Below are 57,671 nucleotides of genomic sequence, written 5' to 3' on the forward strand. Positions count from 1 at the left end.
GCGAGTGCACCTGAATTAACAAACGACATGAAACAAGCTGTTCGAGCGATGTTTGAAGCTGTTGGCTCTGTTATCGAAATGCCAGAAGAACAGTTCGATGTGTTCTCTGCAATTGCTGGCGCTTCTCCAGCGTTCACATATTTATATATTGATTCATTAGCACGTGCTGCTGTGATGGAAGGTATGGATAAAGGAACTGCTCTCCAAATTGCTGCAAGTGCTGTACTCGGGAGTGCAGAAATGGTTCTTCAGTCGAATGAACACCCATGGGCGCTTGTCGATCAAGTTTGCTCACCAGGTGGTACAACGATTCAAGGTGTAACATCACTTCAAAACAATCATTTTGCTAGTACAATTTACGAAGCGGTACAAGCGGTCATTGCAAGAGATCGCGTATTAAAATAAGCGACTTATAAGAAAGGAGTGTTCTGCTACGTTGCATGTAGAGCACTCTTTTTATACATTTATTTATTACATTAACATATTCATTTATTGGCATTGATTCACTCGTATTTTCTTTTTTTCGCTTCATTTCGTTGACATTCTTTTCTTTTAATAGTATATTAAATTCACTAAATGAAACCGTTTTCACCTACTACGATTGGAGTGATGACTCATGATTATGCAACAAGTTCGTTCTTCAAAAATTCAGGCGATTGGCTATAACGCGAGCGCTATGATTTTACGTGTTGAGTTTTTAAAAGATGGTGTTTTCGAATACTATGGTGTCCCTGAACGAATTGTGAAGGAATTTTTAGATGCAGAGTCATTGGGCATTTATTTTAAGCGCTTCATTAAAGATCGGTATCGTTTTGTTCGTTTAGGTTAAACACAAATAAAGGTAGTGATTTATGTTTGGATTGCATAAATCACTACCTTATTTGTTTGACTGTTCAAACATGGCTGTACCTCTATTCTGGGTATTTTAATTTTAAAAATCGGTGATCGTGCTGACTTTGTTTTTTGAGCATCTTTGCAATATGCGGTAATTCTTCTCGATTAGATGATTCATATGCGTCTAAAATATGCTGATATTCTTTGCGGTATGCTAAATATTCTGGTTCCTTTTTAAAAACTTCTTCAAAATGCGCTACAGCTTGCTTTGACTGCTTATGATATTTTTGTTGGATCATGCCAACTAAATAATGCACATTATTTTCTTCGTCTACTGTTAAATCCAGCTCGCGTAATCCCCTCTCATAAACATCAACTGCTCGATTCTCCATGAATAGTAGTTCCATCACAAGTCCTTTTCTCAGTAATTGTTCATACGTCATAGGATGTTCGTGATAAAGACGAATACATTTCATCGTAATTAAAGAGATGAGTAATATCATGATAAATAAAATCATCGCGTATCCTCCTTCTAAATCTCTGTCCATAACTGAGACTTGTGCTTGTTACTTACTTCTATTATATAGGTCTTTTATATGACATTCAATTAAGATGATATGAATTGTTTGTAAATTCTGCCCATTAACATAGAGTTAAAAGAGTGTTATAGTTAAAGAGAAAAATTTTGACGTGAATAGGGGAAAAAAATGATTGAAGTAAAAGTATCTCCCATCAGTGATGGAGAATTTAACCGTGGTGTTTTCGCAAGTGTCGATATAAAAAAAGGAACACTTTTTCATCAAGCACCTGTAATTGCTTATCCGAATGAAGAACATGAACACATTGAAAAAACATTGTTAGCAGACTATGCATTCGAATACGGCATTGGACGTTCAGCAATCCTACTTGGATATGGCATGTTATTCAATCATAGTTATACTCCGAATGCAGACTACGAAATTAATTTTGATAATCATACATTCGATTTCTTTGCTTATAAAGATATTAAACAAGGTGAAGAAGTATTTATTAATTATAATGGTGATATTGATGATCAAGACGCTCTTTGGTTCCAAGAAGAAAAATCAGAATAATTCGGTCATCCTATATAAAAAGGACTTCAAGCCATAAAATCGGTTGAAGTCCTTTTTGTTTATTATTTTACTTTTTTGTATGTTACAGATTTTGTCGAACTTGTATAAAGTATATTATTCTTAGCTGTCACATATACTTTACCACCGCGATCTGACAACTTTGTTGTTTTAAAAGTTACCGTTGAAGAAGTTGCTTTCTTCTGCGCGATTACTTTTTTCTTTTTAGCATCTGCATAAATGATGACTGTATCACCTTTTTTCACACCTGTCACTTTTATGCGATCGTTTTTTGTACCCTTTTTATTCACGACACTTGCTTTTGGTGTTGCTGTTTTCACATATGCTTTTAATTGATAATGTAATAAAAATTCATTATAAGCATCTCCGCTAACACGTACATAATACGTACCTTTTTTAACAGATGTTGTTGTCATATAATGATTACCTGACTTCGTTGTTGTCTTTTTTAATTTCTTTTTCTTCGCATCGTAAATATTCATTGAAAAGTCTGCACGTTTTTTTGTTGATGCTTTCAATACCAATTTACCTGTTGTTGGCACTTGCACTTTATAATAATCGACATTGTCAAATAAGAATGCAAGTGACCCTTCGTACACTTTGCTACGCTGCATTGCTGTTGCTTTTGCACGTGTATCATTTGATTCGTATTCAACGTATTTTTTTGTTGATTTTGCTAAAGATACGCTATATGCATTACCATATTTTTTCACTTCCGCAGCTTCACCAATTGCCATAACGAAATATGTACCTTTTTGTAAACCTACATATGCTGTGTGTTGACCAATTGAGTCTTCGCCCTTCATATTGTCAATTAAAGCGACCACTTTTACTTCATCTAATAATTTTTCAAATTCTGCATCTGACATCGTTTCTTGCTCTAACTGTTCAATTTGTTTTGCTGTTAATCCTTTCACTACAGCTAAACCAATTGCTTTTTTACCTGCATCTTTAAAAGACAATTTCATTGTTTGCTTTTTTGTAGATGTGAATTGGAAATAATCCATTCCATCTGCATCTAGCGTTCTTTTAACAACTGTACCTAGTTTAACAGAGTCTCCTTGTGCTGCTTGTGCTGAATAATTATTCACACTTAAGGCTCCGCTAACTATCAATAAGAAAGCGATGAACGCAATACTTATTTTTTGATAATTTAATTTCATTTATACACCTCTTTAATCATTTGTTTATAACAAATATTATATAATAAAAATATGCTTTTTTATAATTTTTTTGATATTTTACCTTTTGATTATTCTGAAAAAAATAAATTATAATTCTAAATAAAATATTGTGAATTTTACAAATTAAGATTAGACTGTATAGAAACTGTATTTTTTAGAAGGAGCTGTTTTGTATGACAATTAAAATTGGGATTGTTGGATACGGTAATTTAGGTCGTGGTGTAGAAGGTGCCATTGCACAAAATGAAGACATGGAATTAGTGGCCGTATTCACACGTCGCGATCCTGCAACGGTAAAAATCCAATCGAACGCAGCGATTCATCACGTAGATGATGCAGAAAAATTCATCGGCAAAATTGATACGATGATTATTTGTGGCGGTTCTGCTACAGATCTTCCAGAGCAAGTTCCTCACTTTGCGCAGTGGTTTAATACGATTGATAGTTTTGACACACATGCAAAAATCCCTGAATTCTTTGAAGCAGTAGATGCTATAAATCAAAAATCAAATACGACTTCTATTATCTCAGTAGGTTGGGACCCAGGTTTATTCTCGCTAAATCGTGTACTCGGAGAAGCTGTTTTACCGAAGGGGGATACATATACATTTTGGGGGGATGGCTTAAGTCAAGGTCACTCCGATGCGGTACGTCGTATTATCGGTGTTAAAAATGCTGTTCAATACACATTACCTGTTCCAGAAGCAGTAGAAAAAGTACGTAACGGTGATGCACCTGCACTATCAACACGTGAAAAGCATACACGTGTATGCTATATCGTATTAGAAAAAGGTGCTGATGCGGCGAAGATTACTGAAGAAATTGTAACGATGCCAAACTATTTTGCAGACTACGATACAACAGTTCATATTATCTCAGAAGATGAATTTAATACGAATCATACGGGCATGCCACATGGCGGTTTTGTCATTCGTTCTGGTCAATCAGATGCTGGTCATAAACAAATTCTTGAGTTTTCACTTAAGTTGGAGAGTAACCCTTACTTTACATCAAGCGTATTAGTTGCATATGCTCGTGCAGCCTATCGCCTATCTCAAAAAGGTCATGTCGGTGCGCTTTCTGTATTTGATGTACCGTTCAGTGCTATCTCACCTAAAACACCTGAACAATTGCGTGCCGAATTATTATAATTCATGCGAAAGGAGTTAGGATATGCTTAAAACAGATAGGATTGGTGAACAAGAAGAAGACCACTTTATAAAAGGCGTAAAAGATAGCCTTCCTACTCTATTCGGCTATATAAGTATTGGGATTGCATTCGGTGTTGTAGGAATCGCTTCAAATTTAAATACACTTGAAATCACATTACTGTCGATTCTTGTTTATGCAGGTGCAGCCCAGTTTATTTTTTGTGGACTATATCTTGCCGGAACGCCTGCTTCAATTATTATTTTAACGACATTCATTGTGAATTTACGCCATCTACTAATGTCGCTAACGATTGCTCCTAGCTTTACGAGCCAAAGCCTACTACGCAATATAGGCTTTGGTTCTCTTTTAACTGATGAAACATTTGGAGTAGCTGTTACAAAAAGAGCGCAAACTGGAGCATTTGGACCGAGATGGATGGACGGACAAAATATAACAGCCTATCTTGCATGGATTGCAGCTTCCGTTGTTGGTGCCTTAATCGGAAAGTGGATTCCGAATCCTGAAAAGCTCGGCTTAGATTTTGCACTCACTGCTATGTTTGTTGCTTTACTTGTACTATCTATCACGGCTGTAACCCGTACAAAAATCATGCATTATTTACAATTGATTGGCTATATGGCTGTGATCATTTATTTCCTTTTATATTTCACATCCACACATATTGCAGTACTTGTCACCACCCCAATTGTCGCGACAATTGGGGTGGTGACGGAGAAAAAATGATAACGTCTTCCATGATGTGGTTATTACTTGGATGTGCGGTTGTTACGTGGTTGCCACGTATACTACCTTTTGTATTCGTTAAAAATATGATATTACCACCTATTATTTTGAGATGGTTAGCTTATATCCCTGTTTGTATTTTGAGTGCACTCGTTATGACGAACATCTTTGATGCAAGTGGCTCTTACGTGACATTTAATTGGCCAATTCTAGCTGCTTTTATTCCAACCGTACTCATTGCCATTTGGACGAAAAGTTTATCAATTACGGTCATTGTTGGTGTCGTATGTATGGCTACGATCCGATTTATATTTTAAAGTAAGACAAAAGAGAGCCTAAGCGTATGCTGAAGCTCTTTTTTTATGACATTTTATAATAAATCATAAGAAAAAAGGCAAGGGATTTCCCCCAAGCCTTCACCAAAATGAACCTATTTTTTGATTAATTTTTCTATTTAATTATTCGCACTATATGCACGTGATTTGATTAAATTTTCTCTTCTTGCACTTCAAATTGGTCAAGTTGTTGAAATACATGTTTAAAAATTTGCCCAAATCGTTCACGATCTGCTAAAGCGTTTGTGACACGTTTTGTATACATAGCGACTTCATCTAAAAAATCACGATTCTCCCATAAATGTGCGTTTCGATGAAGTAAAAAATACGGTTGATTTGGATCATTGAATAATGTAAGCGACTTTAGAGATCCCACCTTCTCGTAGAGCCAGACATTCAACTGATTCGCTAAACAACTCGCAACTTGGCATTGGCGAATTTGATCATCTACAAGAGTATTTTTAATTTGTTGAAAAAATTTATTTTTTCGTATTGCATCAAAAATTAAAAAATCTCCTGTATAATACATTGTTTTTTCCATTGATTCCATAACGTCTTTTGATAAATGTCGCATCATTAACCAAAGATTTAGGCAATTATGTATGACGTCTTTTTCATTCAGCAAACCTTTTTCAAATTCTAAGTCGTGACAATGCTCATGAAATAAGTTTGTGAATTCTTGTACTTGACTGTCATCAATGAAAAACAGCGATGCATCTTTAGTTAATGTATATTGCACAAATTTCACCTCAATAAGATAATGTTAATAAATTCTAAAATTAGGACAATATCTCCAATGTTTATTTTGTTCATTATACATACCTAGTCAAATTATAACCTTTATTTCTTATTTTTAAACATACTATTTCATCATAAAATTACCTTAATATCTATTTTTAGGCATTTAATACTTTTTTTATCACAAAATAGTTAGATTTAATTTCTAAAGACTTATTTTTTTATAAACACTTTTTTAAAACAATACTTTTTTCACTATAAACATAGTAAAAACGAATTATATTTTAAAAAGAAAATCAATAAAAATAAAGAGCATCATGAAAAATGTGCTCAACAGAGAAAATCCCGCATGATTTTTGAAATCATACGGGATTGTTCTTTTACATCAATTTTTGCTTTGAAAAACGACTAGAAGTAATCAAAAAATAACACAACATCCGATTAAAAATCTTGCTCCACTACACCAAGTGCATATGAGCATAGTTTCAAATGCATCTTCACTACGTTCATGTAGGGTTCCAGCTCATACTATTCCCGCAGAGTGTTTTCTACGCATACAATTGATTTAATTATTCATATTTGAGACATGTTGATTTTATTATGTCTAGTCTCTTTCATACAAAACTAACTAAATTTTATACCATTTTTGAATAAATATCGAAATTGTAGACTGCAATTTTTTGTAATTATTTTTGAATTTCAATGTGAAATAGAAAGCACGCATAAATTGTAATACTGCTGTACGTCCTTTTAAGAAATGTGCGCTAAATCCTTCATATTGAGAAATCATCTCTAAGCGATCAAAGATTTGTTCAATCCATTCTACAAGTAAGTCTTCTTCTATACCGTTCGCCAGTAATAGCTCAATTAATGATAAAAAACGTTCTTCTTCATCATCTGTAAAAACATGCTCTTTCCAAAAATTCGATTGAATCGCCATCAATACAGGTGCTGCATACGTTGTATATTCCTGACGTTCTTGTAAGAGGACATAGATGAGTAAAGCAGCATTTCCAACAGAATAAGCAAACCCCTCTTCTGTGTACGCACGCAAGTCACGTTCACGCTCCATTAATAAAAGTGCATCTTCTAAAATTTTCTTTCCTAATTCACTTTTCATTTGATCTTCTGTTAGAAGTAAGCGTAACCATTCAGTTGAAAGCGCACGCTGAAATACAGTAGTTCCATGTGTACTTCCTACTGTACCTAATAGTAGATTTTGTGATACAATCTCGTCGATCAATTGTTGTTTTTGCTCATCTGATAAAATATGATACTGTACTAAATCAATTAATAAACGATAATTTAATTCATCACGCACTTGAGGATCGGCATCACCTAGATGCTGGATCATGTCATTTAAAAGTTCAGTTTGAGGTTCTAAAAAAAACTGACGTTGGATTGTAGGGCCACCATTTAAAAGTGTTGTTGCTTGTTCAATAAAGTTCATATGTATAGCCTCCAAAAAATAGTTTTCAACTCATCATAACTATTTTTTCAAAAAATGGCTACTACTTAAAATCGACGTTCAAAATAGGAACAACTTGCGGCTAATTGCTGGAAACTTTCTTGTAATGCCACACGCGGATTTTCTCTTCGTATAAACTGTAAATAATGTTTAGTTGCTTCATAGTATGCTTCATGGAAAATTCCATAATCTTCATCCACAAAACGTTCACCATTTAATTCAATGCAAATATGATTGTCCACACGCTCAAATAAGTAGAAGTTCTTCTTACCATACTGTTTTACTTTTTTTACAGTGTTTTGAGATTCAAACTCAATTAGTACATCCCAAATTAATTGCAGAAACTTACCTTGAAAATCAGAAGTTAATAATACTCGATCATTTTCTAAATCCCTTACCTCTACATCTTGAAAAAAGAAATCTTCATAATAGGCCGTTTTCAAATGTTCAAATGCATTGGAGATAAATTCAATTTTCATGCCCTTCACCTTTTCTACACTATGTATTATTTTGCGTATAATATGTATCATTTTTTCTTTTATATACATAATATTTCACTTCTAACATAAATACAACCTTCGATTCATAAATTTTTAGAAAAAACAAATAAATGTGTACATTAACGGTTTTTTTATACATTTTTGCGTATAAAAAGATGCAGCCTTCTTCTTGTTAAAGACTACATCCTATTCGCTATATTCTCTATTTTTTTAGCACATAGCACTCAATTGCTTTTGCAACACCTTCTTCGTCATTCGATGTGGTCATTGCTTTTGCAATTTCTTTTAAATCTGAAATGGCATTTTGCATTGCGACAGGAAAACCTGCTACTTGGAAAAGTGCCAAATCATTTGCACTATCACCTAGACACATCACTTCATCTAAAGAAATGTGTAAATGACGACACAATTTTTCAATTCCATATGCTTTTGAAATACCTAGTTGATTTATTTCATAATTCGTTGAAGCAGAACTTGTTAGTTCGATATCTTGCCACCCTTTTACTTGTTCATAAAAAGCTTGTAACTGCTTGGGATCTTCAGATTGTACGCCAATTTTTAAACAGCGCGCAATCTCTTGTTCATTTGGTATTCCATCAATAAATTCACCTGCATCTGTAAAACCCCAAAAAGGTATGCCAATGTCCTCAATCGTTTTAAAAATATGCTGTGCTGTTTTGAGATCGATATAAGCTTTCTCTCCTACATGCCCTGCCTCATAATACACATCCGCACCGTTTGCCGCTACAATAGGTTGCTTTAATTCCATCAATGCTTCATATGGACGAATACGCGAAATGCCTCTCCCTGTACAAACAACAACGTGAATCCCCTCTTTTACAGCTTGTTGTAAAACCGAAATCGTATGTGGACGAATTGCATGTTGTGAATCAAGTAATGTTCCATCTAAATCAATCGCAATTAATTTGATATTCACTAAAAAATCACCTCATTATTATTTTACAGGGACTTGTGCAAGTAGCTGGTGTAATTCTTTTTGATTATGCACCACGTATGTTGCTTGATGAGTTGTCTCCTTATTCGTACCATTATACCAACAACTATCAATCCCTATATTTTGCGCACCTTGAATATCAGAAGATAAAGAATCACCAATCATTAACGCTTCTGTAGGTATAATCTCTGTCGAATGTGCAAAAACATAATCAAAAAATGCTGTTTGTGGCTTTTGTGAGCCTGTTTGTTCTGAAATATAAATCGCATCAAAGTACGAGCGAATCCCCGAACCATCTAAACGGCTATTTTGTGTTTTTTCTAAACCATTTGTTAGAGCGTACATTCGATAACCGAGTGATTTGCAAAGTTTCAATGTTTCAAGCGCACCGTCAAGTAGCTGTGTTCCCTCACCTAAATATTGTTGGTAGTGTCTTGCTGCTCTCTCCCCATCAATCTCTTTCCCGAATTCTTTAAACGTTAAGGTAAAACGTGTATGAATAATTGTATTTTTTGAAATTTCACCGCGTTCATATTGTGCCCAAAGACGTTGATTAATTTTTCTATAGGTTTGAATCAATTGTTGCTGATTATCTTCTGGTGCTAATTCACGCATAATACGTGTGAGCGCCACCTTCTCTGCTAATTGAAAATCAAATAATGTGTCATCTAAATCAAATAATAAATAATGGTACCTTTTCATATTACAACCTCCATTATCCATTATATGCTAAAAAGTACTTGTCGTATAGAATGTTCTAGTGTATTATGTTACTAGTACACTAGAACAAATTGAGGTGATTTCCTTTTATGTTTGCTCGCTTTTTTGGATTACTCCAACGCGAATGGCGTCGGGATACAAAAGAATTTTACCTTTTAACATTAAGTACGATATTGATCATTTGGTTTTTACCGCTCTTAACACGAAAGGTGTTTATCTTTTCATTTTATGAACTCGTACTTGGATTGCTCGTTTTTACGGCGATGTTTTATGTATTTCTCATTCCTTTTCTGTTTGCCAATAGCATTCGAAAAGAGACCCAACAATTAGATTTATGGCTACATACGGAAGTACCATTTTGGCAACTTCTTTTTGTTAAATCTATCTATTATCTACTTGTAACTCTTGTTCAAGTTGTACTAATGGTCATTAGCACATTTATCTGTCTTGCACAATTGAATGTCACGTCACTTACATCCTTTGTTCCCATTATTTTCTTTTTAAGTTATAAAATGTTTGAGTCAGTTATTTTCAATCTACCATTTTTTGCGCTATTACTTGGCATTTTACTCTTTTTCAAACGCTACATTGGTCGATTTAGTTACCTTATAACAATTATTCTCTTCATCTTATTTATGCGATTTAATGTATTACTTTATGAATTCACATGGTATAAAAACTTGATGTATACAGGTGACAACCTTGCTTCTTGGATTCCTATGCCTAGCAATTTCGTAGATGGTTTATATGATGTGATACATGAATTTTTGTATGTACGTGAAATTTATTTTGGGATTATTTTATTCGTTTTACTATTATTCATCAGTACATATTCGTTAGAGAAGGTGTTAAAAAGATGAATAATGATTTTAATCGTGAAAAACCCATCTATGCACAATTAGTCGAACGAATTTGCAGCGACATCATTAAAAATCGTTTGGCGCCTGGTATGAAAATGTTGTCTGTACGTGAATATGCACTTGAAGTGGGTGTTAATGTCAATACAGTTCAGCGTGTTTATAAGGAGTTAGAACAAATGAGACTAACGGAAACAAAAAGAGGACAAGGTACATTCATTACAACGGATGAAGCACGTATTCAATTACTTCGACAAGAAACACGTAGACGCATTGTCGAGCAATTTTTTCACAATATGAACGAATTTGGTTTTACAAAGGAAGAAGTACTGGCAGAAATTAAACGGTTAGGAGCTGATACACATGATTAACGTAAAGAAAGTGTGTTATAAACATCGCAACCGTCCCGTTCTAAACGATGTCTCTTTTCAAATTCCGATTGGTAAAGTTATTGGTATTGCTGGAGAAAATGGTGCAGGTAAATCTACACTTCTGCGTCTACTTGCTGGTATTAAAAATCCTGATGACGGCACGATTACATTAGATCATCAACCATTGACACATCGAACATGTAGTCGCTTCGCCTATTTACCTGATACCGATGATTTTTATAGTTATTTAACAGGTGTGCAACTATTTCAATTTTATGAAACGCAATTTGAAGATTTTAATTTCCTAAAAGCACTCGAAGTAGCTGATTTTTTAGACATTAATATTGAACAAAAAATTAAAACACTTTCAAAAGGACAGCGTGGACGCTTAAAAATGGCGGCGACTCTCGGGCGTGAAACCACGTATTATTTTATGGATGAACCATTCTCTGGGCTAGATCCTATGGTACGTGATTCACTCATTAAAGGATTAATTCGCTTCACAGATGCTGAAACACAAACGATTGTGTTATCGACACATGAATTATATGAAGTTGAACCGATTTTAGATGCACTTCTTCTACTAAAGAATGGTGAAGTCATCTCCTATCACTCGCTTGAAACAATTCGAGAGGAATGGCAGCAAGATGCTGTTTCTTGGATGAAAAAACAATATCGAAAGGAATGAAGACATTGAAAGCAGTTGTCGAATTGCAACAACTATCGAAAACGATTAAAGGCAAAGAAATTATTAAAAATGTCAACTTATCTCTTTACGCTGGACAGATTACAGGATTTTTAGGACCGAATGGTGCTGGTAAAACAACCACAATTCGTATGATGACAGGGTTAATGAAACCTACATCTGGTGACGTACTAATTGAAGGGAAATCAATTACAAAAGAATTTGAAGAAGCGATTTCAAATGTTGGTGTAATTGTTGAAAACCCTGAAATGTATAAATTTATGTCAGGTTATAAAAACTTACAACACTTCGCGAATATGCATCCAAATATTACAAAAGAGCGTATTAATGAAGTGATTCATCAAGTAGGACTTGAAAAACGTATTCATGAAAAGGTAAAAACGTATTCACTTGGTATGCGTCAACGCCTTGGCTTAGCACAGGCATTACTACATCGTCCTAAGTTTTTAATTTTAGATGAGCCAACGAATGGATTAGATCCAGCTGGTATTCGTGATTTACGTCAGCATTTACGTAAAATTGCGGAACAAGAACAAGTGGCAATTATTGTATCAAGTCACTTACTGTCTGAAATTGAGTTAATGTGTGATAGAATCGCGATTATTCAAAATGGTGTACTAACAAATATTCGTGAAATGAATGAAACAGAAACATCTTACTATCAACTTGAATTAGAAGGTGACGCAGTAGGTTGTCTGCAAACACATGGTTATACATTCACACAAAATGAACAGCTATTCAAAGTAGAAATTGATCGTCAAAACGTTCCGACTCTACTACAACAATTAATGGATGCCAATGTACAAGTATATCAAGTTGCACCATTCCACGAATCACTTGAAGATCAATTCTTAGCAATGACAGGAGGCGGACAAATTGCTCAAACTAATTAAAAATGAATGGGTTAAATTATGGTCAAAAAAATCTTCATGGGTCATGTTAATTTTAACATTAGCAGTTATTGTTGCAATGCTAGTAGGTTTAAAAACATTCGACAAGTTAGTGAATGGAGATGAGGAACCAACTTCTTGGAAAGAACAACAACAAATGACAATTGAAGGCAATAAAACCTTCCTCACTGAAGAAAATCTAACAACAAAAGAAAAAGAACGTCTAGAAAATGAAATAAAGATTGCTGAATATCGTTTAAAGAATAATGTAGAACCACCTGCTTCTGATTCAACAGCAAGCTTCCTTGAAAGTAGTGTAAACGCACTATCTCTTATCTCATTATTCGGTGTCATTGTAGCAGCTGGGATTGTATCGTTCGAATTCGGCACCGGTACGATTAAAATGTTATTAACACGTCCGATTGCACGTTGGAAAATTCTTCTTTCTAAACTGATTACAACTTTCTTATTTACAATCTTACTAACTACGGTTGGTTTTGCATTAAGCGCCCTTTTAGGCTATGTATTCTTTGATTCTGCCGGTACATCACTTACTATTCAAGATGGCAAAGTAACAGAAGTCAATCTTATTGGACAAACACTATATAGTTACTTATTAAGTTATGGTGATATTTCGATGAGTATCTTCTTCGCCTTCATGCTTGGTACATTATTCAGTTCAAGTTCACTGGCGATTGGTCTAACGCTATTCATTACATTTACTTCTGCTACACTTGTTGCATTACTTCAAAAATACGAGTTCATCAAGTATTTCTGGTTTAGCGTAACAGATTTGAATGGAATCGAAAAAGGCTACACGATTTTACCTGACTTAACAATCGGATTTGCCCTATCGGTTATGGCTGTATATGCGATTATTTTCTTAGTGATTAGCTTCTCTGTCTTTACAAAAAAAGATATTACAGCTTAAAGAAAAACAGATGTCATGTATTGGCATCTGTTTTTCTTCGTCTTAGATGGGTATGGTTACATACATAGTTTTGACTGTACTTTTTAAAAAAGCTATTGAATAATAAATTGATGGTTTTTTTCCGTAATTTAAGAAAGAAAGAGGAGATTATATGATGCACTTTACATTGAATAACGGCGTAAAAATGCCAGGTCTTGGTTATGGTACATTCCGTTCGGAAGAAGGTAGCGATTTAGCAAAAAACGTCAAACACGCTATCAAAGTTGGCTATCGTAGTATTGATACAGCTTTTATTTATCAAAATGAAACATCTGTCGGTCAAGGCATTAAAGAAGCAATTGAAGAAGGTCTTGTGACACGTGAGGAATTATTTATTACAACAAAAGTGTGGAATGATGGCTTAACATTTGAGGAAACAATTCAAGCGTATGAGGACTCATTAAAACGCCTTGGACTTGATTATATTGATTTATACTTAATTCACTGGCCAGGCTTAGATGAAAACTATGTAACCGTTTGGAAGGCACTTGAACAGCTGTATAAAGAAAAACGTGTTCGCGCAATCGGTGTATGTAATTTTGAAGTGCCTCATTTAAAACACTTACTTGCACATACAGATATTGTTCCTGTCATCAACCAAATTGAATTATCACCAAAATTAACACAAGAAGAGGTTCGTGCACTCTGTAAAGAACATCATATCGTTGTAGAAGCTTGGTCTCCTCTTATGAATGGTGAACTTCTCACAAACGAAACAATCATCGAATTGGCTGAAAAGTACGAACGTACACCTGCACAAATTATTTTACGATGGGATTTACAATCTGATATTGTTACCATCCCTAAATCGATGACACCAAAACGCATTGAAGAAAATTTCGATTTATTCAACTTTACGATTTCAGAAGACGATATGAAAAAAATCGACGCTTTAAATGAAGATTTCCACTACGGTCCAAAACCATCTGTATTTGATTTCGGACGTTAATGTTTAATCAGCATCCCTTTTAAGGGGTGCTTCATTTTACTGTGAAAGGGAGTGGGCATATGCCGTTAGATCCATCATTTGAACAACAAGCAAAGCAGTTAAAAGTTGAATTAACACGTTTTATGATGGCTTATCGTTTTGCTTTAGACGAAGTTGAAACAAAGGTAAAAATTTTAAAAGAAGAATTTCATCTCATTCACGAGTATAATCCAATTGAACATATTAACACACGTTTAAAATCACCTGAAAGTCTTATTGCTAAAATTCAAAAACGACAAATACCACTTGATTTAGTTTCTATAAAAGAAAATATTCAAGATATTGCTGGTATTCGCATCACTTGTTCTTTTGAATCAGATATTTATCGTATACAAGAGATGATTTGTAAACAAGAAGATTTAAAGGTTGTTAAAATTAAAGATTATATCCAACAGCCAAAAGAATCAGGTTATCGTAGCCTGCATTTGATTTTACAAGTACCTGTCTTTTTGTCTGATCGTACGGAGAATGTGTATGTTGAAATGCAAATTCGTACGATTGCGATGGATTTTTGGGCAAGTTTAGAACATAAAATTCACTATAAATATAATAAAGACATCCCCGATTATCTATCTAATCAACTCGTAGAAGCTGCACATACAGCCGCCCTTCTTGATAAGAAAATGGAGAAATTAAATGAGGAAATTAATATTCTGAAAAATCAACAAGAGGATGCTGCCTACGACTATCGCTCCTTACAAACAACAAAATTATTTGCGGCACTCCAACAGATAGCAATTCCTTCTTCAAAGGAGGAATAATAAAAAAGCACAGTCCCCCAAACGACTGTGCTTTTTTCATGATTTATTCTGCTTCTACTGATTTAAATTCATAACCCTTTTCTTCCATCGCTTTTGATAAAGCAGCGAAAGCTTTTGGGCCAATACCATGTAGACGTTTTAGACTCTCTACGTCAATCTCACGCAAGTCCTCTAACGTATACAATTCCGCAGTGTGTAATGCACGAATCGCAGGTCGAGCTACTCCCTCTGGCCAATGATTCATTCAAAATACCCTCCTTGTTTTTGCTTAGTTCTTTTTATAGTTAATTCTAAAAAATCAAACTATGTATTTAAATTGTATAAAACCTATTTCTTACAAGTTCAATATTTTATCATACTATTTTGTTAAAAGGTCTTTTTCGTTAAAATAATTATCATCATATGACAATTTTATGAATTGCATCTGGATTGTTTTTACACCTATATACATTATACCGATGATTAAATATCCTTTCAAAATTCTATCATGAAACTACTAAAATAATTGTGACAATTGTGAACAGAAACAAAGGTCGATTATTATTGAAAAGTATGGTATATTTAAGTGTATATGAATAAAGGACGTGAACTTTTTTGATTAAAATTGAAATGCCAAAACCAGACGTAGTCATTCGTCAGCGTGAACAAAAACTAAAAGACGGTGAAGTGCCGATTCCATCAATTTATGGTTTCATCGACTTCCATAAAGTGCCTCGTGATAAAGGTGGTTTAATTCTATTCTTCAACGAAGATAATGAATTATTATTTGTCGGAAAAGCGCGTAAATTACGCCCTCGTTTAAAAAAACATTTCCAAGACCAAGTATCACCATTAAAAAATCATCGTGAAGAGGTTGCGAAGATTGAAGTATTCGTAGTAGAAGATCCAATGGAACGTGAAATCTACGAAACATATATGATTAACACATTACGTGCAAAACATAATATTGATAAAGTGTTTTATAAAGACTAATTGAGCCTGAGACAAAAGTATTTTCAACATAGCAAATCCCGTATGATTTTTTAAAATCATACGGGATTTGTTCGTTCAGATCAATTTCCGCTTCGAAAAATGAATAGAGGTAGGAAAGAAAAGAACGCTACGTCCTGTTGCAAATCTTGCCCCACTACATCACGTAGCGTTCGGGCATGGCTTCAAACTCCTCGTCACTGCGTTCCTGTGGGGTTTTCAGCTCATGCTATTCCCGCAGGAGTCGTTTTCTACGCGTTCAATTGATTTGATTATTCGCATTTGAGACATATTATTTTGTTCTGTCCCAGGGTCTTTTTTATTCCAATCAAATATACCAAATTTTAAGTATTTATTTCCATTTTTATAAATTATTACGCTAAAGAGCTATCTTAACCTTATGTTAGCGTGTAAAATATAGGAAGAGGAGGACGAAACATGTTTCGAAATATACTTTTAGTTATAATGTGTACATTCACATTAGCCGCTTGTGGTGGGAATGGTAGTAATGAAGAAATTAGTAGTAACGATTTAAAGATGATTGATCAAGGTTTAGCGGCTGTCGCTGCAAATGACTTGGGTAAGGCAGAAGGTATTTTTGGTTCAATCAACAACAGCGAAAAAGCACAAAAATATCATGAACAAATTGTCTTAATACGCGAAGGTCAAAAGTTATTAAAAGATGGTCAAGTAAAGCAAGGTAAAGCAAAATTAGAAGCTGCTACTAGCTCTGATGGTGGCTCAGATTTAATAACAGAAATAGCAAAGTCTACACTCGCAAAAGCAAATAAAAAGCAAACAACAGAAAAAACAACTCAACCTACTCAAGTGACGAGTTCCAAAAATGAATCGGTTGTCATTTCAGATCATTATTCAGGTATGTCATTTGTTCGATTAACAAATGAAAAAGGTAACATACGTGCGCAACCTTCAATTGATAGTAAGGTTGTATACAGTGGTGATTTAGATGAGACATTCGTTTATTTAGAAGAAAAAGTCAACACATCTGACGGTCGTACTTGGTATAAAGTAAGCTATAATTCAGACTCATACGGTTATATTAGTAAAGCTGTATCGACTTTAACGAACGATGCCTATGTTTATCATGATTATGCTTCAACTATTGTCGTAACAGCAAAAACAGCTAATATTCGACTGAGCCCTTCAATTGATAGTGATATTATTGTAAAAAATATAAGTAAAGGTAGTACATTTACTTATACAGGTTATTATGTGAATACACCAGACGGTCGTACTTGGTACGAAGTAGAATTACATAATGGTTATGATGATTACGGCTTTATAAGTAAAGCAGTTGCTAAACTACAATAGCAGTTCGTTATAATACACGTACTAAAAAAATCGACTCCAAAGTGGGTCGATTTTTTTATGTTGCTTCATATGTTTCTAGTAAACGATGTGTTTCGTAGATTGCATACTGTTTCAAATCTTGGTCATGTTTAATCAAGTAAGGATCTAAGTATGCTTTCCACGCTTCCGATTCATCATATGTTAATTGTTCTTCTTTTTCTTTCATATTCCAACACGTAATATGCAATTCCTCAGCAAATTGTTTACCATCTGGGCAAAGTGTTGTGGGTGTCATTAAAATCGCACGTTCACAATCGTAATATGCACGCCCTGTTGCAAAATGATTCATCATTTCAGGTGTGAGCTTTTCAGGTTCTTTACATACCATCATCGCAGTTCTTACACCATGTTGTTGTGCAATAATGGCCACCCCAAAACTTTCAGAAGGTACAATGATTTGTACATCTTTATAAGCCATATGTTGAATTAATTTTGCATAGTATAAAATTAATTCATATTCTGTCATTAATTCGACAGGTTTAATCGTTGTTTTTTCTTCAATAAATCGCTTATGTAATTTTTTAATATAAATTTGTGCTTTTTTTAGCCTACTTGATTGCTGAAAACGTTTGACCGCATGCACTTGATCTTTCTTCTTATGATACGTTCGTTTTGAATGTAATGACGGTAATTTTTTTATTTTTCGGATTGCATCTTGTATATAATAAATACCTAATCCGAGTAAAATAGATGAAATGAGAACCATCCATGCTTCCGTCCACATCCAACGATACGTGTAACCTACAGCTTGTACATATTGTTGAATCGTTTGCGTATCATAGAAAAAAGGTGCAAAGATCCACGGTGTTAACTGTAAATAGAACGCAACAAGACAACTTAGTAGCAGTTGATGAATTAAACGTTGCCTATTTTTTTCAATCTTTTCATGATGATGTTGTGCATACTTTTCTTTTAAACGATCTTCCGTTTGAATAATCGATAAAATATGCTCTTTTGCACAATCTGGGCAATATAAAACAATCTTATGTTCTTGTAATACTTTACTTTGTTCTTTCTTGTGAAATTCGCAAGTATAACGCACGATGTCCATTTCCTTTCACTTCTTTTACGGTACTGTTCTATTATAGTAATAACTATATAATCCCGCATGAGTGATAACACTCACATTCCACAAAAAAAATTGGCACTAATCGTATAGAAAGAATCAATTCAAAAGAAGGAAATCTACTTCTTTTGAATTAAATCTTTAATAGGTCATTTCTAACAGTAATTCATCCAATATATCTTGGTAAACTGCTTGTTTTTGTTGAACATCTTCTACCGCAAGTTGTTTTTTCTTTTCTTCAAAGTACGTAATAACAGGTGCGTAATCCATATTTATCTCTTTGATTCGCTTTAACAAATGTGGTACATCTTCATACATCGTTTTTTGCTCTAATATTGATGTAATTTCTGTTTTTGCTTGTACAATCGGGTCAAAAGCTTGAAGTCGCTTGGCTGCTTTTTCTAAACGTACGACACGATATTCTGATTGATTTTCAATTTCTAAAATTTGTTTTTCAATTTCAATAAATAATTGTTGAATTTCATGTAAAAGAGCCGATTTTTGTTCTTTAAAATATGTTATAAATTGTTGCTCATATCGAACTACTTCTTCTCTTTTTTGTTCTGGGTCTGTAAAGAGTTGTTGTGAAACGCCTCTTTTATATTGCTGAACAAAACTTGCATATTCTGTATATAACTGAATTAACTTTTTACTCTTAGGTAATTCAGCTGTATGTGCTTTTAAAAATTCAATTAACTGATAAGACGTTTCTAATTGATGATATTCTTTTTTTAGTTGTTCAAATGTCTTTTCTAATTCATGAATTTTATACTCCTGTTCTTTCGACTGATAAACAGCATTATCACTCTCATCCATAAATTCACGCAACATATTATAGGCTTCTAAATATGGATCGCGCTGTACTAATGAACGAATTTCTAAAATAAATCGATCCACCCATTCAAAGAACCGTTGATGAATCAGATTTGAAAAAGCTTCATTATCTAAACGACACATCTGAATATACGCAAACAATTGATCAAAATTTGAGGACTGATATAATGCATCTTCGTCTTTTTCAACTGCTTCTTGCAATGCTTGAAAAGAAACTGATAATTGTTTGAAAACACCGAAAAAATCTTGTTTTTCTAAAATTCCAGATGATAAATTATATGGATCTTCATTTAGTACAAAAAGCATTTCTTTCTGTTCTTGACCAATTCGTGCTAATAATGTACGTTCTGAAGGTAATCCTTTAAACTGATGATTTGCGAGCCATACAACTGCTTGGCTTCGCTTTAAAAAACTCTCTTTAACAAAAACAGACTTTTGATACGAAGGTGTATCAAAAATTGTCACTGCTTTTAATAAGTCATGTTTTAAAACAATATCAACATAATCTAAACCACTTCGCATCATTTGAGAACTAAATGTATCCGATATGGCAAATAGCTCCACTTGACCAAGAGAAAACTGTGCAACTTGTCCATCTAAAAAGTGAGCTGTTACACTTTCTTTCTCACCATAATGAATGATTGTGTGTACATACGACACACCATGGTATTCACTTGGCATAACATGACGATTCAATAGCGTATTAATAAACGTTGCTTTGTTTGCATATACATCACCAATAACAAGCAGTTTTAAATCGTCTTTTGAATCGGCAATCAGCTCACGTAATTTCCGGGCTGTAATACGCGTACTCATATGTTTACTAAGTAAAAATTGAATCCTCTGTAACTGTTGCTTCTCACCAACCAGTACAGGTTGTTCGCTACATTCGATTTGTTGGATTCGTTTTTCATATTGTGTATGATTATTCTTTTCCATATATGTCACAAACCCCTTTTCTACATATCTTTAGTATACATGATATGTGAAAAAACACTACAAACAATTGCTATTTACTTATTATTTTTTTCAAAAAAATCATCACTTTTCGACTTGTTTTTTCATTTCTCCTATTACTTTTATACCTATTTCAATTCAATGATTTCAACTTACTATGCTTTTATGTCTTTTTTCATACTTTATTTTTGAATCGACTCATATAAACTTCGATAAAAACCACTTTCTTTTATTAAATCAGTATGTCTTCCTTGTTGAATATGGACCAATGATTGCCACTTGCTTTCCTAGCGGTATTTGCATCGAAATCTCTTTTAATACCATCTCACCTCCTGAATTTTCAATAGACATTTTTTCAATAATGATATATTCATTAATTTCGTTTAAAGATATTTTTTCTTGATCTTTAGCAAATTCATTGAGGACATCTAACACTTCGAAAACACGTTTCACACCGGCATATGCAGCTTGTAATGAATTCAATGCATTTGATAACTGTTCAGTCGGTTTAAAAAATTGACGTGAGTAAGCACTAAATGAAGCGATCGTTCCAATTTTCCCCATACCATACCATATACCGTCATAATTGCACCTACTCCCACCATCAGTGTACGTGCCATATTATTAAAAAAACGATTTAATGGTGCTAAAGAACTTGAAACAACTTCTGCTTGGAAATCTGCCTTTTTATAACATCGATTTCTTGTATTGAATGTATGCCACTGTTTCTTCTCTTGATTAAACAAGGTCACTACCTCTGCACCTAATATATGTTCATTCATATTTCCAAGCGCATGTTGCCTTGCTACATAATCTGTACTAGAGCGCATGACAATTTTTCGTGAAACATATAATAAAAACGGTAAAATAATAAAACGAATAAGTGCTAACTGCCATGACAGAAGCAGCATAGCAATAATGATACCTAAAATTGTGAATATGGATGAAATCAGTGGAACTGCATTTTGACCCAATGCGGTGCTTAAATTATCTAAATCATTCGTTAACCTACTCATTAAGTCTCCTGGCGAATGTTCTTTATGATAAAATGTGAAAATTAAGATTTTTTAATTGAGGTTTCATTTGCTGTTTATAATAAAATGTAATATTTTGAAAAGTAATGTCCCCTATTTCAGGATGATTTTTAGGTTCAATTAGAGAAATATCTTTTAGAAAAGTGAAAATAAAAGAAAGGCGTTGAATGGAAGGAAGAGATCGTACCAATTGCATAAGTGCCATGATACTAAGTGTTACTGTGCTGAAAATTAAATTCAAATAGTTGATAAAAGCTAAAACAGCCCCTACTTGAATCTGATTTATATCAATTTTTAAAAGACCAATCCATAGCGTACTAACAATTCCTAAATTAATAATGAGCATGACAAGTGGGTTAAGGGAACCCATGACTTGTGCTATCTTTTTATTTTGTTGCGTATAATTCCATTAATTTTTTTAAAGCGTTGAATTTGTTCTTTTATACGGTGGTAAGCTTTAATAATATACATACCAAATAGTGTGGTAATAAACCAATATGGCTTAATAAAACGAAATAAACTTAAAAATTTTTTCACTTTATCACCTCTTTTTGAAAAATTTAAAAGTAATTGAATAAAAAAAGCCACTTCTTCGTTCTTGTTCGAACAAGAGGAAGAAGTAGCCTTCCCAACAAATATTAGAAATAATCGATGAAGCTTGGAATATGATTTGGAATTAAATCTTCAAGTAGTTCAACCATTTCTTCAGTTGGTGTTGTAATTCGTTCAATACTATATAAATAACGTGGGCGCAAGTAACCGAGTAACATTGTTGTTAATGTTTGGATGGTTACATGCACTGCATCATCTACTAAATCATCACTTAATTTTGTCACCGTTACGCGACCTGAAGCAGATGTCACTTCGAATGTTCCTTCATTCCACTTTGCAAGACGATCTTCCACCGCAATGCGTAATGTGAAGTCAGGTAGTTCAAACGGGAACTGTTCCATGAATGATTGAACATCGACAATACGTGCCATAAAATACGGCGATAAACTTTGCTTAATTTCGCTATCCTGCATTAAAAAGGCGATGGATTCTGTTCCACTCGTTTTTCCAAATACATGATAAACCATGGATTTATGTGCATGAATGAAGTTCCATAGTCCTTTACGTGCCTCATTCGTTAAGTAGATTAATTCATCCACATAGAAGTTTTCTTCCATAATACGATAGAAAAGATAGCCGACTGGTTCGTCTGTTTCTGCTTCATAGTAAACAGCTGTTTGAAGTTGTGTATCGCTACCTTCAAACTTCTCTTCCCAGTAACTTTCTTGGAATTTTTCATTCCATGCGATTGGATTACGCACCATCATCCCATGTTTTTCAAGTGCGTATTCATGATAAATTTGTTTAATATGTTCATGTTCAAGTGGCACGCGGCGCACCTGTCCTTCGATTTGGTCATAGTAAGGAATCTGTGTATCCTTCATTTGATATTCAACAATATCACTCATAATTTCAAAACCTTTATTACGATAATAAGGAATTGAGTATGGGAATAAGTATGAAATTGAACGGCCTTCGTCACGCATATTTTCTAAACTTTTTAAAATGAGTTTATGCATTAAACCGTGGCTTGAGTACTCTGGGTACGTGCCAACTGCTGTAATTCCTCCCATTTCATAAATTTTACCGTGAATGTTCACTTGAAACGGTAAATTTAATATTTGAGAAATTAAATGGTCTTTGTCGAACCAGCCCATCGCAGTCCCCTCACGGAATTGCTTGGATTTCGCATTAATGAACACACGATCTTTGTGCATCGATACATTAATTTGAAATACATAATTTAAAAGTTTAATAAATTGATCCATTTCTTCCATTTGGATCTCACGCAACTCTAACTGTTGCTTTGTCATAATTCCACTCCTCTTATTTGGTCCATCAAATACATCTATACCACCATTTTGACAATTATTAACAAACCGTCTTATGTTTTTTTATGTATGGCAAGTCTTTCTACTATATAAAGAAAGCATATTTCCCTTGAACCTTATATACTATCTTAATATTCTTTTATAGAACTGTCCAATAAAGTACTAGTATGATAGGGTTTGGAGGCGAGTGACCCTTTTTCGCCCTCGAATGGCCCTTTTACACATGCGAATGACCCGATATGAGGAGTGAGTGACCCAAATCGCTCAGCCAGTGACCCGTTTCGTCGACCGAATGTTCGTTTTCACACCAGAATAGTCAAATGAAGTCCCACTAAATTACTCAAAAGCCTTGAAGAAAGTACGAAAAGGGAGCAATTTAGTCTTTCAAACGAGTGACCCGTTTTCGCCCTCGAATGCCCACTTTGCACGTGCGAATGACCCGATCTGAGGTACGAGTGACCCAAATCGCTCAGCCAGTGATCCGTTTCATCGCTCGAATGTTCGTTTTCAATCCAAAACTAAAAACTCTCGTATGACCAATACATCATACGAGAGTTGAATTTATTCGATATACTATTCACCGCGCATGTAATCTTTTGGGAGTGAGAAGCCACGTCCCATAATATCCGAGGCATTTAAGAAAATAACGAAGGAATCGGTTCCTTGTGTTTGGAGTAATTCTTTTAAATAGACGGCTTCTGACTGCTCAACAACGCTAAACAATAGTGCTTTTTGTTGTTTTGAATAGCCACCTTCAGACCAAATTTTTGTGAAGCCACGGTTAATTTCCTGATGAATTAAACGGCGTACTTCTTCTTCTTGGTCGGTAATAATTAATACGAGCTTAGATGACGATGTACGAAGCTGTACCAAGTCAATGACTTTACTCGTAATAAAGATGGCAATCATCGCATACAGCGCCAACTCTAAATTAAATACAAACATCGCTGCAATAACGACTACTGCATCAATTAATAATTGAGCGAACCCACTGGAAAAATGAAAATACTTTTTTAATAATTGTCCGATAATCGTTGTACCACCTGTTGAACCATTTCCACGAAAGACAAGACCTAACCCAACACCTGTTAAAATACCGCCATAAATGGATGCAAGCATGGGGTCATGTACTTTGAATGGAATATGTGCAGTTGCTGCAATGAATAATGGCAGCATCACTGTCCCCACTAATGTTTTTACACTGAAATTTTTCCCAAGTAAAGCATACCCTACGAAAAATAATGGAATGTTAATGGCTAACTGAACAATCGTTGGATTCCATTGGTAAAGCTCATATAAAATCGTACTAATACCAACAACGCCACCTGCTGCAAGTTTTGCAGGTAATAAGAAGGTGTTAAAGGAAATCCCTAAAATAAATGTACCGATTAACATTAAAACATATGAACGTGCTTCTTTTGCCATGTGAAACGCCCTCTCTCTACGAACTTCTCTTTCATTTTAACGAGCGAGGGTTTCAGTTGGCAACTATTGGAGAAAAAGTTTGTTTATTTCGTGTTTTTATGTCCGCTAAAATGCTTGTAACAAGCCCATCATGACAATGTTCGTTAAGTGTGCCGCTAACTTTTCTGTTCGGTGGTCTTGGTCATGTATAGGATTTACTTCGCATACGCTAAAACTAACGACATTCGGTTGACGCGTTGCGACTTGTAAAATTTCACGTACTTGTTTTGGTTCTAATCCACAAACAGCTGGGATACTTACACCTGGTGCATAGGCAACGTCTAAAACGTCCATGCATAAAGAAATCATCATGACATCACATGTTTGCGTAAATTCGTCCATCATCATTTGAAGTTCACCACGTGCTAACTCATCTTCGCATAAATACGCAACACCATAGGCTTCTGCTCGTTGAAATAATTCATTCGTATTCGTATAACGCCCGATACCACAAGCAAAACAAGTAACGTGATCATCTTCATCTAAAATCTGCTTCATAACAGACATTGAGGTTGTATGTTGATCATACGAATGAAGCGAAAAGCGCGACGCAATACTTAAAATACCGATTTTCACATCCACTCCGTACATTTTGCGTACACCGAGGTAATGTCCATATAATGTTTCATGACCACCACCTAAAATAATCGCACATTCTTTATGTTGTAAAATATGATAGACTTTCTCACCTAATTTTTTTTGAGAAGTTTCGAGTGATTCTTCATATGAAATATCACCGTAATCCTTTAATTTAGAAGGTTGTGGTGCGCGCCAAGGAATGTTGGAGAGCGCACGTCGAATGGTGGCTGGTGCTTCTGCTGCACCTATTCGACCTTGATATCTTTTGACACCTTCATCACATGAAAATCCAATGAGTCCAATCGTTGGAACAAAAGCTAATTCACTTACTTCTTCATAGCATGCAACGACTTGATGATAACGTAAATTGTCAAATGTCGTAGGGAGATCTATTCGACCACACCAATTTTCTTTTGATTGATTCACCACTTTCCATCAACCTCCTGTACGTCTTTTCACTAGTATAACGTGTTTAAGCACTTTATAATTTGTAAAAATTTTGAATTTTAAAATAAATAAACACCTCAAAAGCATAAGGCTCTATACTTTTGAGGTGATTTTTTCACTTATGGTATTCTTCTTCAAATTCTTCTTGAACAAATTTAGGGAAAGTTAAAACAGGTATGTGTGACTTTGTTTGAATTGTTCGACTGACGCTTGATACGAGTTCACGTAATCCTCTTGTTCCTCTATTACCTATGACAATTAAATCTGCATGATGATCATGCGCATGACTTAAAATTGCTGCTGCTGGGCCTGTATCATAGACAAAACCCTCTACATGATTTGGTAAGTCAATGAAGCGATTTTTTGCTTTTTGAATAATCTGCTCTGCATAGGCAAGCATCTCTGGCGCACCGTCATCATAGTTTTGTTGAAATGGTGATGGAATTTCAAGTGGATGTTCGTAAGCATACACAATATCTAACTCAATTTCTGCATGCATTTCTAAAATCTCATGAACATAATCAAGTACATCATTGGATAAGTCTGTATCGTTATAAGCAACTACGACTTTTTTTGTGAACATCGTACATCTACCCCTTTTCTATCGAGCCATTGCTCAGCTTCTTTCACTTCCACTATACCCTTTTTCTGCTTATAAGATACCTATTTTACCCAATTATTTTTGTCAATTATCGTAACACAGATGGTTTCGTATGGAAGTTTGTACCGTCTGTTGTTGCCTCTACATAATTTGCACGAATAACAAAGTCGCCAAAGTGTTCTCCTTCAAGGCGTTCTTTTGCATAGTGTGGAATAATCGTACGCAATTCTTGTAAAATTGTCGCTTCATCGACATTCTCTTTATAAATTTTATTTAAGCGTGAACCGTTAAATGCTGCACCTAAATACATATTATATTTACCAGGTCCTTTTCCAATAAAGCCAATCTCACCAATTGCTGCACGTGAACAGCCATTTGGACAACCCGACATACGAATGTTAATCTCTTGTTCATGTAACCCGGACTCATCTAAAATTTCTTCAATTTTTGTAATTAAACTTGGTAAATAACGCTCCGCTTCTGCCATTGCTAAACCACATGTTGGAAGTGATACACAGGCGATTGAATTACGACGAAGCGCTGAATAATGCTTGCCATCAGTTAACTTATACTTTGTAATCAGCGATTGGATTTTTCGCTTTTTAGTCGGCGTAATATCTGAAATGACTAAGTTTTGATTCGGTGTCATGAAAAATCGACCTTCATGTACTTTCGCAATTTCACGTAGACCTGTCATGAGTGGATAATCTTCAAAGTCTTTCACACGACCACCTTGAACAAATAATGTAAAGTGCCAATTACCATTTTCACCTTTTACCCAGCCATATTCGTCACCTGTACGTTCAAAATGGAATTGACGTGCTTCTTCTAATTCAAAACCGAGACGTTTGTGTAACTCCTCTTTAAACCACTCGATTCCATAGCGATCAATTGTATATTTGAATCGTGCGTTTTTACGCTCAATTCGATTACCGAAATCACGTTGAATCGTCACGATTTTTTCAGTTGTTACAAGTAATTGTTCTGGTGTCACAAAGCCAATTAGATGACCAAGTTGTGGGTATGTCTCATCATCACCATGTGTCATTCCCATACCGCCACCAACTGTAATATTAAATCCTTTTAATTCATTGTCTTCTACAATCGCAATAATACCGATATCTTGTGAATAAATATCTGTATCATTACTTGGCGGAATCGCAATCCCGATTTTGAATTTACGCGGTAAGTATAATTCACCATAAATCGGTTCCACTTCTTCCACTTGCGGTGTATCATGAACCTTCTCACCATCTAACCAAATCTCATGGTAGGCTTGTGTTTTTGGCAGTAAATGCTCACTGACTTTCACAGACCACTGATACACCTCTTCATGAATTTTTGATGTCGTCGGAATAACATTACACATCACATTTCGGTTCACATCACCACATGCAGCGAGCGAATCAAGTAAGACACGATTCATCTCTTGCATATAGGCTTTTACATTCCATTTTAAAATGCCATGTAACTGAAAGGCTTGGCGTGTTGTAATTTTCAATGTACCGTTCCCGTACGTACGTGCCATTTCATCCATCATGAGCCACTGTTCACTTGTCGCTGCTCCGCCTGGTGTACGTACACGAATCATGAATTGGTAAGATGGTTCTAATTTTTTACGTTGACGCTCGTCACGCTCATCACGATTATCCTGCATATAACTACCATGGAATTTAATTAAATTTTGATCGGCTGCACCAATTGAACCTGTTAATGGGTCCTTCATTGATTCTTTTAGCGTACCTCTTAAATAGTTACTCTCTTTTTTAATGCCTTCGTTAACTGATGGTGTACCTTCTTGTGGTGGTAGCACAATTTTCTTTGTCATGTTGTTTCCCCCTTAATAGACATCACGTAAATAGCGTTTTTCTTGTGTTAAACGCTCTAAATAGGCGCGCGCCTCATGTTCTGTTGTATTTTGCTGTTCTTGAATGACTTGTAAAATCGCTGCTTCTACATCTTTTGCCATTTGCTTTTCATCACCACAAATGAAGATAGTTGCACCTTTTTCTAGCCATTCATAGAATGTCTTTGCTTCTTCTAAAATACGATGTTGTACATAGATTTTTTCAGCTTGATCGCGTGAGAACGCCACAGACATCTTTGTTAATGTGCCTTCTTTTAAATAACGTTGCCATTCCACTTGATAGAGGAAGTCTGTCACAAAGTGCTGTTCACCGAAGAATAACCAACTTTCTCCTGTTGCACCTGTTTCATCACGTTGTTCAATAAACGCTCTAAATGGTGCAATTCCTGTACCAGCACCAATCATAATGATTGGCTCGTCGTCTTTTGGTAAACGGAAGTGATCGTTTTCTTGAATGAAAATAGGGATTTGGTCGCCAATCGCCAGTTCACTAGCAATCCATCCGCTCGTTACACCTTCATACTGTCGTTCTTCAATGTTATAGCGTACAAGCCCAACTGTAATATGCACCTCATCTGGATTTGCATCATAACTACTCGCAATCGAATAAAGACGTGGCGGTAATTTACGTAATGTATCAGCTAATGTTTGTGCATCTAACTTTACATCATAGCTTTTTACAAGATCGATTAAATCACGACCTTCACGCCATGCTACTTCTGGAAGTGGTGATACGCCTAATTTTTCAAGTAGTGGCTTTGTTAAAACACTGATTTCTAAACGATGTGTTAGCGCCTCCTGAATCGTTAATTCTTCTTGTTGAATTGTGACACGGTCATTTCCATCAATCGCTAATGCTTCTAGTAACGCTTGGACGCGCGCTGTATTATTTTTCGGATAAATACCGATGCTATCTCCCGGTGTAAATGAGATTCCTGAGCCTTCAAGTGATAATTCCACGTGATATGTCTCTTTATTTGAACCTGTCATATTCAAGTTAATCTTTTCTAGTACTTCTGCGTAGTATGGATTTTGTCTTGAATAAGTGGTTACTTCCTGTGTAGAGCTTACTTTCTCCTGTGCAATTGTGGCACCGACACCCGACTGTTGTAATAATGCTTGTTGTACAGCTGTAAACCAATTATTTGCATCTTCTTGGAAATCTAAATCACAGTCCACTCGTGGTACTAGTGCTACCCCGCCAAGCTTATGTAATTGTGTATCAAAGTCAATCGCTGTTTGACAGAATAAATCGTATGATGTATCACCAAGACCAAGAACGCTATACTGTAGATTCTCTAGTTTTGGCGCACGCGCACCGTGTAAAAATTCATAGAATGTTTTGGCGTTATCTGGCGCTTCACCTTCCCCTTGTGTACTCGTTACAATCAGTAAATTATCGACTTTTTTTAATTTTTTCACAGGGAAATCAGCCATCGAATAAACTTCTACTTGCACATCATTTTGCTTTAATTCTTCAGCAAATTGGGTCGCTAATTTTTTTGCATTCCCTGTTTGTGAACCGTAAAGAATACTTGCTGTAATGGTTTTGATTGGCGCCTGTACTTCTTCGACAATTACAGCTGGTTGGTTCGTTTGTCCATGTTGTGTAGTCGCAGCTAAATATCCTGCTAACCATGTTTTTTGTTCTGCTGATAAGTTGGGTACTAATTCATTTAATAATTGGATTTGTTGTTCTGTGAAAGGACTATTCACAACTTGTAATACCATGTATGCCACCTCGACTATTTTGTATGATATAAAGCTTCTACTTTTTCAATTTGAATCACGCGAGCGTCTTGTACAATGATGCGAATCGAACCATTTTGAATTGCTGGTAGATATTCATGTAACTTCTCACGCAATTGCTGTAAATGGTCTTGTTTCTTCATATACTCACCCCATTTAATTCGATACTTTGCATTTTTTTCTCTACAGCTTCTTTAAAAGCACGAGCCGTACTCGGAACTTCTCCTAATCGCTTTGTCAAAATCACCTCTCTTTTTTCAGTTTGTTGAAGTCTTTCCAGTCGTTTCATGAGTAAACCCGAGAATAATAGATAGGGTATGAGAACGACTGGTTCTTTTCTCTCTTGATGCAACGCTAAAACATCTTCAATTTTTGGTCCTGAACCATATAAAAAGGCGATATCAATCGAACGAATCGCAGTGCGTAATTTTAGCCGACTGGCGATTTCCGCAAATTCTTGCTGAATAGCAGGTTCTGAACTACCGCGTCCTACAATGATCAGTTGTGCATTCTTTGGAATGGGTTGTGTACTTAGTTGCTCAATGACTGCGTCAATCATCGTACGCGTTACACCAATTGGCTGACCGAGTGTAAACGTCACAGTTGGATATTTCGGTCCTACCTCTGCTAAAATCTCTGGTAAATCCGTCGTCGCATGCTGCGCTGTCAATAACAGTAATGGCATGACGATAATCTCTGTTGCACCTTTTGCTACACATGTGGCAACACCTTCTTCAATAGAAGGTGAAGAAATCTCTAAAAAGGCAATCTCTTGAATTGGTTCGTCCATCTGACTTTTAACGCGTTCAATAAATTCAATCGCCTGTCTCTCGCCTTCTCTCACTCGCGTTCCATGTCCTACATATAAAATCGCTCGCATTCGAATCCCTCCTAATAAGCTAGTGTCGCCTCTTGTACCCAAGCAATTTTTTCACGTAATTTAACCACTTCACCAACTAAAATAATGCTTGGATTGGCAATTCGTTCTTCCTCGACAATGCGTTCAATATTTTCAAGTGTTCCCGTTACAGTGCGTTGTTTGTCATATGTTCCCCAATGAATGAGTGCAACCGGTGTATCAACCGCACGTCCATGCGTCGTCAATTGTTTAACAATATACGGTAAATTTTGAACCCCCATATAAATCGCGACTGTATCAATCCCTGTCGCAAGACTCTCCCACTTAATCGAATCATCTTTGCCTTCCTTCATATGTCCTGTTACAATCGCAAAACTAGAACCATAATCACGATGTGTTACAGGAATGCCCGCATAAGCTGCTGCTGCGATACCTGATGTAATACCTGGGATAATTTCAAATGGAATATTAGCGGCCGCAACGACTTCAGCTTCTTCTGCGCCGCGTCCGAATACGAATGGATCACCACCTTTTAAACGAACGACCACCTTTCCTCTTAGCGCATATTCTACAAGTTGTGCATGGATATGCTCTTGAATCATGGCATGCTTTCCGGGAAGCTTACCGCAAAAGACAAGCTCTGCATCTGCTCTTGCTTCATTTAAAATATCTTCATTAATTAAACGATCATACAAGATTACATCTGCTTCTCGTATGACACGTAGCGCCTTTACCGTTAATAGTTCCACATCTCCCGGTCCCGCACCGACAATATATACTTTTGACATGTGTCATTCCTCCTTCTGAATAGAAAAAGAGACTCCTATTCATACGGAAGAACCGTAAAAATAAGAGCCTCTAGTTGTCTAGTCAGCTTCTTTTATATTTACTTAATTGTTAGTTTCGATGGTTTATTTGTTTTTGTTTGTGTAAAACGATGTTTTTCCAAGCGATTGATTTGAATAATCTTCCCGTCTTGAATCGTTATTTGTACTTCACCAAATTGAATTTCTTGAATCGCTTTTTCAATAACCGATAAGTGCTGTTCTTCAATTAAATTCGTCATACAATATCATCCCTCTCAATCCTAAGTAACTCTATAGGAATTGTTTTATTGGACTTATTTTAGTATTGTAACGCAGAGAAGTCAACAGCATTTTCCATTTTCTTTTTAGATTGTTGTAGATTTTTGCAGAAAGACATAAAATACGATACGATGAAATGGAAGAAAATTGATACTTAATGAAAAGAAAAGAGGTCTTATTCGATGAATTTAGAACAAACTGCAGTTGTATTAATCGATGTACAGGGTCGTCTTGCTACATTGATGAACCGTCATGAAGAAACACTTCGTAAATTAGAACAGCTCTTAAAAGGCGCAAAAACACTTGAACTACCGATTGTATGGCTAGAGCAATATCCGAGAGGTTTAGGTCCTACTGTCGATTCACTTGCAGAGATCTTATCTCCAATTACAAAGCCAATTGAAAAAATAACATTTAGTGCATGGGGAACGGATGAATTTAAAGAGGCACTAATAGCTTCGGGTAAAAAACAAATCTTATTATGTGGTATTGAAACGCATATTTGCGTCTATCAAACCGCTAAAGATTTAAAAGCAGCTGGGTTCCATGTAGAAGTGGTTGCAGATGCTGTTGATTCTCGCTTCGAACTTGATCGCGAAATCGCATTACGTCGTTTTGAACAAGAAAACATTCCTTTAACAACGGTCGAGATGGCTTTATTTGAACTGCTGAAAGTGGCAAAAGGCGACGCATTCAAACAAATAAGTAAAATTATTAAATAGCAAAAGAGGGAGTAGTTGAATGATTACTGCTCCCTTTTTTGATGAAAATAAGCATCTATTTTTCGGAAAATCCGCAGCAGTATGAACAAGCTAAAAACAAAGCGACACACTTGGATTACTACATGGAGTAACCAAGAATTTGGGGATTGCTCTACTAATATGGAGTAAATCGCTACAATCGCGCAGATGTACACTATTATTTTTTTCGGGTATTCGGATTTTATGGTGGAAAAGGGCTTATAAATCACCCTTCTCCAAATTCTTAATAAGTGTGGAAAAATCGACACCAAAGTTGTCTGTAATGTCGTGATCATTCACTTCATACCAATTGAAAGTATCGTATAACATAGCTTTATTGAAAGCACTTGAATTAAATCGTGGCTTACGCTTTTTATGGAGCTTCTCATTGAAAAGGATTTTGGCTCGTAAGGCATCAAACGAGTAACCTCTACCCATTCGCTCTACCTGCCTAATAATGCTGTTAATTGACTCCGTATAAGCATTAGTGAGCCTTTTATCAAAGTAGTTGAATATTTCGACATGCCAGTTGTCTACGGCTCTCACGAGGTCTTTATATGCGTCTTTAGAGTTGCTGGACATACAACGGTGTCTCCATTGACTATAACGAAGATGACCTTCATCTGGATCAGGAGTATCCCATATCCAGTAAAACTCTTCTTTGAGTTCATAGGCTTCTTTTAAAGCAGGAAGATTACCTAACCAAGTATCTAAGAGGAATGATTCACGTTCATTTAGATCGTGTTTACGCTTTAGAAGGATAAACCTTTCACGCATAAGGGTACGTCTTTCTTTTTGGCTCATATGGGCTTTCAAAGACTTTCTGACGTTATCTAAGGCTTGATTAGCCATTCTAACTACATGAAACTTATCTACGACAACTTTAGCGTGTGGAAGGATAGTGTTCACTGCGTCTTTGTAGGGCTTCCACATATCCATTGTGACGTACTCAATGTAAGTCCTGTCACTGATTTCTGAAAGACGTTGGATGACTGTTTCCTTGTTACGGTTAGGCTTGATGTCATAAATAGTCCTGCGTTCAATATTAGTCAATACAAGCCGAGGTCTACGGATAATATGTATCTCGTCTATCCCAAGCCACTTAGGAGTTTCAAACTGGTATTCACGTTCTTTGAGTGCCACATAGTCCTTAAAAACGTTCCTAATGGTTTTCTCGTCAACACCAACGCTTTCTGCGACTTCTACAAAGGTCTTAGACATGGATTGCTCTTGAATGGACTTTAAAAGCCTTTTGGTCATACTACGCTTTTCATCTACAGATATTAGGCGTTCCCAGAAGGTAGATCCGCATTCACGACACTTGTATCGTCTACGGTTCAATTGTAAGCCCACTCGCTTTAAACGAATGGGCAAATCCATAATTAGTTGATTTCTTGAACTGTGTTTGTACAACTTGTCAAAACCACATTCAGGACAACGTTCAGGTGGTCCGACTGCTTCAACTTTAAACATCATATCGGTTTCATTTTCTTGTGGCGGTTCTATTGTTTTAATGTCTGGTAGGGATAATAAGTCTGACATATTATTCATCCTTTATTACTCTGCGGTGTTAAGGTATCAATTATAGATTTGATGTCGAAATCATCAGTGTTAAATTATTTTTGTGACCACAAATGCACTTAGAAAATCCCTTAAAGCATTAGCTGGTTCACTTGAATAGGGAGTTGTAAAAAAGTTCCCTTAGCCTGCACAACAAGATAATTTCGAAATATCTTTATCGAACGTAAGTGCAGCTAATTTTAGCCCTTCAGCCATTGTTAAATATGGTGCTAGGGTTTCTGTTAAATCTTCTATCGTTAAGCCAAATTTAACAGCTAATGATGCTGCATAGATGACATCTCCTGCATTCTCAGATACAATATGAACCCCTAATACTTTTAGTGTTTCTGCATCTGCTACTAGTTTAAATACACCGGTTGTTTCACGGTTTACAATTGCTCTTGGAACAGCATCTAAAGGTAATACAGATGTCTTCACATCGTACCCTTTCTCTTTTGCTTGTTCTTCTGTTAAACCAACCGTTGCAACCGTCGGATTCGTAAACGTAACAGCAGGAACTACCGATAAATCTATTTTTTTGTTTAATCCACCAATAGCATTATCAGTAATAATTCCACCTTCATAGGCTGCTACATATACAAATTGTGGTCCTAAAGTCACATCTCCTGCTGCATAAATCTTTTCATTACTTGTTTGACCAAAATCATTGATCAGGATTTCATTATTTTTTCCAGTTTCAACACCTGCTGCACTTAAATTTAAAGAATCCGTATTTGGTTTTCTTCCAGTGGCAACAAGTAACTGATCTGATTCAATGACTTCTCTACTGCCATTTACTGTTACGTAAACCCTTTTTATCTCTCCACTTTGTTCAACACGCTCAAAAGTTGCCCCTTTGACAAGGTTTATACCCTGTTCAATTAACGCTTTTTCAACTGACTCTGAAATCTCAGGATCATACTCCTTTAAAAGTCGCTCACTTCTTTGCATAAGCGTTATTTCTGAACCTAAATGATGAAATAGTTGTCCAAGCTCCATTCCAATGTATCCTGAACCAATTACAGTTAATCGTTTTGGTATTTTCTTTAACTCAAGAAGTGTTGTACTAGTTAAATAGTCCATTTTTTCAAGTCCTGAAATTTGGGGCAACGAAGGCGATGCACCTGTTGCAATTAAAAAGCGTTTTGCAGATAACTTTGCCCCATTGACCTCAACCGTACTAGCATCAACGAATTTTGCTTCACCTTTAATTAAATCAAAATTATATTCATCAATTAAATCCATATATTTTTGATTCCGAAGTTCGCTCACCAATTTATCCTTTTGCGTGATTAAACTAGCTAAATCCACTTCTCCAGCGGATGTTTGTAAACCTATAAACGGATTGTCTTTTGATAAATGATTGATTTCCCCTGCCCTAAGAAGAGTTTTTGACGGAACACAGCCAATATTCACACAGGTTCCCCCAACCGTTCCACGCTCAATCATTCCAACTTTTGCACCGTATTCTATAGCTTTAATTGCCGAAGAAAAGGCAGCAGCACCAGAACCAATAATAAGAAGGTCATAATTGTCTTCATTAATTAACGCCACGTTTTCTAGTGATGATACTTCTTCAATTTCTCCGGCTTGGTAATTTGCTTCATCAATCGCCTTTATTGCACTTTCAACCTCAATATCATCGGGCAGTTCAAATACTGCTTCACCACGACGATAACTAGACTCAATATTTTTAGCACCTATCTTTTCAAGTGCTGATTCTACGTGTTTTTCACAACCCGTACAAGTCATTCCTGAAATGTTTACCTTAAATTTATTCATAAAAAAGCTCCTTTCGTTAATTAATCTCTCATGTTAATGTTTCTATTATTGGACACGAATGTAATTGCTTTTCATCTGGACATCGTTGTTTTAAGTCGTCTAACATAGTTTCAATTCGTTTTAAATCCTCTATTTGTTTTTGCACTTCCTTTTGTTTTTTAGAAACAAATTCGAACATATCTTGACAACGAACTTCATCTTTATCTACAACACCAAGTAATTTATAAATCTCGCTTAAAGAAAAACCAAGTTCCTGTATTCGTTTAATAAACCCAACACGCTTAACGTCATCATATGAATATATCCGATAACCAGCTTCCGTTCGGTGAGGTTCTTGTAATAAATTTTTTCGCTCGTAATATCTGATCGTTTCTTTATTAACTCCACATTTATCTGCAAACTCACTAATGCGATAAATCATCTTATTTCACCCCATGAATATTATAAACCGTGTACCATAGTACACGGTCAAGTAAATTGGACTATTTTATTTTTTTCCCAAAGTATCACTCGTATGTGATTGATACTTTTATATAATACTATTGATTATCCTAACATCCCACCAGAAAATCCGATTTAAACACCAGTTGTTTTTAAACTATTAAGAAAGTAATTCCGCTATATATTCCGAAGACCCTTTTTTTCATTTATACCATCTTAAAACCAACTAATACTATCTGAATAATATTTTCTATGTTATACTTCGAATAATAGACGACAGGAAAGGGGATTTTCTATGACATCTATTCAATTAAAGCCTGAAGCAAAACGCTACATTCAAAATCACGGAAGCTACAATCCATTTACAGAAAATGAACAAGGAATTCAAATTGAACGAACACCTTTCTTACAACGACATATTCAATTAGATGGCATAACATCCATAGAAAACACATATTTTACAGCTAAAGATGGTACCAAAATTCCGATTCGTATTTATACACCTCATACAGATGAGACGATTTTACCTGTCATTTTATACTTTCATGGCGGTGGTTGGGCAATCGGTGATTTAGATTATATGGATGGTGGGTGTCAGTATCTGGCTAAACATAGTCAGGCGATCATTGTCAATGTGGATTATCGTTTAGCACCTGAACATCCCTACCCCATCCCGCAACAAGATGCGTATGATGCACTAAACTGGATTTACCAAAATCCATTACAACTACCGATTGATTTAAAACGTCTCGCTGTAGCTGGTGACAGCGCGGGTGGTAATCTCGCTGCTTCGATTGCCGTACGAGCGATTGAAGAACAAGGACCGACCATTCAAGCTTTGCTACTTACGTATCCTGCACTGGATGCCACTGCTACTGTAGCAAAAGAGGACCTTCAATTCGCCAAACAATATGGTTTAGATGACGATGAATTAGATCTTTATTATCGTTATTATGTACAAGAGAATGAACGTCTCACGCACCCTTATGTCTCACCTGCCCTTTATGAGAAGAAGTCATTACTACCGCCTACGATTATTGTGAGTGCTGCTTACGACGTATTAAATCATGAAGGCGAAAAGTTTATTGAGCAACTACAACAAGCAGACGTTCAATCAGAGCGCGTGATTCTCGATGGCTTAATTCATAGTTTTTTCAGTAAGATGGACTATTTCGAACAAGAAACAGAAGAGGCAACGATTCACCTATCCAACTTCTTCCATTCTATCATACAAGATTGATTAAATTTTAAACACAGAAAAGAGACCGAGACAAAATTATTTTCAATAGAGCAAATCCCATATGATTTTTGAAATCATATGGGATTATTCATTTACATCAATTTCTGCTTCGAAAAACGAATAGCGGTAGGCAAGAAAAGAACGCAACGTCCTGTTGCAAATCTTGCCCCACTACATCACGTAGCGTTCGGGCATGGCTTCAAACTCCTCGTCACTGCGTTCCTGTGGGGTTTTCAGCTCATGCTATTCCCGCAGGAGTCGTTTTCTACGCACTCAATTGATTTAATTATTCGTATTTGAGATACTCTAATTTTGTTCTGCACAGCTTCTTATTCATTTTCAATGAATTTCCACTATAAAGAATAATATATATTCAAAAAAGTCTTATTAAATGTGATTCTATCTTAATGTATATATTTATAGGCTACATACCCTACATACTTCTTACCTTTTTTTACATACTGTACTTTTACCCAACCTGTTTTTTTACTATCATCAATATTTATGAAAGGTCCTTCATTTCCATTCATATCATAATAATATTCTAGTCGAGTCCCCAATGGAATCTTTTGAATTACTTTTGAACTACTTGTTGCTTTAGAACGCAAATTTACATCTTTAGCATTAACGATAACGTAATCAAGACTATACAAATTTACTTTTAAATATTTAACTTTTATATACCCTACTTTATTTCGCACTAAATTTTTTTGATATTCTGGTGCTTTTGAAGCATATTTAACTTTTACCCATTTTTCATTTACAAATTTAATAATTTTAACACGATTTGGAACATAGTCTGTTCCTTCTGGATAATCAACTGAAAATCCACTTTTTATTTTACCTATTTTTTTACCATTGGGTTTGTTATAAACTGTTGTCGATGATACAAAACTATTATACCCACTTCTAGGACTATCTTTTAATTTAGCGCTTGACTCTGTTACAAAAACTGATGAGAATCCTAACATTAAAGCTATACATAAAATAACTTTCTTCATATCTTACTCCTCCTTTTCTTTCACAACTATACAGAAGTTTATAATTTAATTATACCTATTTTTTGTTAAAATATGCAAAAATTTGATTCTAATTAAATTTATTTTTCCATTTATAACATATACATCGAAAAGAGCCTCAGCATTTTTTTATGCTGAGGCTCTTCTTGTTATGATTGCTTTTTAAATTCTACATCGAGCGCTTGGTACGCTTGTTGGAATTTTCCGCCGTCTTTTATCGCAGCATGATATAACGCTTTTAGCGCATAATCATTTTCTAAAGACATGGATTGTTTAATCTCATTCAATTCTTTTTTCAATTGAGGAGTGGTATTGACTAATTTTTGCATTTGATTTTGATGGTAACGCATTGACTTCACTTCCTTTATCTTTACAGTATAACACGATTGAAAATAAATAGTATTGGTAATCACTTCCACTTTTCTGTATAGTTAAATTAGGTTTCTTTTTTCTGCAAAAGGGGGTGTTTTCCGTTGAATAGGAAACATTTGAGTATTATGATTGGCGCTATTTTCTTTTTAACAATCGCAATGGGGATTGGTCGCTTCTCTTTCACATCTGTTCTTCCTTTTTTACGGGAATCGGAGAATTTATCCGTTCAAACAGGTAGTGTAATTGCTGCTGGGAACTATATTGGCTACTTAGTCGGTGCTTTTGCGGCTGGTTGGATTGTGAAATATCAAAAGAGTATTTTAGGATTAAATGTCTTCTTATGCATTTTATCGGTCTTTTTCATGGGGGTAACCGATCAGGTGAGCATGTGGTTCTCACTGCGTATTGTTAGTGGCATTACAGGAGGTATTATCTTCGTACTTACGTCGAGCATGCTAATGGATTACTTAGCCAAATACCAACTTGGCAAATGGTCTGGCTATACATTTAGTGGAATCGGACTTGGTATTGCGATCTCTGGATTAGTTGTACCGCTTTTCGTTTCATACGGGAATTGGCGGATTGCTTATTTCGGTTTAACAGCCATCGCAGCTTTCTGTATGGTCATTACATTCATTTTATGGCGTAATCTACGGGCCGAGCCACATATTAAAAGTCCAAAATCAGATAAAGTACTACGTGGTTTTATGGTTTGGCTGACGATTGCCTATGGTTTAGAAGGTCTTGGCTATATCATTACAGGTACATTTTTAGTTGACTTGGTACATAGTATTCCGAGCATTCAACAATATGCTGGCTTTAGTTGGGTCATTGTCGGTTTAGGTGCCATTCCGTCTGCACCGCTCTGGATTTGGCTCATGACAACCTATAAACCAACGACGATTTTATCCATTGCATATATCATTCAAATTGTGGCTGTCATTTTGCCCGTTCTTACGACGAATATTTGGACGGTACTTTTATCGGCGCTACTATTTGGCTCTACGTTTGTCGGACTTGTTGCGATGTCAACAAGCTACGGAAGACAACTTTTCCCGAAAAAGAGTGCCAGTGTCGTATCGATTTTAACGACTTCCTATGCAATTGGACAAATCATCGGACCCATTGCAGCTGGAATTCTAGTGAAGCAATATGGAAGTTACAATGCTGCGCTTGTATTGGCATCCATCATCATTTTGTTCGCACTCATTCTCTTGCGTGTCGGCTTACTTTTTCAAAAAAGCCCCGCAACACAAGCTGTTGAATCCACAAGTTTAGAATAAGAAAAAAGCGTCATTGCAATTGGGGGTTGCAATGACGCTTCATCTCATTTTGGGGAGAGATGTATGATTTTGTTTTTGATAAACGCATTGACCTGCGACATATGTTTCTTTCACTGTTGTTTCGCTGATTTTTTCAGATGAAACGGTGAAAAAATCTTGTTCTAATACGACAAAGTCTGCGTGATCACAATGAATAAAAGTACAATGACTAATACAGATGTTAAACTGAGAATCCAATTGTCTCCTAACAGATTTCTGATTGTAGGTGGAAAAATTAAGTTGCCCACACCGAAGTAAATCGCAAATACTGCGAGCCCCACAACGACTGTATGTTGAATTGTTTTCAATAGATTGTCCCTCTTTTATAAATCGCTTAAGCCACCAATTCTTTTCCCGTTCCTGTGCGTCCAAAAATCATCAATGTGGAATCCGTTTTAGCGAATTTTTTCATTTTTTCTTGTACGCGAATTGATTAATCACTTGCAGCTACAACATCTTCGATTGTGTGAATTATATTATTTTTTCGATAATTTTTATGTTGCGGATAATCTTCTAAAACATGAATATCCTGATTTTCATAATCATGTTTTGAGAATTCAATCGCACCTTTCACAACCCCTTGTGTATCTAAAATTGGGTACGTTGAATTTTTCGAAATATACGTGCTCCATTGGCTTCCCTGTTTTTAAAACGGTAATTAATGTGCTATCTTCTAACGTTAAATTATCATATACTGCTGTAATGTTTCGACCGACAAATTGGTCCATTGTATAACCTAAGTTCGTCAAAATTTGTAAATCCGCCATATCAAAAAATAGAGTTTGACCATGTTGGTAGACAATGAGCTTATTGTCATAATCCTTTAAATATTTTACATCTTGTAACATGTTCATTTTCCTACCTCTAGTTGCTTATTACTTGAATTGAAGGGTGACCGACCAAAGTTCTGCTTGTGTACCAATTCGCATTGGTGGACCCCAAAAACCATATCCTGATGTCACAAGATAATCGGTACCATTTCGTTTTTCGTGACCATAGTTTAATTTATAAATGAATTCTGTCATCCATTTACCCGGCCAAATCTGACCTGCGTGTGTATGACCAGACATCATGAATGACACACCTGGATCATTCATTGTTTTACTTGGTTGATGGTCAATCACAATCCAAGGTTGCCCTCTCTTCACTTCTTGTTGAAGTTTTTGTAAAGAAGCACGCTTTTTATTTGTTGCATCATCACGTCCTGTTAATGCGATATCACCTGCTATTGTGACAGTTTGATCTTGTAACAATGTCACATTCGCGTTTTTCATGGCTTGTTTTACAGCTGGAAGCTCGTCTCCAATGTACTCATGGTTACCGAGAACTGCATAAACACCATATGTTGCTTGTAGTTTCTTCAATTCATCTTTCATCTGCTGTTCATTAAACCACTTTGGTGAGTCATCTACAAGGTCTCCTGCTAAAATAACAACATCTGGCTTCTCTTTATTTGCAAGCTCTACAAAACGTGAAAGGTGCTTTTTATTCGAGAGTAATCCTAAATGTGTATCGCTTGCGACAACTACTTTTAATTGTTGACCATTCGCCTTTTCAAGTCGGTCAATTGTTTGATAATGAACGACTGGTGTATAAGCATAATATGTACCTACACCAGCCGCTATTAATAGTATTACAATGGCGCTACTTCCAATGATTCGTGTATAATGTCGTCTTAAAATAAGCGATAAAATATTACAAACGATACATAAAATGAGTCCATACGAAAAAGCAAATAACCAATAATCACTTATTATTTTCAAAAAATCGAGTGAGATGAATCGCGTCAACATAATTGAATACGCGATGAAGGCATAAATAATCCAAAATGCTACTTTCCCTCGCTTCAAACCGAAATTTTTCATCAGTACACGTATATTACAGCCAATATAAAAAACAAGTGCGGAATAAATGAAAAGCGCAATAATGATAAATAATATCACTTTAAATGTCATGCTATTCCTCCTTTTCTACAAGTTGGCACGTATGACTCCGCCACGCATACTGTTCAAAATCATTCACAATATAACTTTCTGCAAACGTCTCTCTTGCATGTTGTACAAGGCGTTGTAAATCATGTGATAAAAAACGTGCACTAATATGATTCATGAACAACTGCTTTGCGCCCGCTTCTCGTGCCACGCGCGCCGCTTCTTCATTCGTCGCATGACCATAAATAGCAGCAAGCTCCGAAGTTCCTTCATCAAAAGTCGCTTCATGAATGACTACATCTGCGCCTTTTGCTAAATCGATAGCTGCCTCACAGTAACGTGTGTCACCTAAAATCGTCACAGTAAAGCCTTTGATTGGTTCAGATACAACTTGTTCACTTGAAATAACTTCCCCGTTCTCTAATTGTACATCAAAACCATTCTTTAAGCGTCCTAGTAGCGGTCCATTCGGTACACCAAGTTGGCGTGCTTTTTCTACATCTAACTTACCTGGTAAATCTTTTTGGACGATTCGATAACCATAACAAGGAATGACATGCTCTAATTGACGTACATATACTTGAAATTGATCATCTTCAAATAATAAACCTTCTACTACTTCTACAAAATGAAGCTCATATGTTAGATGCGTCTTCGTGACATTCAATGTCATGCGAACCCACTCTTCTAATCCTTTAGGTCCATAAATTGTTAGTGGGTCATTCCCACCTAAAAAGGAGCGTGAACTTAAAAAACCTGGTAAGCCAAAAATATGATCCCCATGTAAATGTGTAATAAAGAGTTTATGAATCTTACCTGGTTTAATCGTCGTATGTAAAATTTGATGTTGCGTTGCTTCACCACAATCGAACAACCAAATTTCACCGCATTCTTCTAATAATTTCAGCGCAATTGAAGATGTATTGCGCAGTTTAGATGGCATGCCTGCCCCTGTCCCTAAAAACTGAATCTGCATTTCATTTCCTCCTAATGATCGTCTAAAAAATCTTTACTAAAACTCGTCTGCGCTGTGTAATCAGGATTTTTAGCTACAGAGACACCTTTTTGAAGACTATTTTTTCCGTATTTTCGTTGTAACTGTTCTACCAACTTTAAAACCGGTTCTTCTTTTGCATGTTCTGCATAATTAAAAATCGAAAGTTGTTCAGCCGCTTCCCTACGATTATATACATGACTAACCGTAACCCCCATTAAGCGTAACGGTTCAAAGTGCCAATGTTTGCGCACTAATTTAAGTGCCTCACGTTCAATATCTTGCTGCTCATAGATGCCATTTTTAAATGTTATAGAACGCGTTTTATTTTGCCAATCTGATGTTCGCATTTGAATTTGCAAAGTCGTACCAGCTAAATTTTTCGCACGTAATCGTTTTGCTACTTTTTTACTTAATTTTTGAACCATCTCTACTACTTCACGCATCTCTACTAAGTCTACAGCGGAAGTCATCGAATTACCAACCGATTTTATATCGTAAATGGCTTCTGGGTCTACTTGTCTACGATCTATACCATGTGCCTTTTCCCATAGACGAACCCCATTCTTTCCCATCCATTGATGCATTTCTTTTTCCGTTTTCTGTGCTAAATCACCAATCGTTTCAATGCTATACGTGACTAACTTTTTCGCCGTACTCGCGCCTACTCCATGCATTTCAATCGTTTTTAAAGGCCATAATATATGCGGCACTTGTCTTTTTCGTAGCACAGTGATGCCCATTGGTTTTTTCATATCGGAAGCTGTTTTCGCTAAAAACTTATTCGGTGCAATCCCGATGGAACAAGGTAAATCGAGTTCTTCTTTTAACTGCATTTGAATTTTTTCAGCTAATTGAATCGCTTCACTCCCATGCACAATCTCTGTCACATCCATATATCCCTCATCAATGGATACAGGTTCAACAAGATATGTATAGCTTCTTAATAGATCGAACATCGCTTTTGAAGCCCGTCTATAGGCATCAAAATTAGGTGGGAGGAGAATGATTTCAGGACACTTTTGTTTTGCTTCCCATACAGGCATCGTCGTATATACACCTTTTGCCCTCGCTTCATAGGAACAGGTAACTAAGATGCCACGACGTTCCTTCGGGTTACCAGCTACCGCAATCGCTTTTCCTTTTAGCGTCGGATTCAATGCTTGTTCCACTGAAGCATAAAAACAATTCATATCTAAATGAAAAATAATACGCGCTTGTGTCATTTCCTCACCTCTTCCCAATCATATGTTCTTATTATAATATGTTTAGAACTTGCATACCATCTATGTTACTTAAACAATCTAAAAAAATAAGGTTTGAACATAGCGCAATTCCTACGCATGTTCAAACCCACTTTTATTTATTCTGCTTCTGCTTCTTTATTTTTTAAATCAACCATATATTGTTTAATTTCTTTAATGCCTTCTAATGAATCCACTAATACAGATGGTGATACGAGTGTAATCATCCGTTCATCTAGGTTAGCGACAGCTGTGAAATAACGTGTACGTGCATAATTCACAAGCCCTACTTGATTCAATTGTTCTGTTGGAATATCTAAAATTTCTTTTGCTTCTAATACTTTTAATGCAAATGTGAAATCATCGACATGCAGTACGAGTAAACGACTTAAATCGCCACCACCGCTACGACCATATAAAATACGTTCGAAATCTAAAATCGGTACTAATTCACCACGATTTTTCGTTAATCCATCGACATAGTCTGGTAAATGTGGAATACGATTTGTCATTTCAATTTTTTCAATTGAAATCACATGATCGACTGATACCGCATATTCTTCCTGACCGCATCGAAATACGACTACTTTAGAATTTGTCATATTGAATTTACCTCCATTATCTATCTTGATGTTTACTATGTATGACATGGTGCTATTCATTATATAGTAAAAAGGACATGAAATCAAAATGATTATTAAAACTAAAGAACTAATGATACTTATGGCATATTCCCTGTTTTATACAAAATAAAAATACTTATTTCTATCGTACTTTCGTATTTTTCTTATAAATACTGCTTTTTTAATATTTACATATTAAAAAGCCGAAATCTCGCCAAGCAGCAACATTTCGACTCTTCTTATAATTAGATTGAGAATTGTTTTTAGAATGCATCACATTCTCTTCATATAAAATAATTATTTTGATGAAACAGTTGCAGATACTTTTACAACTTCTACAAGTAAATCTGCTAATTTTTCTAATTCTTCAACGGGCATACGCTCTTTTGTCGTATGAATATTTTCATAACCAACTGCTAAGTTAGCTGTTGGAATACCAAATCCTGCGATGACATTGGCATCGCTACCGCCACCTGATTGCATGATTTTCGGTTCACGACCTACTTGTTCAACTGCTTTTTTCGCAACTTGTACAACTAAATCTTCTTCTGTGAAGCTGAATCCAGGATACATGCGTGTAATTTCCACTTCTGCACTACCCCCCATGTCTTTCGCAGCTTGTTCAAATGCTTGTTTCATATGTTGCTCTTGTACTTCTAATTTCGCTTCATTTAATGAGCGACATTCTGCTAAAATATGCACTTCATCGCATACAATATTCGTTGCTTTCCCACCTTCAAAGCGACCAATATTCGCTGTTGTTTCTGAATCAATGCGACCTAATTTCATATTTGCAATCGCTTTTGAAGCGATTGTAATCGCTGAAATTCCTTTTTCAGGTTCTACCCCTGCATGTGCTGTTTTACCTGTTAATGTCGCGACAACTTTTGTTTGGAACGGCGCTGCTGTTACGATTCCACCTACTTTGCCATCTGAATCAACAGCAAAACCATATTTCGCTGTAATTTTTGCTGGGTCTAATTCTTTTGCACCTGCTAAACCCGATTCTTCACCTGCTGTAATAACGAATTCGATATCACCATGGTCCACTTTTTCTTCTTGAATACGTTTCGCCATTTCAAGTAATGCAGCGATTCCAGCTTTGTCATCTGCACCTAGAATGGTCGTACCGTCTGAATAAATATAACCATCTTCTTTAATTGTCGGCTTAATACCAACACCTGGTACAACGGTATCCATATGTGTTGTAAAGTAAATTGTGTCCGCTTCTACATTTCCTTTTAACGTCGCAATAATGTTACCTGAGGCATGTCCGTTACGTGTATGTGCATCATCTACATATACATCAAAACCTAGTGCTTTTAATTTTTCTTGTAGAACAGGTGAAATCTTTTCTTCATGATATGTTTCTGAATCAATTTGAACTAATTCTAAAAATTCTTCTACTACACGACTTGTCATGGTAAAAAACTCCTTTTTATATAAATCTGTTATTATTTTAACATAATCAACAAAACGTTTCTAATCACCAGCTAGTAATTGATGATCGTAATAAGCTTTTTTGATGAGAATATCTAACTCACCCGTGAATGCTTCATTTACTTTTGCTTTATTTACATGTTCTAATAACTGCTTTAAACAGTGCCTCACTTTAGGGCTATCCTCATCTTCTAACATTCCTTTTTCAAAATAATAATGATCAAAAAACAAATTTAAAAAACGTTGATTTGTAAAATAAAGCGATTCATTTTGCGAATACATCGCATCATTGGCTGCACCTAAATAGTATTCCAACATGCGAACTGTCTTAATGGATTGAATTTGCGTTGATAATTCATAATGAAGTACTTGTAACCAGAGTTGTTGTAAATAATCAAAACGAATTAATTGAAGTACACGTATAATTTCTACATGCTTGATAGGATAATAATAAAATGCACGCACCTCTAATAAATCAGGTGTTTCAAATAAAGTATCATTATAAGCGAACCAGCGATACATCGTATCATAGTCATAAAAGTCCTGATGTTCCATCGTATAAATTACTTCGCGAAGATCCCGATAAATCTCATTGGCTAATGTAACAAATTCTCCTTCAATCGGTGTGTAAAAAGCCGTTACTTCTAATTCAGGAACCTGTGTTATCATACGGCGAATAAAACGATTGGCTGTTCGTTCAATTTGATCTTCATGTAAATAGAACGCTTTCGGATTTCCTTCGATTATGTCAAACACTTGCCCATATGATTGGTGCGCATCTTGTTGTAAATTTTCCAAAATGACATGTGCTACTTTGGAAAAGGCAAACTCTAACTGACTCCCTTTAAAAGGATAGGCTGTATTATGCCAATTTTTATAATAGAATAGAACAATTGTCTGATAAAAATCATAAGGTGTTCCTACATAAACACCCGTTAATGTTCTAAAGTAATCAATCGCTTCTTCATTTTTTTGTAGTAATGCTTTAGGTAATGTAGAAGGTAATTCATTAAAGAAGTGGAGCATCTCAATGACATCAACTGCCAAACTCTCTTTTTGAATATCGATATACTCGCGGTCTACATGAATTGCACGCTGCATATCTTCTAACGGTTCTTCTGCTTCTCTCTCTAGAGCGTGTTCCTCGACTTCTTCGACAGGTTCCATTACTTCAGTATTACTTCTCTTTCTGCGTTTGAACATCCATATTCTCTCCGTTCTCGTAAAACTTCTGCCATTCAGATTGCGGCACCATACCACCGCCCGTTAACCACGCTACATGATAGGCTGCTGATGATTGAATCACACCCATCGCAACAAGTCCTGCTGCTGCTGACGGTTCAATTTGTAATCCTTCTGTCTCTTTTAACTCATATACCATACGATATAGTTGATTGTCTGTCACTGTGACAACGCCATGTAAAATCGGCATCATCAACTGCCCTACAAACTTAGAAGCACGACCTACTGCTAAACCATCGGCTGCTGTTTGATTCGATAAACCGATATCTTGTACCGAAATATCATGATGCTTTTCAGTCGCCATACCAAGTAGCATACAAGGAGATTCGACAGGTTCTACAAAATAACAATGTACAGCATCACCAAAAATTGTTTTTAGACCATATGCAACACCGCCAGGACCGCCACCAACACCACAAGGCAAGTAAACAGCCAGTGGATTTTCAATTGATATATGAATGTTTGCTTCTTCTAGCTGCTTTTTTAAACGACGTGCGGCAACCGCATAACCACTAAATAAAGCTTGTGAATTTTCATCATCGATAAAGTAGGCGAATGAATCTGCTTCTGCCTCTTTTCGTCCTTGCTCTACTGCTTTACTGTAGTCACCCGTATGCTCTACAACTGTGACACCTTTTTCACGTAATAAATCTTTTTTCCATTGTTTCGCATCATGCGACATATGCACGACAACACGAAATCCTAATTTAGCACTCATAATCCCGATACTTAATCCTAGATTCCCTGTTGAACCAACGACAATTGTATATTTTGAAAATAGCGCATGAAATGCTGGTTCTCTAAACTGAGCATAGTTTTTTGTTGGCTCAATGAGTCCAGTTGAAGTTGCTAACTGTTCTGCAATGGTTAATACTTCATGAATACCACCTCGTGCTTTAATTGAACCTGCTATTGGTAAAATATCGTCTCGCTTTAACCATAACTGCTCATTTTCATGCACGTATCTTTTTTGTAATAGAGTCGCCTGTTGAATAGGCGATTCTATTAATCCATTCGCTTCCTTCATTGTTGGTTCGATCGCCATGAAGTATGGTGCAAAACGCTGTAGACGTGCTTCCGCATCATCAATTAATGTCGGCTGAATCGATAACTGCTTTTCTGCTTCTTCCCATCGTAAGCGATGCGGATTTTCCCAATAATACGGTTGTTTTTTCTGAAGCTGTTCAATAATCAGCATACATCGAACCTCCTAAAATCTTTATTTTATTTCATATTACTACAAATGATTCAATTTTTCGTGTAAAACTCGTTCAAAGCAATAAAAAAAGCGCGTCACGTCTTATAAAGAGACGTGACACACTTCTACATTGTTAAAGGAATATTATAATGGTATGTTACCATGTTTTTTCTTCGGACGATCTTCTTGTTTATTACGTAACATTTCTAATGATTGGATTAGCTTTAGACGTGTTTCACGTGGATCGATGATGTCATCAACTAAGCCATGAGAAGCTGCTACATATGGATTTGCGAATTTTTCTTTGTATTCTTCGATTTTTTGTGTGCGTGTTGCTTCAGGGTCATCTGATTTTGCAATCTCGCCTGCATGAATAATATTCGCTGCACCAGCTGCACCCATTACTGCGATTTCAGCATTTGGCCAAGCGTATACCATATCTGCTCCAATTGACTTTGAGTTTAGCGCTACATATGCACCGCCGTATGCTTTACGTAGAATAACTGTAATTTTCGGTACAGTTGCTTCTGAATAAGCAAATAAGATTTTTGCACCATGACGAATGATTCCACCATGCTCTTGTTTAACGCCTGGGAAGAAGCCTGTTACATCTTCAAATGTAATAACGGGAACATTAAATGCATCACAAGTACGTACAAAACGTGCTAGTTTATCTGATGAATCGATATCTAAGCCACCTGCAAGTACTTTTGGTTGGTTACATACAAAACCAACTGATTCGCCTTTAATACGCGCAAAACCAACAACGATATTTTTAGCGAAGTCTTTTTGAACTTCCATGAATGTACCAGGGTCCGCAACTTGCTCAACTACTTTACGTACATCATATGATTTTGTTTGGTCGATTGGCACGATGTCTAATAATTCTGAACGGTACTCATCTTCTTCGTTAAATTCAACCATCGGTGCTTTTTCTGTATTATTCTGTGGTAAGTAGCTTAATAATTGTTTGATTTGCTCAATTGCTTCTTCTTCACTTGGTGCACGGAAATGTGCGTTCCCTGCGATTGCGTTATGTACTTTTGCACCGCCAAGACCTTCTGAAGAAATCTTTTCACCTGTTACAGTTTCAATTACTTTTGGTCCTGTAATGAACATTTGAGATGTTTTTTCAACCATTAAGATAAAGTCTGTAATAGCTGGTGAGTAAACTGCACCGCCCGCACAAGGTCCCATAATTACAGAGATTTGTGGAATTACACCCGAATAAATTGAGTTACGATAGAAGATTTCACCATAACCATCTAATGAAAGTACACCCTCTTGAATACGTGCGCCACCTGAATCATTGATACCGATGAATGGTGCACCTGTTTTTGCTGCTAAATCCATTACATTGGCTATCTTCATCGCATGCATTTCACCTAATGCACCGCCGAATACTGTGAAGTCTTGTGAGAATAGGTACACAGGACGACCATTTACTTTACCGTAACCTGTTACAACACCATCTCCTGGACCTTCTTTTCCAGCCATATCAAAGTCAACAGTACGGTGTTTTACGAATGGATTTACTTCAACGAATGTACCTTCGTCTAATAATAAATCAATACGTTCACGCGCTGTTAATTTACCTTTTTCATGTTGTTTTTCGATACGAGCGTCACCACCGCCCAATTCGATTTCACGCTTTTTGTCAAATAATTCGTTTATTTTATCATACATATCCATTGTTTACGATTCCCCTTTGTATTAGCTTCGATCAACTAGCTCGTAAAGTACACCAAAAGATGATTTCGGATGAATGAAGGCAACTTTTGCACCGCCAGCACCAATTTTTGGTTGCTCAGACAATAGACGGGCTCCTTCATTTTTCATACGTTCCATCTCCGTTTCAATTCCAACGACTTGTAATGCGATATGGTGAATTCCTTCACCGCGCTTTTCCAAGTGCTTGTGAATGGCACTTTCTTCACTAAGTGGTTCTAATAATTCGATATGTGTATTACCTGCATCAATGAATGCTACACGTACTTGTTCTGAAGCAACTTCTTCGACATTTAGAAGTTTCATACCGAGTACATCTGTATAATATGTAATACGTTCATCGAGATTATTGACAGCGATGCCAATGTGATCAACATTTTCCACGAGTCCCCAACTCCTTTTTGTTGTATAACACAATTGTAACTGATTTTTTCGTAAAACTCTACCTATATAATAATTTTTTCCAATGATAGCGATTACTTTTCTGAACAATCAGCCTATTCTAATAGTAAATGAAGGAAACAAAAAATCAAGGAAATACGTTTTTACGAGAAAATAAACGTAAAAACGTTCAAAATTTCGATTTTTACGGAATAAAAACAGTGATTTATTGTTCAGCGAGTTTTCAAAACATTCAAATGGTTGTGTTTTATTTTTTCATCAAACCATCTGTGTTATATAGTAGTTTCGAAAAGAAAATTCGCTCTTTTATGATTTTCCCTTTGCTCGAATACAGGGGATTTGTTAAAATGAAGTAACGATGCAAACAAGGAGAGAATCAACGTGAGCAATAAGAAATTTCAAAAAGCTGTTGTCATGACTATGATTGGAATTATGTTAATTTCAACGGTTATGTTTGGTTTATCTATTATATTATCGTAATATTGAAACCTTTTCCCCACTCGAACGTACTATATTCATATCGTAATTTGAAGGAGAAATGATTTCTTAATGAATTGAATGAAACTATTATTGATGATGAGTTATGTTGTAACGATTACGGACGCCTATTATGCAAGTTTTTTCACTGAGCATAAAACACCGCCACAATTACAGCTTGCACAAACTTCAAGTTTTGCAATTGAATCTGCGCGGTAGCAAGCCTATTCGAAAAAAACGTCCAATGTATTGGAACGAATTATGGTGTCTATACATGCCGCAAATTCCACAATACTTACATCAATTATCTGTATATGGATGGATTCCTATACAAAAAGCTTTAATGCCTTTGCGTGAACCACCACGTGCAAAACAATCGCGCTATACGCAGTTGCGTTAAAGTAAATTTTTCAATGAAGCATAATAAACCCGTAGCTAAAACAATAGCTACGGGTTATTTTATGTTCATCTCTTTATTATAGAAATTAAAAGTGTATTAATTTTTAAATCGATACACTTTTTTTAGATTTCAACTTACCTTTTTTCACGTTAAGTCCTTCAAAGTTTTGTTTGATGGCTAAATATTCATCCATTTCTTCTATAAAGACATAAAGCGCAGACATGGCTAAAAATTCTTCATGATTTTTAGGCATTGGCATTTCTTCAAAACGTTCTCGTACACATTGTAACTTCCTTCTGCTCTCTGTTACAGTATTACCTGAATGTACGTTCTCAGATAGTTCTCCTACAAAATCAGCCACAATCTTTGAATGTGCAACAGATGCAGGTAGACTTGTGATTTTAGGTAGGACGCGCTCGATAATTTCAAGCTGCTTTTCACGAATATCAAAGTAACGATAATATACATCTTCTTTACGTGCTAAGTGATTTTCGACGTCCATGTAGGCAAGTGACTTCCCTTTCGCTACACTTTTTTCAGCAATTAATAGTTCTTTACCGTCCCAAGACGTATCACCTGTACGTAAATATTTTTCAATTTCATGAAAAATAGCACTGTATGCTTCTTCAATCGCAATACGATATTTATTTAACCCCTTACTAATATCTGGCATATAAAAGTTGATTAAAAATCCTACACCAAATCCAACAAGCATCAATAATAATTCATTATATAAGAGAGGTAATGTAAATTCCCCTGAATTAAAGATTTGTAGAACGATGACGACACTCGATACGAAGGCCGATGTAATATGGAACATGACGAGGAGTGGTAAAAATAAGAGAATTAAAACCCCCAACGTAATGACATTATATCCGCCAATTGAAAATAAAATATAGGAAAGTAACAAGGATAATAATCCTGCGGCTATGCGCGTATAAATCTCATGAACAGACTTTCTTTTTGTCGTCTGAATGGACAGGATGGTTAAAATCCCTGCGGATGTATAGTATTCGAGATTGAGAAATGATGCAATACCAATTGCTACCGCAATCCCGACAGCTGTTTTTAATGTACGATAGCCAATTGAAAAGCGCTTGATTTTTTTAAGTTTCATACATGGCCTCCTCACATAATAGATTACCACAGATTTGGTTTAGAAAACTTTTTTTACAAAATTCTTACATAATTAAAAAGAAGGAACTGCTTAAAGCAATCCCTCCCCTTTAAAACGTATTAAACTTCTTCACAGAAATCTTCAAATTGTGATTGCAGATGTGTAATAACAGCCATTGGTTCATGACCTTCGATTTCATGGCGTGGAACTTCTGCCACTACTTGACCATCTTTCATTAAAACAAATGATGGTGATGATGGAATGTGATCTTCCCCGAAGAAAGCACGTGCCATTGCTGTTGCTTCTTTATCTTGTCCTGCAAATACAGTTACAAGGTGATCTGGACGTTTTGGATAATTAATCGAATGTACTGCTGCTGGACGTGCAATACCGCCTGCACAACCACATACAGAGTTCACCATGAATAATGTTGTTCCTTGACGTTTTACAGCATCTTCTACTGCTTCCACTGTTTTTAATTCTTCATAACCATTGCCCGATAATTCACCGCGCGCTTGGTTTAACATATCTTGATAAAATAAATCATAGTCATTCATATTCAAATAACTCCCTTCACAATTAACTCCTTACTATCATACATTAGATTCTTTTGAATTCAAAGCGTCCGAATCGGTTTTAACTAAATTAATTTATTTTCAAAGTAATTACGAGAATATTCCTAAATTTTAAATAAAAAGTTTGGCTATTTCGAAATACGTGTATATAATAGAGTTAGTTACACTCTACTATTTGAATATGAGGAGGTTCCAGCCAATGCAAACACGTGTACAAGAAGTAAAGGATTTTGTGATTTCGGGTTTAAAGATTCATGAATGTAAAACGGACGATATTTCTGAACAATGGGAAGAACTTGCAGAAGTGCTGGAAGATTACGACGTACAACATGACGTATTATACGGTGTTTTTGTCGATTTAACGGACGATGGTATTCGTTATTTAGCAGGTATTAAAGAAGATTATATGCCTGAGGACGTACCGACTGAAAGTGTATCCATCGCATCCGGTAAATACCTCGTTGGGGAGCTCAGTTCAATCAATGACCTTGAAAAAGCATTCAGAGAATTAAGCAGCCACCAAGACTACATCCATCGTCCAGGTATTAGTTTCGAAAAGTATAAAGGGAAAGCGCTAGACCAAATTGAGGTTTGGGTTCCAATTGAATAATTTATAACAATATGCCATACAACTACATTTGTTGTGTGGCATTTTTTAAATCAAAAAAAGCAGCGATGCACTGTGACATCACTGCTTTTTACTATGGTTTAAAAAGTGTTTCAATTCCTTGCGAAACGGTTAATTCACCTTTTAAAATCTCTTTTTCTAAGGCTTGTACGATTTCTTTTTTGCCTTGCGTACCGTAAAAATCATCTACCAGACGGTCTAAAATCATTGAGCGGAACCAATCGGTTGTTTGATGATTTCTGCGATTCAACCAAACACCATTTTCAAGTGCCTGCTCTTTGAATGCTTCAATCGTCTCCCATACTTTGTCGAGCCCTTTATTTTCATAAGAGGAAGCTGACATCACTTTTGTCGTCCAATGCGGCGTTGCAGGTTGTAGCAAATGTAAGATTTGCTTATACTCTGCAACGGTCTTACGTGCATTTCGTACATTATCACCATCCGCTTTATGCACGACAATCGTATCTGCTAATTCCATGATCCCTTTTTTCATACCTTGTAACTCGTCTCCTGCTCCTGTTAATACAAGAAGCAAGAAAAAATCTACCATACCGCGTACAATGGTTTCACTCTGTCCAACACCGACAGTCTCAATTAAAATCACATCATACCCTGCTGCTTCACAAAGCAACATCGTTTCACGTGTTTTTTTATGCACACCGCCAAGCGTTCCAGCAGAAGGAGATGGTCGAATATAGGCACGTGGGTCACGCGATAATTCTTCCATACGTGTTTTATCGCCTAAAATACTCCCGCCTGTAATCGAAGAACTTGGATCAATCGCAAGTACTGCTACGCGATGCCCTTGTTCAATTAACATCTTTCCAAAGGTTTCGATGAACGTACTCTTCCCTGCTCCTGGCACACCGGTAATGCCGATTCGAATCGACTTCCCTGTATGCGGCAGCAGTTCTTTTAATAGCGCCTGTCCTTCTGCTTTATCATCGATATTTGCACTCTCAAGTAGTGTAATGGCCTTGGCAAGATGTAATTTCGAACCGCTTCGTACATCTGTAGCTAATTCGTCAATCGCAATCGGTGTACGCTTTTTAATAAATTTACGTCTTTTGGATTTTTGCATTCCATCATGACTCGCTTTTACACCTGGTTGTACAAAAAGCGCTGATTCTTTTTCAGACATTATGCTTCTTCGTAACCTAAACGTTCGTAGATAATTTCGATCATTTTTTGAGAAGCAATTGGCAATACCGTACCAGGTCCGAAAATTGCTGCTGCTCCTGCTTCATATAAGAAATCATAGTCTTGTGCTGGAATAACACCACCAACGATGACAACGATATCTTCACGACCTAATTTTTTAAGCTCTGCAATTAATTCAGGTACAAGTGTTTTATGACCTGCTGCTAATGACGATACGCCAACACAGTGAACATCATTTTCTACAGCCATAATTGCTGCTTCTTCTGGTGTCATAAACAGTGGTGAAATATCCACGTCGAAACCAAAGTCAGCATACGCTGTTGCAACAACTTTCGCACCGCGGTCATGTCCATCTTGTCCCATTTTTGCTACAAGAATACGTGGACGACGACCTTCATTTTCTAAGAATTCATCTGTCATTTCTTTAATTTCTTTGATGGCATCTGCATCTGAATAGTTTGAAGCATATACACCGCTAATTGAGCGAATAACAGCTTTATGACGACCTGATACTTCTTCAATTGCATCTGAGATTTCACCTAATGTCGCACGCGCACGCGCTGCATCAACTGCTACAGCTAATAAGTTTTCACTGCCATCTGCTGCTGCTTTTGTTAGACGTGCTAAATGGCGTTTCACTTCTGCTTCGTCACGTTCTGCTTTCATTTTATTAATACGGTCAATTTGTGATTGACGTACTAATGTGTTATCAATATCTAAAATTTCAATAGGTTCTTCTTCATCTAAACGGTAACGGTTGACGCCAATAATTGTTTCTGCTTTTGAGTCAATTTTCGCTTGACGTTTTGCTGCAGCTTCTTCAACTTTCATTTTCGGTAAACCTGTTTCAATCGCTTTCGCCATACCACCAAGTTCTTCCACTTCATTAATTAGTTTCCATGCTGATTGTGTTAGTTCATCTGTTAGCTTCTCGACATAGTATGAACCACCCCATGGATCAATCACTTTTGTCATCGTTGTTTCTTCTTGTAAGAATAGCTGTGTATTACGTGCAATACGCGCTGAGAAGTCCGTTGGTAATGCAATCGCTTCATCTAATGCATTTGTATGAAGTGATTGTGTGTGCCCCATCGTTGCCGCATTCGCTTCAATTAACGTACGTGTCACATTATTGAACGGATCTTGTTCTGTTAATGACCATCCAGATGTTTGTGAGTGTGTACGAAGCGCCAATGTTTTTGGATTTTTTGGGTTAAATGTTGACATCATTTGTGCCCAAATACGACGTGCTGCACGCATTTTAGCGATTTCCATGTAATAGTTCATACCGATCGCCCAGAAGAATGATAGACGCGGAGCAAACTTATCAATATCGATTCCTGCCTTTAAACCTGTACGCACGTATTCTAAACCGTCAGCTAATGTATAAGCTAACTCAATATCATTCGTCGCACCAGCTTCTTGAATATGGTAGCCCGAAATTGAAATCGAGTTGAACTTCGGCATGAATTTTGACGTATATTCAAAAATATCTGCAATGATTTTCATCGACATTTCAGGTGGGTAGATGTACGTGTTACGCACCATGTACTCTTTTAAAATATCGTTTTGAATCGTACCTGCTAATTTGTCTGGTGTAACGCCCTGTTCTTCTGCTGTTACAATGTAAAACGCAAGAATTGGAAGTACAGCACCATTCATTGTCATCGATACAGACATTTGATCGAGTGGAATGCCATCAAATAAGATTTTTGTATCTTCAACTGAGTCAATTGCAACACCCGCTTTACCAACATCACCTGTTACACGCGGATGATCTGAGTCATAACCACGGTGTGTCGCTAAGTCAAAGGCAACTGAAAGACCTTTTTGTCCCATCGCAAGATTTCGGCGGTAGAAAGCATTTGATTCTTCCGCTGTTGAGAAACCTGCATATTGACGAATCGTCCATGGACGACCTACATACATCGTTGGATATGGTCCACGTGTATTGGGTGCAATCCCTGCTACATCATTTAGATGTT

Annotated in this window: 67 protein-coding genes (2 of these 67 running past the window's edge); 22 read left to right on the plus strand and 45 right to left on the minus strand. The window is 36.1% G+C overall.

Annotated elements, in window-relative coordinates:
- Positions 1 to 405 carry the 3' portion of a pyrroline-5-carboxylate reductase gene (gene proC, locus MHB75_RS05900; protein ID WP_340996467.1) on the plus strand. 387 nt of this gene lie to the left of the window's left edge, so 405 of the gene's 792 nt are visible here — the last part of the coding sequence; its start codon lies off the left edge, out of view; it ends in the stop codon at positions 403 to 405.
- 211 nt (positions 406 to 616) lie between these two features.
- Entirely contained in the window at positions 617 to 829 is a 213-nt protein-coding gene (locus tag MHB75_RS05905; RefSeq protein ID WP_087680204.1) for a KTSC domain-containing protein, read from the plus strand.
- A gap of 82 nt (positions 830 to 911) precedes the next feature.
- Here the strand turns inward: MHB75_RS05905 and MHB75_RS05910 are convergent, their stop codons facing one another.
- Positions 912 to 1,352, minus strand: coding sequence for a hypothetical protein (locus MHB75_RS05910; RefSeq protein ID WP_068453171.1), 441 nt, complete (start codon positions 1,350 to 1,352; stop codon positions 912 to 914).
- Between the two features lie 189 nt (positions 1,353 to 1,541).
- On the opposite strand from MHB75_RS05910, the gene MHB75_RS05915 reads away from it, so the two are divergent.
- Positions 1,542 to 1,928, plus strand: a complete 387-nt coding sequence (locus tag MHB75_RS05915; protein WP_068453169.1) for an SET domain-containing protein — start codon at positions 1,542 to 1,544, stop codon at positions 1,926 to 1,928.
- Positions 1,929 to 1,990: 62 nt separating this feature from the next.
- Here the strand turns inward: MHB75_RS05915 and MHB75_RS05920 are convergent, their stop codons facing one another.
- A complete protein-coding gene (locus MHB75_RS05920; protein ID WP_340996473.1) occupies positions 1,991 to 3,109 on the minus strand; it encodes a pre-peptidase C-terminal domain-containing protein in 1,119 nt (372 codons plus the stop codon).
- 194 nt (positions 3,110 to 3,303) lie between these two features.
- Here MHB75_RS05920 and MHB75_RS05925 point away from each other — a divergent pair, with 194 nt between their 5' ends.
- From MHB75_RS05925 to MHB75_RS05935, 3 genes are read left to right on the plus strand one after another with little or no spacing between them, the layout of a single operon-like run.
- Entirely contained in the window at positions 3,304 to 4,281 is a 978-nt protein-coding gene (locus MHB75_RS05925) for a diaminopimelate dehydrogenase (RefSeq protein ID WP_141274322.1), read from the plus strand.
- 22 nt (positions 4,282 to 4,303) lie between these two features.
- Positions 4,304 to 5,026 carry an AzlC family ABC transporter permease gene (locus MHB75_RS05930; RefSeq protein ID WP_340996476.1) on the plus strand — a complete coding sequence of 241 codons (723 nt, stop codon included), beginning with the start codon at positions 4,304 to 4,306 and terminating at the stop codon, positions 5,024 to 5,026.
- Positions 5,023 to 5,343: an AzlD domain-containing protein gene (locus MHB75_RS05935; protein WP_340996477.1), complete on the plus strand. Its 321-nt coding sequence runs from the start codon at positions 5,023 to 5,025 to the stop codon at positions 5,341 to 5,343. The genes MHB75_RS05930 and MHB75_RS05935 overlap by 4 nt, the downstream gene beginning before the upstream one ends.
- A 169-nt stretch (positions 5,344 to 5,512) precedes the next feature.
- Here the strand turns inward: MHB75_RS05935 and MHB75_RS05940 are convergent, their stop codons facing one another.
- The 5 genes from MHB75_RS05940 to MHB75_RS05960 form a co-directional block, all read right to left on the minus strand.
- On the minus strand, positions 5,513 to 6,100 hold the full coding sequence (locus MHB75_RS05940) for a hypothetical protein (RefSeq protein ID WP_141274319.1): 588 nt from the start codon (positions 6,098 to 6,100) through the stop codon (positions 5,513 to 5,515).
- A 627-nt stretch (positions 6,101 to 6,727) separates the two neighbouring features.
- Positions 6,728 to 7,549: a DUF2785 domain-containing protein gene (locus MHB75_RS05945; RefSeq protein ID WP_340996478.1), complete on the minus strand. Its 822-nt coding sequence runs from the start codon at positions 7,547 to 7,549 to the stop codon at positions 6,728 to 6,730.
- 65 nt (positions 7,550 to 7,614) lie between these two features.
- The gene (locus MHB75_RS05950) at positions 7,615 to 8,046 is read right to left on the minus strand and encodes a hypothetical protein (protein ID WP_340996480.1); all 432 of its coding nucleotides are present in this window, start codon (positions 8,044 to 8,046) and stop codon (positions 7,615 to 7,617) included.
- Between the two features lie 223 nt (positions 8,047 to 8,269).
- Entirely contained in the window at positions 8,270 to 9,004 is a 735-nt protein-coding gene (locus MHB75_RS05955) for a Cof-type HAD-IIB family hydrolase (RefSeq protein WP_340996482.1), read from the minus strand.
- 18 nt (positions 9,005 to 9,022) lie between these two features.
- Positions 9,023 to 9,724, minus strand: a complete 702-nt coding sequence (locus tag MHB75_RS05960; protein ID WP_340996484.1) for a YjjG family noncanonical pyrimidine nucleotidase — start codon at positions 9,722 to 9,724, stop codon at positions 9,023 to 9,025.
- Positions 9,725 to 10,005: 281 nt separating this feature from the next.
- On the opposite strand from MHB75_RS05960, the gene MHB75_RS05965 reads away from it, so the two are divergent.
- The 7 genes from MHB75_RS05965 to MHB75_RS05995 all read left to right on the plus strand — a co-directional run bounded on the left by MHB75_RS05965 (position 10,006) and on the right by MHB75_RS05995 (position 15,285).
- Positions 10,006 to 10,602 (plus strand): hypothetical protein, encoded by a 597-nt coding sequence (locus MHB75_RS05965; RefSeq protein ID WP_340996485.1) that lies wholly within the window; start codon positions 10,006 to 10,008, stop codon positions 10,600 to 10,602.
- On the plus strand, positions 10,599 to 10,970 hold the full coding sequence (locus MHB75_RS05970) for a GntR family transcriptional regulator (protein WP_068453147.1): 372 nt from the start codon (positions 10,599 to 10,601) through the stop codon (positions 10,968 to 10,970). Before MHB75_RS05965 ends, MHB75_RS05970 begins: the two co-directional genes overlap by 4 nt.
- The gene (locus tag MHB75_RS05975) at positions 10,963 to 11,658 is read left to right on the plus strand and encodes an ATP-binding cassette domain-containing protein (protein WP_068453146.1); all 696 of its coding nucleotides are present in this window, start codon (positions 10,963 to 10,965) and stop codon (positions 11,656 to 11,658) included. Before MHB75_RS05970 ends, MHB75_RS05975 begins: the two co-directional genes overlap by 8 nt.
- Complete coding sequence (locus MHB75_RS05980; protein ID WP_068457319.1) at positions 11,655 to 12,569, plus strand: ABC transporter ATP-binding protein; 915 nt, start codon at positions 11,655 to 11,657, stop codon at positions 12,567 to 12,569. Before MHB75_RS05975 ends, MHB75_RS05980 begins: the two co-directional genes overlap by 4 nt.
- Entirely contained in the window at positions 12,553 to 13,497 is a 945-nt protein-coding gene (locus MHB75_RS05985; RefSeq protein WP_141274313.1) for an ABC transporter permease, read from the plus strand. The genes MHB75_RS05980 and MHB75_RS05985 overlap by 17 nt, the downstream gene beginning before the upstream one ends.
- 151 nt (positions 13,498 to 13,648) lie before the next feature.
- Complete coding sequence (locus tag MHB75_RS05990) at positions 13,649 to 14,485, plus strand: aldo/keto reductase (RefSeq protein ID WP_340996490.1); 837 nt, start codon at positions 13,649 to 13,651, stop codon at positions 14,483 to 14,485.
- Between the two features lie 59 nt (positions 14,486 to 14,544).
- Positions 14,545 to 15,285 carry a GTP pyrophosphokinase gene (locus tag MHB75_RS05995; RefSeq protein ID WP_340996493.1) on the plus strand — a complete coding sequence of 247 codons (741 nt, stop codon included), beginning with the start codon at positions 14,545 to 14,547 and terminating at the stop codon, positions 15,283 to 15,285.
- A 43-nt stretch (positions 15,286 to 15,328) separates the two neighbouring features.
- Here the strand turns inward: MHB75_RS05995 and MHB75_RS06000 are convergent, their stop codons facing one another.
- On the minus strand, positions 15,329 to 15,529 hold the full coding sequence (locus MHB75_RS06000) for a hypothetical protein (RefSeq protein WP_068453137.1): 201 nt from the start codon (positions 15,527 to 15,529) through the stop codon (positions 15,329 to 15,331).
- Between the two features lie 350 nt (positions 15,530 to 15,879).
- On the opposite strand from MHB75_RS06000, the gene MHB75_RS06005 reads away from it, so the two are divergent.
- Positions 15,880 to 16,257: a nucleotide excision repair endonuclease gene (locus tag MHB75_RS06005; protein WP_068453134.1), complete on the plus strand. Its 378-nt coding sequence runs from the start codon at positions 15,880 to 15,882 to the stop codon at positions 16,255 to 16,257.
- 435 nt (positions 16,258 to 16,692) lie between these two features.
- Positions 16,693 to 17,586 (plus strand): SH3 domain-containing protein, encoded by an 894-nt coding sequence (locus MHB75_RS06010; RefSeq protein WP_141275031.1) that lies wholly within the window; start codon positions 16,693 to 16,695, stop codon positions 17,584 to 17,586.
- A 55-nt stretch (positions 17,587 to 17,641) separates the two neighbouring features.
- Here the strand turns inward: MHB75_RS06010 and MHB75_RS06015 are convergent, their stop codons facing one another.
- The 15 genes from MHB75_RS06015 to MHB75_RS06085 all read right to left on the minus strand — a co-directional run bounded on the left by MHB75_RS06015 (position 17,642) and on the right by MHB75_RS06085 (position 32,031).
- Positions 17,642 to 18,676: a restriction endonuclease gene (locus tag MHB75_RS06015; protein ID WP_340996496.1), complete on the minus strand. Its 1,035-nt coding sequence runs from the start codon at positions 18,674 to 18,676 to the stop codon at positions 17,642 to 17,644.
- Between the two features lie 156 nt (positions 18,677 to 18,832).
- Positions 18,833 to 20,464 carry a dynamin family protein gene (locus MHB75_RS06020; RefSeq protein WP_340996497.1) on the minus strand — a complete coding sequence of 544 codons (1,632 nt, stop codon included), beginning with the start codon at positions 20,462 to 20,464 and terminating at the stop codon, positions 18,833 to 18,835.
- Positions 20,465 to 20,719: 255 nt separating this feature from the next.
- Positions 20,720 to 20,965, minus strand: coding sequence for a hypothetical protein (locus MHB75_RS06025; RefSeq protein WP_340996498.1), 246 nt, complete (start codon positions 20,963 to 20,965; stop codon positions 20,720 to 20,722).
- Positions 20,962 to 21,498, minus strand: coding sequence for an ABC transporter transmembrane domain-containing protein (locus MHB75_RS06030; protein WP_340996499.1), 537 nt, complete (start codon positions 21,496 to 21,498; stop codon positions 20,962 to 20,964). Before MHB75_RS06030 ends, MHB75_RS06025 begins: the two co-directional genes overlap by 4 nt.
- A 22-nt stretch (positions 21,499 to 21,520) precedes the next feature.
- A complete protein-coding gene (locus tag MHB75_RS06035) occupies positions 21,521 to 21,862 on the minus strand; it encodes a hypothetical protein (protein WP_340996501.1) in 342 nt (113 codons plus the stop codon).
- A gap of 292 nt (positions 21,863 to 22,154) precedes the next feature.
- Positions 22,155 to 23,384, minus strand: a complete 1,230-nt coding sequence (locus MHB75_RS06040; protein WP_445667021.1) for a GNAT family N-acetyltransferase — start codon at positions 23,382 to 23,384, stop codon at positions 22,155 to 22,157.
- 588 nt (positions 23,385 to 23,972) lie between these two features.
- Positions 23,973 to 24,824 carry a YitT family protein gene (locus MHB75_RS06045; RefSeq protein WP_340996506.1) on the minus strand — a complete coding sequence of 284 codons (852 nt, stop codon included), beginning with the start codon at positions 24,822 to 24,824 and terminating at the stop codon, positions 23,973 to 23,975.
- 105 nt (positions 24,825 to 24,929) lie between these two features.
- Positions 24,930 to 25,871 (minus strand): formimidoylglutamase, encoded by a 942-nt coding sequence (locus MHB75_RS06050; protein WP_340996507.1) that lies wholly within the window; start codon positions 25,869 to 25,871, stop codon positions 24,930 to 24,932.
- 133 nt (positions 25,872 to 26,004) lie between these two features.
- A complete protein-coding gene (locus MHB75_RS06055) occupies positions 26,005 to 26,472 on the minus strand; it encodes a universal stress protein (protein WP_340996510.1) in 468 nt (155 codons plus the stop codon).
- Between the two features lie 106 nt (positions 26,473 to 26,578).
- Positions 26,579 to 28,318 (minus strand): assimilatory sulfite reductase (NADPH) hemoprotein subunit, encoded by a 1,740-nt coding sequence (gene cysI, locus MHB75_RS06060; RefSeq protein ID WP_340996513.1) that lies wholly within the window; start codon positions 28,316 to 28,318, stop codon positions 26,579 to 26,581.
- A 12-nt stretch (positions 28,319 to 28,330) separates the two neighbouring features.
- Positions 28,331 to 30,088: an assimilatory sulfite reductase (NADPH) flavoprotein subunit gene (locus MHB75_RS06065; RefSeq protein ID WP_340996514.1), complete on the minus strand. Its 1,758-nt coding sequence runs from the start codon at positions 30,086 to 30,088 to the stop codon at positions 28,331 to 28,333.
- Positions 30,089 to 30,102: 14 nt separating this feature from the next.
- Positions 30,103 to 30,249: a DUF2292 domain-containing protein gene (locus MHB75_RS06070; protein WP_082701401.1), complete on the minus strand. Its 147-nt coding sequence runs from the start codon at positions 30,247 to 30,249 to the stop codon at positions 30,103 to 30,105.
- A complete protein-coding gene (locus tag MHB75_RS06075) occupies positions 30,246 to 30,986 on the minus strand; it encodes a sirohydrochlorin chelatase (protein ID WP_068453102.1) in 741 nt (246 codons plus the stop codon). The genes MHB75_RS06070 and MHB75_RS06075 overlap by 4 nt, the downstream gene beginning before the upstream one ends.
- An 11-nt stretch (positions 30,987 to 30,997) precedes the next feature.
- On the minus strand, positions 30,998 to 31,753 hold the full coding sequence (gene cobA / locus MHB75_RS06080; protein WP_340996517.1) for a uroporphyrinogen-III C-methyltransferase: 756 nt from the start codon (positions 31,751 to 31,753) through the stop codon (positions 30,998 to 31,000).
- A gap of 98 nt (positions 31,754 to 31,851) precedes the next feature.
- Positions 31,852 to 32,031, minus strand: coding sequence for a YezD family protein (locus MHB75_RS06085; protein ID WP_068453096.1), 180 nt, complete (start codon positions 32,029 to 32,031; stop codon positions 31,852 to 31,854).
- A gap of 201 nt (positions 32,032 to 32,232) precedes the next feature.
- Between MHB75_RS06085 and MHB75_RS06090 the strand changes: the two genes are divergently transcribed.
- Complete coding sequence (locus tag MHB75_RS06090) at positions 32,233 to 32,772, plus strand: hydrolase (protein ID WP_340996519.1); 540 nt, start codon at positions 32,233 to 32,235, stop codon at positions 32,770 to 32,772.
- A 237-nt stretch (positions 32,773 to 33,009) separates the two neighbouring features.
- Here MHB75_RS06090 and MHB75_RS06095 read toward each other — a convergent pair whose 3' ends face one another.
- The 3 genes from MHB75_RS06095 to merR form a co-directional block, all read right to left on the minus strand.
- Positions 33,010 to 34,332 (minus strand): ISL3 family transposase, encoded by a 1,323-nt coding sequence (locus MHB75_RS06095; protein WP_009374086.1) that lies wholly within the window; start codon positions 34,330 to 34,332, stop codon positions 33,010 to 33,012.
- Between the two features lie 159 nt (positions 34,333 to 34,491).
- Entirely contained in the window at positions 34,492 to 36,132 is a 1,641-nt protein-coding gene (gene merA, locus MHB75_RS06100; protein WP_002440486.1) for a mercury(II) reductase, read from the minus strand.
- A gap of 28 nt (positions 36,133 to 36,160) precedes the next feature.
- Positions 36,161 to 36,553 (minus strand): Hg(II)-responsive transcriptional regulator, encoded by a 393-nt coding sequence (gene merR / locus MHB75_RS06105; protein ID WP_001863748.1) that lies wholly within the window; start codon positions 36,551 to 36,553, stop codon positions 36,161 to 36,163.
- A gap of 315 nt (positions 36,554 to 36,868) precedes the next feature.
- On the opposite strand from merR, the gene MHB75_RS06110 reads away from it, so the two are divergent.
- Positions 36,869 to 37,813, plus strand: coding sequence for an alpha/beta hydrolase (locus MHB75_RS06110; RefSeq protein WP_340996521.1), 945 nt, complete (start codon positions 36,869 to 36,871; stop codon positions 37,811 to 37,813).
- A 404-nt stretch (positions 37,814 to 38,217) separates the two neighbouring features.
- Here the strand turns inward: MHB75_RS06110 and MHB75_RS06115 are convergent, their stop codons facing one another.
- Both MHB75_RS06115 and MHB75_RS06120 read right to left on the minus strand, forming a co-directional pair.
- On the minus strand, positions 38,218 to 38,814 hold the full coding sequence (locus MHB75_RS06115) for an SH3 domain-containing protein (protein WP_340996522.1): 597 nt from the start codon (positions 38,812 to 38,814) through the stop codon (positions 38,218 to 38,220).
- A 167-nt stretch (positions 38,815 to 38,981) separates the two neighbouring features.
- Positions 38,982 to 39,182 carry a hypothetical protein gene (locus MHB75_RS06120; protein WP_068453085.1) on the minus strand — a complete coding sequence of 67 codons (201 nt, stop codon included), beginning with the start codon at positions 39,180 to 39,182 and terminating at the stop codon, positions 38,982 to 38,984.
- 123 nt (positions 39,183 to 39,305) lie between these two features.
- Between MHB75_RS06120 and MHB75_RS06125 the strand changes: the two genes are divergently transcribed.
- Positions 39,306 to 40,487 (plus strand): YbfB/YjiJ family MFS transporter, encoded by a 1,182-nt coding sequence (locus MHB75_RS06125; RefSeq protein WP_340996523.1) that lies wholly within the window; start codon positions 39,306 to 39,308, stop codon positions 40,485 to 40,487.
- A 161-nt stretch (positions 40,488 to 40,648) separates the two neighbouring features.
- Here the strand turns inward: MHB75_RS06125 and MHB75_RS06130 are convergent, their stop codons facing one another.
- The 13 genes from MHB75_RS06130 to mce form a co-directional block, all read right to left on the minus strand.
- The gene (locus tag MHB75_RS06130; RefSeq protein ID WP_141273405.1) at positions 40,649 to 40,834 is read right to left on the minus strand and encodes a branched-chain amino acid transport system II carrier protein; all 186 of its coding nucleotides are present in this window, start codon (positions 40,832 to 40,834) and stop codon (positions 40,649 to 40,651) included.
- Between the two features lie 26 nt (positions 40,835 to 40,860).
- Complete coding sequence (locus MHB75_RS15100) at positions 40,861 to 40,956, minus strand: sigma 54-interacting transcriptional regulator (RefSeq protein ID WP_373863114.1); 96 nt, start codon at positions 40,954 to 40,956, stop codon at positions 40,861 to 40,863.
- A gap of 3 nt (positions 40,957 to 40,959) precedes the next feature.
- A complete protein-coding gene (locus tag MHB75_RS06135; RefSeq protein WP_340996524.1) occupies positions 40,960 to 41,100 on the minus strand; it encodes a hypothetical protein in 141 nt (46 codons plus the stop codon).
- The gene (locus tag MHB75_RS06140; RefSeq protein WP_340996526.1) at positions 41,084 to 41,380 is read right to left on the minus strand and encodes a hypothetical protein; all 297 of its coding nucleotides are present in this window, start codon (positions 41,378 to 41,380) and stop codon (positions 41,084 to 41,086) included. The genes MHB75_RS06135 and MHB75_RS06140 overlap by 17 nt, the downstream gene beginning before the upstream one ends.
- 21 nt (positions 41,381 to 41,401) lie before the next feature.
- A complete protein-coding gene (locus MHB75_RS06145; RefSeq protein ID WP_340996527.1) occupies positions 41,402 to 42,481 on the minus strand; it encodes a metallophosphoesterase in 1,080 nt (359 codons plus the stop codon).
- Between the two features lies 1 nt (position 42,482).
- Positions 42,483 to 43,433, minus strand: coding sequence for a ribonuclease Z (gene rnz, locus MHB75_RS06150; protein WP_340996528.1), 951 nt, complete (start codon positions 43,431 to 43,433; stop codon positions 42,483 to 42,485).
- 11 nt (positions 43,434 to 43,444) lie between these two features.
- Positions 43,445 to 44,677 (minus strand): DNA polymerase IV, encoded by a 1,233-nt coding sequence (locus MHB75_RS06155; RefSeq protein ID WP_340996530.1) that lies wholly within the window; start codon positions 44,675 to 44,677, stop codon positions 43,445 to 43,447.
- 137 nt (positions 44,678 to 44,814) lie between these two features.
- Positions 44,815 to 45,297 (minus strand): chemotaxis protein CheW, encoded by a 483-nt coding sequence (locus tag MHB75_RS06160; RefSeq protein WP_141273395.1) that lies wholly within the window; start codon positions 45,295 to 45,297, stop codon positions 44,815 to 44,817.
- A 318-nt stretch (positions 45,298 to 45,615) separates the two neighbouring features.
- Entirely contained in the window at positions 45,616 to 46,740 is a 1,125-nt protein-coding gene (locus tag MHB75_RS06165) for a M20/M25/M40 family metallo-hydrolase (RefSeq protein WP_141273393.1), read from the minus strand.
- Between the two features lie 60 nt (positions 46,741 to 46,800).
- The gene (locus MHB75_RS06170) at positions 46,801 to 47,961 is read right to left on the minus strand and encodes a hypothetical protein (RefSeq protein WP_141273391.1); all 1,161 of its coding nucleotides are present in this window, start codon (positions 47,959 to 47,961) and stop codon (positions 46,801 to 46,803) included.
- The gene (locus MHB75_RS06175) at positions 47,936 to 49,198 is read right to left on the minus strand and encodes a D-serine ammonia-lyase (RefSeq protein WP_340996536.1); all 1,263 of its coding nucleotides are present in this window, start codon (positions 49,196 to 49,198) and stop codon (positions 47,936 to 47,938) included. The genes MHB75_RS06170 and MHB75_RS06175 overlap by 26 nt, the downstream gene beginning before the upstream one ends.
- 144 nt (positions 49,199 to 49,342) lie before the next feature.
- Positions 49,343 to 50,890, minus strand: a complete 1,548-nt coding sequence (locus MHB75_RS06180; RefSeq protein WP_340996537.1) for an acyl-CoA carboxylase subunit beta — start codon at positions 50,888 to 50,890, stop codon at positions 49,343 to 49,345.
- 21 nt (positions 50,891 to 50,911) lie between these two features.
- The gene (gene mce / locus MHB75_RS06185; protein WP_068453045.1) at positions 50,912 to 51,310 is read right to left on the minus strand and encodes a methylmalonyl-CoA epimerase; all 399 of its coding nucleotides are present in this window, start codon (positions 51,308 to 51,310) and stop codon (positions 50,912 to 50,914) included.
- 399 nt (positions 51,311 to 51,709) lie between these two features.
- Between mce and prli42 the strand changes: the two genes are divergently transcribed.
- The 3 genes from prli42 (at position 51,710) to MHB75_RS06200 (ending at position 52,205) form a co-directional block, all read left to right on the plus strand.
- Positions 51,710 to 51,808: a stressosome-associated protein Prli42 gene (gene prli42, locus MHB75_RS06190; RefSeq protein WP_156422349.1), complete on the plus strand. Its 99-nt coding sequence runs from the start codon at positions 51,710 to 51,712 to the stop codon at positions 51,806 to 51,808.
- A 78-nt stretch (positions 51,809 to 51,886) separates the two neighbouring features.
- Positions 51,887 to 52,024, plus strand: a complete 138-nt coding sequence (locus MHB75_RS06195) for a hypothetical protein (RefSeq protein ID WP_340996539.1) — start codon at positions 51,887 to 51,889, stop codon at positions 52,022 to 52,024.
- A gap of 25 nt (positions 52,025 to 52,049) precedes the next feature.
- Positions 52,050 to 52,205 (plus strand): hypothetical protein, encoded by a 156-nt coding sequence (locus MHB75_RS06200; RefSeq protein WP_340996541.1) that lies wholly within the window; start codon positions 52,050 to 52,052, stop codon positions 52,203 to 52,205.
- Between the two features lie 103 nt (positions 52,206 to 52,308).
- Here MHB75_RS06200 and MHB75_RS06205 read toward each other — a convergent pair whose 3' ends face one another.
- Positions 52,309 to 53,322 (minus strand): aromatic acid exporter family protein, encoded by a 1,014-nt coding sequence (locus MHB75_RS06205; protein ID WP_340996542.1) that lies wholly within the window; start codon positions 53,320 to 53,322, stop codon positions 52,309 to 52,311.
- Between the two features lie 119 nt (positions 53,323 to 53,441).
- Positions 53,442 to 53,885, minus strand: a complete 444-nt coding sequence (locus MHB75_RS06210; RefSeq protein WP_068453025.1) for a BrxA/BrxB family bacilliredoxin — start codon at positions 53,883 to 53,885, stop codon at positions 53,442 to 53,444.
- Positions 53,886 to 54,096: 211 nt separating this feature from the next.
- Between MHB75_RS06210 and MHB75_RS06215 the strand changes: the two genes are divergently transcribed.
- Entirely contained in the window at positions 54,097 to 54,507 is a 411-nt protein-coding gene (locus MHB75_RS06215; protein WP_068453022.1) for a GyrI-like domain-containing protein, read from the plus strand.
- A gap of 91 nt (positions 54,508 to 54,598) precedes the next feature.
- On the opposite strand, the gene meaB is transcribed toward MHB75_RS06215, so the two are convergent.
- Together meaB and scpA are read right to left on the minus strand one after the other, a co-directional pair.
- Positions 54,599 to 55,666, minus strand: a complete 1,068-nt coding sequence (gene meaB, locus MHB75_RS06220; RefSeq protein ID WP_340996545.1) for a methylmalonyl Co-A mutase-associated GTPase MeaB — start codon at positions 55,664 to 55,666, stop codon at positions 54,599 to 54,601.
- Positions 55,666 to 57,671: the 3' portion of a methylmalonyl-CoA mutase gene (scpA, locus tag MHB75_RS06225; protein ID WP_141273383.1), read on the minus strand. 142 nt of this gene lie beyond the right edge of the window; the window shows 2,006 of its 2,148 coding nt (coding positions 143-2,148); the start codon falls outside the window, past its right edge; it ends in the stop codon at positions 55,666 to 55,668. The genes meaB and scpA overlap by 1 nt, the downstream gene beginning before the upstream one ends.

Origin of the sequence: Kurthia sp. FSL E2-0154 (genome assembly GCF_038003625.1) — a bacterium.
GTDB classification, from domain to species: domain Bacteria; phylum Bacillota; class Bacilli; order Bacillales_A; family Planococcaceae; genus Kurthia; species Kurthia gibsonii.

Excerpts from the sequence above, each read along its gene's own strand:
- MHB75_RS05905 (WP_087680204.1), top strand. The coding sequence starts at position 617 with ATGATTATGCAACAAGTTCGTTCTTCAAAAATTCAGGCGATTGGCTAT.
- MHB75_RS05910 (WP_068453171.1), bottom strand. The coding sequence starts at position 1,352 with ATGATTTTATTTATCATGATATTACTCATCTCTTTAATTACGATGAAA.
- MHB75_RS05915 (WP_068453169.1), top strand. The coding sequence starts at position 1,542 with ATGATTGAAGTAAAAGTATCTCCCATCAGTGATGGAGAATTTAACCGT.
- MHB75_RS05920 (WP_340996473.1), bottom strand. The coding sequence starts at position 3,109 with ATGAAATTAAATTATCAAAAAATAAGTATTGCGTTCATCGCTTTCTTA.
- MHB75_RS05925 (WP_141274322.1), top strand. The coding sequence starts at position 3,304 with ATGACAATTAAAATTGGGATTGTTGGATACGGTAATTTAGGTCGTGGT.
- MHB75_RS05930 (WP_340996476.1), top strand. The coding sequence starts at position 4,304 with ATGCTTAAAACAGATAGGATTGGTGAACAAGAAGAAGACCACTTTATA.
- MHB75_RS05935 (WP_340996477.1), top strand. The coding sequence starts at position 5,023 with ATGATAACGTCTTCCATGATGTGGTTATTACTTGGATGTGCGGTTGTT.
- MHB75_RS05945 (WP_340996478.1), bottom strand. The coding sequence starts at position 7,549 with ATGAACTTTATTGAACAAGCAACAACACTTTTAAATGGTGGCCCTACA.
- MHB75_RS05950 (WP_340996480.1), bottom strand. The coding sequence starts at position 8,046 with ATGAAAATTGAATTTATCTCCAATGCATTTGAACATTTGAAAACGGCC.
- MHB75_RS05960 (WP_340996484.1), bottom strand. The coding sequence starts at position 9,724 with ATGAAAAGGTACCATTATTTATTATTTGATTTAGATGACACATTATTT.
- MHB75_RS05965 (WP_340996485.1), top strand. The coding sequence starts at position 10,006 with ATGTTTTATGTATTTCTCATTCCTTTTCTGTTTGCCAATAGCATTCGA.
- MHB75_RS05970 (WP_068453147.1), top strand. The coding sequence starts at position 10,599 with ATGAATAATGATTTTAATCGTGAAAAACCCATCTATGCACAATTAGTC.
- MHB75_RS05975 (WP_068453146.1), top strand. The coding sequence starts at position 10,963 with ATGATTAACGTAAAGAAAGTGTGTTATAAACATCGCAACCGTCCCGTT.
- MHB75_RS05980 (WP_068457319.1), top strand. The coding sequence starts at position 11,655 with ATGAAGACATTGAAAGCAGTTGTCGAATTGCAACAACTATCGAAAACG.
- MHB75_RS05990 (WP_340996490.1), top strand. The coding sequence starts at position 13,649 with ATGATGCACTTTACATTGAATAACGGCGTAAAAATGCCAGGTCTTGGT.
- MHB75_RS05995 (WP_340996493.1), top strand. The coding sequence starts at position 14,545 with ATGCCGTTAGATCCATCATTTGAACAACAAGCAAAGCAGTTAAAAGTT.
- MHB75_RS06000 (WP_068453137.1), bottom strand. The coding sequence starts at position 15,529 with ATGAATCATTGGCCAGAGGGAGTAGCTCGACCTGCGATTCGTGCATTA.
- MHB75_RS06010 (WP_141275031.1), top strand. The coding sequence starts at position 16,693 with ATGTTTCGAAATATACTTTTAGTTATAATGTGTACATTCACATTAGCC.
- MHB75_RS06015 (WP_340996496.1), bottom strand. The coding sequence starts at position 18,676 with ATGGACATCGTGCGTTATACTTGCGAATTTCACAAGAAAGAACAAAGT.
- MHB75_RS06020 (WP_340996497.1), bottom strand. The coding sequence starts at position 20,464 with ATGGAAAAGAATAATCATACACAATATGAAAAACGAATCCAACAAATC.
- MHB75_RS06030 (WP_340996499.1), bottom strand. The coding sequence starts at position 21,498 with ATGAGTAGGTTAACGAATGATTTAGATAATTTAAGCACCGCATTGGGT.
- MHB75_RS06035 (WP_340996501.1), bottom strand. The coding sequence starts at position 21,862 with ATGCTCATTATTAATTTAGGAATTGTTAGTACGCTATGGATTGGTCTT.
- MHB75_RS06045 (WP_340996506.1), bottom strand. The coding sequence starts at position 24,824 with ATGGCAAAAGAAGCACGTTCATATGTTTTAATGTTAATCGGTACATTT.
- MHB75_RS06055 (WP_340996510.1), bottom strand. The coding sequence starts at position 26,472 with ATGTTCACAAAAAAAGTCGTAGTTGCTTATAACGATACAGACTTATCC.
- cysI (WP_340996513.1), bottom strand. The coding sequence starts at position 28,318 with ATGACAAAGAAAATTGTGCTACCACCACAAGAAGGTACACCATCAGTT.
- MHB75_RS06065 (WP_340996514.1), bottom strand. The coding sequence starts at position 30,088 with ATGGTATTACAAGTTGTGAATAGTCCTTTCACAGAACAACAAATCCAA.
- MHB75_RS06070 (WP_082701401.1), bottom strand. The coding sequence starts at position 30,249 with ATGAAGAAACAAGACCATTTACAGCAATTGCGTGAGAAGTTACATGAA.
- MHB75_RS06075 (WP_068453102.1), bottom strand. The coding sequence starts at position 30,986 with ATGCGAGCGATTTTATATGTAGGACATGGAACGCGAGTGAGAGAAGGC.
- cobA (WP_340996517.1), bottom strand. The coding sequence starts at position 31,753 with ATGTCAAAAGTATATATTGTCGGTGCGGGACCGGGAGATGTGGAACTA.
- MHB75_RS06085 (WP_068453096.1), bottom strand. The coding sequence starts at position 32,031 with ATGACGAATTTAATTGAAGAACAGCACTTATCGGTTATTGAAAAAGCG.
- MHB75_RS06090 (WP_340996519.1), top strand. The coding sequence starts at position 32,233 with ATGAATTTAGAACAAACTGCAGTTGTATTAATCGATGTACAGGGTCGT.
- MHB75_RS06095 (WP_009374086.1), bottom strand. The coding sequence starts at position 34,332 with ATGTCAGACTTATTATCCCTACCAGACATTAAAACAATAGAACCGCCA.
- merA (WP_002440486.1), bottom strand. The coding sequence starts at position 36,132 with ATGAATAAATTTAAGGTAAACATTTCAGGAATGACTTGTACGGGTTGT.
- merR (WP_001863748.1), bottom strand. The coding sequence starts at position 36,553 with ATGATTTATCGCATTAGTGAGTTTGCAGATAAATGTGGAGTTAATAAA.
- MHB75_RS06110 (WP_340996521.1), top strand. The coding sequence starts at position 36,869 with ATGACATCTATTCAATTAAAGCCTGAAGCAAAACGCTACATTCAAAAT.
- MHB75_RS06115 (WP_340996522.1), bottom strand. The coding sequence starts at position 38,814 with ATGAAGAAAGTTATTTTATGTATAGCTTTAATGTTAGGATTCTCATCA.
- MHB75_RS06120 (WP_068453085.1), bottom strand. The coding sequence starts at position 39,182 with ATGCGTTACCATCAAAATCAAATGCAAAAATTAGTCAATACCACTCCT.
- MHB75_RS06140 (WP_340996526.1), bottom strand. The coding sequence starts at position 41,380 with ATGAACATGTTACAAGATGTAAAATATTTAAAGGATTATGACAATAAG.
- MHB75_RS06145 (WP_340996527.1), bottom strand. The coding sequence starts at position 42,481 with ATGACATTTAAAGTGATATTATTTATCATTATTGCGCTTTTCATTTAT.
- rnz (WP_340996528.1), bottom strand. The coding sequence starts at position 43,433 with ATGCAGATTCAGTTTTTAGGGACAGGGGCAGGCATGCCATCTAAACTG.
- MHB75_RS06155 (WP_340996530.1), bottom strand. The coding sequence starts at position 44,677 with ATGACACAAGCGCGTATTATTTTTCATTTAGATATGAATTGTTTTTAT.
- MHB75_RS06160 (WP_141273395.1), bottom strand. The coding sequence starts at position 45,297 with ATGACAAATTCTAAAGTAGTCGTATTTCGATGCGGTCAGGAAGAATAT.
- MHB75_RS06165 (WP_141273393.1), bottom strand. The coding sequence starts at position 46,740 with ATGACAAGTCGTGTAGTAGAAGAATTTTTAGAATTAGTTCAAATTGAT.
- MHB75_RS06170 (WP_141273391.1), bottom strand. The coding sequence starts at position 47,961 with ATGTTCAAACGCAGAAAGAGAAGTAATACTGAAGTAATGGAACCTGTC.
- MHB75_RS06175 (WP_340996536.1), bottom strand. The coding sequence starts at position 49,198 with ATGCTGATTATTGAACAGCTTCAGAAAAAACAACCGTATTATTGGGAA.
- MHB75_RS06180 (WP_340996537.1), bottom strand. The coding sequence starts at position 50,890 with ATGGATATGTATGATAAAATAAACGAATTATTTGACAAAAAGCGTGAA.
- MHB75_RS06195 (WP_340996539.1), top strand. The coding sequence starts at position 51,887 with ATGAAACTATTATTGATGATGAGTTATGTTGTAACGATTACGGACGCC.
- MHB75_RS06200 (WP_340996541.1), top strand. The coding sequence starts at position 52,050 with ATGTATTGGAACGAATTATGGTGTCTATACATGCCGCAAATTCCACAA.
- MHB75_RS06205 (WP_340996542.1), bottom strand. The coding sequence starts at position 53,322 with ATGAAACTTAAAAAAATCAAGCGCTTTTCAATTGGCTATCGTACATTA.
- MHB75_RS06215 (WP_068453022.1), top strand. The coding sequence starts at position 54,097 with ATGCAAACACGTGTACAAGAAGTAAAGGATTTTGTGATTTCGGGTTTA.
- meaB (WP_340996545.1), bottom strand. The coding sequence starts at position 55,666 with ATGTCTGAAAAAGAATCAGCGCTTTTTGTACAACCAGGTGTAAAAGCG.